The 54,503-nt window shown below is 67.6% G+C and carries 59 protein-coding genes and 1 pseudogene (2 of these 60 cut by a window edge); 31 read left to right on the top strand and 29 right to left on the bottom strand.

The annotated features are described in order from the left end of the window. The 3 genes from TX76_RS03830 to TX76_RS03820 all read right to left on the bottom strand — a co-directional run. Positions 1–11, bottom strand: the start of a protein-coding gene (locus TX76_RS03830) for a helix-turn-helix domain-containing protein (RefSeq protein WP_049899269.1). It extends 634 nt beyond the left edge of the window; 11 of the gene's 645 nt are visible here — the first part of the coding sequence; its start codon is at positions 9–11; its stop codon lies beyond the left edge, outside the window. Between the two features lie 101 nt (positions 12–112). Further along, the gene (locus tag TX76_RS03825; protein WP_049899267.1) at positions 113–976 is read right to left on the bottom strand and encodes a ZIP family metal transporter; all 864 of its coding nucleotides are present in this window, start codon (positions 974–976) and stop codon (positions 113–115) included. 66 nt (positions 977–1,042) lie between these two features. Further along, entirely contained in the window at positions 1,043–1,756 is a 714-nt protein-coding gene (locus TX76_RS03820) for an SDR family oxidoreductase (RefSeq protein ID WP_049899265.1), read from the bottom strand. Between the two features lie 170 nt (positions 1,757–1,926). Between TX76_RS03820 and TX76_RS03815 the strand changes: the two genes are divergently transcribed. From TX76_RS03815 to cruF, 4 genes are all read left to right on the top strand, one after another. Then, positions 1,927–2,499, top strand: a complete 573-nt coding sequence (locus tag TX76_RS03815; protein ID WP_049899263.1) for an NUDIX hydrolase — start codon at positions 1,927–1,929, stop codon at positions 2,497–2,499. A gap of 86 nt (positions 2,500–2,585) precedes the next feature. Then, positions 2,586–4,115 (top strand): phytoene desaturase family protein, encoded by a 1,530-nt coding sequence (locus TX76_RS03810; protein ID WP_049899262.1) that lies wholly within the window; start codon positions 2,586–2,588, stop codon positions 4,113–4,115. Next, positions 4,112–5,011, top strand: coding sequence for a prenyltransferase (locus TX76_RS03805; RefSeq protein ID WP_049899260.1), 900 nt, complete (start codon positions 4,112–4,114; stop codon positions 5,009–5,011). The genes TX76_RS03810 and TX76_RS03805 overlap by 4 nt, the downstream gene beginning before the upstream one ends. Continuing rightward, complete coding sequence (gene cruF, locus TX76_RS03800) at positions 5,001–5,840, top strand: bisanhydrobacterioruberin hydratase (RefSeq protein WP_049899258.1); 840 nt, start codon at positions 5,001–5,003, stop codon at positions 5,838–5,840. The genes TX76_RS03805 and cruF overlap by 11 nt, the downstream gene beginning before the upstream one ends. Positions 5,841–5,904: 64 nt before the next feature. Here the strand turns inward: cruF and TX76_RS03795 are convergent, their stop codons facing one another. After that, positions 5,905–6,858, bottom strand: coding sequence for a phytoene/squalene synthase family protein (locus TX76_RS03795; protein WP_049899256.1), 954 nt, complete (start codon positions 6,856–6,858; stop codon positions 5,905–5,907). Between the two features lie 129 nt (positions 6,859–6,987). Here TX76_RS03795 and TX76_RS03790 point away from each other — a divergent pair, with 129 nt between their 5' ends. Continuing rightward, positions 6,988–7,257 carry a DUF7553 family protein gene (locus TX76_RS03790; protein ID WP_049899254.1) on the top strand — a complete coding sequence of 90 codons (270 nt, stop codon included), beginning with the start codon at positions 6,988–6,990 and terminating at the stop codon, positions 7,255–7,257. 449 nt (positions 7,258–7,706) lie between these two features. On the opposite strand, the gene TX76_RS03785 is transcribed toward TX76_RS03790, so the two are convergent. The 5 genes from TX76_RS03785 to TX76_RS16970 form a co-directional block, all read right to left on the bottom strand. Then, positions 7,707–8,981 carry an ornithine cyclodeaminase gene (locus tag TX76_RS03785; protein ID WP_049899252.1) on the bottom strand — a complete coding sequence of 425 codons (1,275 nt, stop codon included), beginning with the start codon at positions 8,979–8,981 and terminating at the stop codon, positions 7,707–7,709. 70 nt (positions 8,982–9,051) lie between these two features. Beyond that, positions 9,052–9,447, bottom strand: coding sequence for a hypothetical protein (locus TX76_RS03780; protein WP_049899250.1), 396 nt, complete (start codon positions 9,445–9,447; stop codon positions 9,052–9,054). Positions 9,448–9,542: 95 nt separating this feature from the next. After that, a complete protein-coding gene (locus TX76_RS03775) occupies positions 9,543–9,815 on the bottom strand; it encodes a hypothetical protein (RefSeq protein ID WP_049899248.1) in 273 nt (90 codons plus the stop codon). Between the two features lie 238 nt (positions 9,816–10,053). Next, positions 10,054–10,653 carry a hypothetical protein gene (locus tag TX76_RS03770; protein ID WP_049899247.1) on the bottom strand — a complete coding sequence of 200 codons (600 nt, stop codon included), beginning with the start codon at positions 10,651–10,653 and terminating at the stop codon, positions 10,054–10,056. A 1-nt stretch (position 10,654) separates the two neighbouring features. After that, positions 10,655–11,518 (bottom strand): DsbA family protein, encoded by an 864-nt coding sequence (locus TX76_RS16970; protein WP_079890740.1) that lies wholly within the window; start codon positions 11,516–11,518, stop codon positions 10,655–10,657. Positions 11,519–11,672: 154 nt separating this feature from the next. Here TX76_RS16970 and TX76_RS03760 point away from each other — a divergent pair, with 154 nt between their 5' ends. Then, complete coding sequence (locus tag TX76_RS03760; RefSeq protein ID WP_049899245.1) at positions 11,673–12,380, top strand: SOS response-associated peptidase; 708 nt, start codon at positions 11,673–11,675, stop codon at positions 12,378–12,380. Positions 12,381–12,392: 12 nt separating this feature from the next. Here the strand turns inward: TX76_RS03760 and TX76_RS03755 are convergent, their stop codons facing one another. From TX76_RS03755 to TX76_RS03730, 6 genes are all read right to left on the bottom strand, one after another. Further along, positions 12,393–12,905 (bottom strand): gamma carbonic anhydrase family protein, encoded by a 513-nt coding sequence (locus TX76_RS03755; protein WP_049899243.1) that lies wholly within the window; start codon positions 12,903–12,905, stop codon positions 12,393–12,395. A 69-nt stretch (positions 12,906–12,974) separates the two neighbouring features. Further along, a complete protein-coding gene (locus tag TX76_RS03750; protein WP_049899241.1) occupies positions 12,975–13,337 on the bottom strand; it encodes a cupin domain-containing protein in 363 nt (120 codons plus the stop codon). Positions 13,338–13,351: 14 nt separating this feature from the next. Further along, positions 13,352–13,825 (bottom strand): nucleic acid-binding protein, encoded by a 474-nt coding sequence (locus tag TX76_RS03745; protein ID WP_049899239.1) that lies wholly within the window; start codon positions 13,823–13,825, stop codon positions 13,352–13,354. Further along, on the bottom strand, positions 13,822–14,073 hold the full coding sequence (locus TX76_RS03740) for a hypothetical protein (protein WP_049899237.1): 252 nt from the start codon (positions 14,071–14,073) through the stop codon (positions 13,822–13,824). The genes TX76_RS03745 and TX76_RS03740 overlap by 4 nt, the downstream gene beginning before the upstream one ends. Positions 14,074–14,267: 194 nt before the next feature. After that, positions 14,268–14,753 (bottom strand): cupin domain-containing protein, encoded by a 486-nt coding sequence (locus TX76_RS03735; RefSeq protein WP_049899235.1) that lies wholly within the window; start codon positions 14,751–14,753, stop codon positions 14,268–14,270. Between the two features lie 100 nt (positions 14,754–14,853). After that, on the bottom strand, positions 14,854–15,699 hold the full coding sequence (locus TX76_RS03730; RefSeq protein ID WP_049899233.1) for an SDR family oxidoreductase: 846 nt from the start codon (positions 15,697–15,699) through the stop codon (positions 14,854–14,856). 175 nt (positions 15,700–15,874) lie between these two features. On the opposite strand from TX76_RS03730, the gene TX76_RS03725 reads away from it, so the two are divergent. After that, positions 15,875–16,288 (top strand): rhodanese-like domain-containing protein, encoded by a 414-nt coding sequence (locus TX76_RS03725; RefSeq protein ID WP_049899231.1) that lies wholly within the window; start codon positions 15,875–15,877, stop codon positions 16,286–16,288. Positions 16,289–16,301: 13 nt separating this feature from the next. On the opposite strand, the gene TX76_RS03720 is transcribed toward TX76_RS03725, so the two are convergent. From TX76_RS03720 to TX76_RS03700, 5 genes are all read right to left on the bottom strand, one after another. Beyond that, positions 16,302–17,321, bottom strand: a complete 1,020-nt coding sequence (locus tag TX76_RS03720; RefSeq protein ID WP_049899229.1) for a deoxyhypusine synthase — start codon at positions 17,319–17,321, stop codon at positions 16,302–16,304. A gap of 67 nt (positions 17,322–17,388) precedes the next feature. Continuing rightward, on the bottom strand, positions 17,389–18,168 hold the full coding sequence (locus TX76_RS03715) for a Nif3-like dinuclear metal center hexameric protein (protein WP_049899227.1): 780 nt from the start codon (positions 18,166–18,168) through the stop codon (positions 17,389–17,391). Between the two features lie 243 nt (positions 18,169–18,411). Then, positions 18,412–19,227: an arginase family protein gene (locus tag TX76_RS03710; RefSeq protein WP_049899225.1), complete on the bottom strand. Its 816-nt coding sequence runs from the start codon at positions 19,225–19,227 to the stop codon at positions 18,412–18,414. Between the two features lies 1 nt (position 19,228). Then, entirely contained in the window at positions 19,229–19,603 is a 375-nt protein-coding gene (locus tag TX76_RS03705; protein WP_049899223.1) for a translation initiation factor IF-5A, read from the bottom strand. Positions 19,604–19,662: 59 nt separating this feature from the next. Then, positions 19,663–20,736 carry an aminotransferase class I/II-fold pyridoxal phosphate-dependent enzyme gene (locus TX76_RS03700; protein WP_049899221.1) on the bottom strand — a complete coding sequence of 358 codons (1,074 nt, stop codon included), beginning with the start codon at positions 20,734–20,736 and terminating at the stop codon, positions 19,663–19,665. A 123-nt stretch (positions 20,737–20,859) separates the two neighbouring features. Here TX76_RS03700 and TX76_RS03695 point away from each other — a divergent pair, with 123 nt between their 5' ends. Then, the gene (locus TX76_RS03695) at positions 20,860–21,528 is read left to right on the top strand and encodes a potassium channel family protein (RefSeq protein WP_049899219.1); all 669 of its coding nucleotides are present in this window, start codon (positions 20,860–20,862) and stop codon (positions 21,526–21,528) included. 185 nt (positions 21,529–21,713) lie between these two features. Here TX76_RS03695 and hjc read toward each other — a convergent pair whose 3' ends face one another. Both hjc and TX76_RS03685 read right to left on the bottom strand, forming a co-directional pair. Then, positions 21,714–22,139: a Holliday junction resolvase Hjc gene (hjc, locus tag TX76_RS03690; protein WP_049899216.1), complete on the bottom strand. Its 426-nt coding sequence runs from the start codon at positions 22,137–22,139 to the stop codon at positions 21,714–21,716. Continuing rightward, entirely contained in the window at positions 22,136–23,413 is a 1,278-nt protein-coding gene (locus TX76_RS03685; RefSeq protein WP_049899214.1) for an adenosylhomocysteinase, read from the bottom strand. The genes hjc and TX76_RS03685 overlap by 4 nt, the downstream gene beginning before the upstream one ends. Before the next feature lie 104 nt (positions 23,414–23,517). Between TX76_RS03685 and TX76_RS17460 the strand changes: the two genes are divergently transcribed. The 10 genes from TX76_RS17460 to nikR all read left to right on the top strand — a co-directional run bounded on the left by TX76_RS17460 (position 23,518) and on the right by nikR (position 34,087). Continuing rightward, positions 23,518–23,727: a hypothetical protein gene (locus TX76_RS17460; RefSeq protein WP_154018989.1), complete on the top strand. Its 210-nt coding sequence runs from the start codon at positions 23,518–23,520 to the stop codon at positions 23,725–23,727. A 55-nt stretch (positions 23,728–23,782) separates the two neighbouring features. After that, entirely contained in the window at positions 23,783–24,142 is a 360-nt protein-coding gene (locus TX76_RS03680; protein WP_049899211.1) for a hypothetical protein, read from the top strand. A gap of 160 nt (positions 24,143–24,302) precedes the next feature. After that, positions 24,303–24,698: a type IV pilin gene (locus TX76_RS03675; protein ID WP_049899210.1), complete on the top strand. Its 396-nt coding sequence runs from the start codon at positions 24,303–24,305 to the stop codon at positions 24,696–24,698. 106 nt (positions 24,699–24,804) lie between these two features. Continuing rightward, on the top strand, positions 24,805–26,925 hold the full coding sequence (locus TX76_RS03670; protein WP_049899208.1) for a PQQ-dependent sugar dehydrogenase: 2,121 nt from the start codon (positions 24,805–24,807) through the stop codon (positions 26,923–26,925). A 73-nt stretch (positions 26,926–26,998) separates the two neighbouring features. Beyond that, positions 26,999–28,681, top strand: coding sequence for a PQQ-dependent sugar dehydrogenase (locus tag TX76_RS03665; RefSeq protein WP_049899207.1), 1,683 nt, complete (start codon positions 26,999–27,001; stop codon positions 28,679–28,681). Between the two features lie 455 nt (positions 28,682–29,136). Next, a complete protein-coding gene (gene gcvT, locus TX76_RS03660) occupies positions 29,137–30,237 on the top strand; it encodes a glycine cleavage system aminomethyltransferase GcvT (RefSeq protein ID WP_049899205.1) in 1,101 nt (366 codons plus the stop codon). After that, complete coding sequence (gcvH, locus tag TX76_RS03655) at positions 30,234–30,617, top strand: glycine cleavage system protein GcvH (protein ID WP_049899203.1); 384 nt, start codon at positions 30,234–30,236, stop codon at positions 30,615–30,617. The genes gcvT and gcvH overlap by 4 nt, the downstream gene beginning before the upstream one ends. A 146-nt stretch (positions 30,618–30,763) precedes the next feature. Further along, complete coding sequence (gene gcvPA, locus TX76_RS03650; protein WP_049899201.1) at positions 30,764–32,122, top strand: aminomethyl-transferring glycine dehydrogenase subunit GcvPA; 1,359 nt, start codon at positions 30,764–30,766, stop codon at positions 32,120–32,122. Further along, positions 32,119–33,588 (top strand): aminomethyl-transferring glycine dehydrogenase subunit GcvPB, encoded by a 1,470-nt coding sequence (gene gcvPB / locus TX76_RS03645; protein ID WP_049899199.1) that lies wholly within the window; start codon positions 32,119–32,121, stop codon positions 33,586–33,588. Before gcvPA ends, gcvPB begins: the two co-directional genes overlap by 4 nt. Before the next feature lie 70 nt (positions 33,589–33,658). Further along, positions 33,659–34,087 carry a nickel-responsive transcriptional regulator NikR gene (gene nikR, locus TX76_RS03640; RefSeq protein WP_006076785.1) on the top strand — a complete coding sequence of 143 codons (429 nt, stop codon included), beginning with the start codon at positions 33,659–33,661 and terminating at the stop codon, positions 34,085–34,087. A 35-nt stretch (positions 34,088–34,122) separates the two neighbouring features. Here nikR and TX76_RS03635 read toward each other — a convergent pair whose 3' ends face one another. Continuing rightward, positions 34,123–34,845, bottom strand: a complete 723-nt coding sequence (locus TX76_RS03635) for a sugar phosphate nucleotidyltransferase (RefSeq protein ID WP_049899196.1) — start codon at positions 34,843–34,845, stop codon at positions 34,123–34,125. Positions 34,846–34,953: 108 nt separating this feature from the next. On the opposite strand from TX76_RS03635, the gene TX76_RS03630 reads away from it, so the two are divergent. Beyond that, positions 34,954–36,351, top strand: coding sequence for a hypothetical protein (locus TX76_RS03630; RefSeq protein WP_049899194.1), 1,398 nt, complete (start codon positions 34,954–34,956; stop codon positions 36,349–36,351). Between the two features lie 31 nt (positions 36,352–36,382). Here TX76_RS03630 and TX76_RS03625 read toward each other — a convergent pair whose 3' ends face one another. After that, a complete protein-coding gene (locus TX76_RS03625; protein ID WP_049899192.1) occupies positions 36,383–37,453 on the bottom strand; it encodes a DUF7350 domain-containing protein in 1,071 nt (356 codons plus the stop codon). 213 nt (positions 37,454–37,666) lie between these two features. Here TX76_RS03625 and TX76_RS03620 point away from each other — a divergent pair, with 213 nt between their 5' ends. Together TX76_RS03620 and TX76_RS17955 are read left to right on the top strand one after the other, a co-directional pair. Then, positions 37,667–37,858: a hypothetical protein gene (locus TX76_RS03620; RefSeq protein ID WP_049899190.1), complete on the top strand. Its 192-nt coding sequence runs from the start codon at positions 37,667–37,669 to the stop codon at positions 37,856–37,858. Positions 37,859–38,291: 433 nt separating this feature from the next. Then, positions 38,292–38,432, top strand: coding sequence for a DUF7503 family protein (locus TX76_RS17955; protein ID WP_195155989.1), 141 nt, complete (start codon positions 38,292–38,294; stop codon positions 38,430–38,432). Here the strand turns inward: TX76_RS17955 and TX76_RS03610 are convergent. Beyond that, the gene (locus tag TX76_RS03610) at positions 38,429–40,531 is read right to left on the bottom strand and encodes a hypothetical protein (protein WP_049899186.1); all 2,103 of its coding nucleotides are present in this window, start codon (positions 40,529–40,531) and stop codon (positions 38,429–38,431) included. The genes TX76_RS17955 and TX76_RS03610 overlap by 4 nt on opposite strands. A gap of 237 nt (positions 40,532–40,768) precedes the next feature. Between TX76_RS03610 and TX76_RS03605 the strand changes: the two genes are divergently transcribed. Then, the gene (locus TX76_RS03605) at positions 40,769–42,676 is read left to right on the top strand and encodes a hybrid sensor histidine kinase/response regulator (protein ID WP_049899184.1); all 1,908 of its coding nucleotides are present in this window, start codon (positions 40,769–40,771) and stop codon (positions 42,674–42,676) included. A 254-nt stretch (positions 42,677–42,930) separates the two neighbouring features. Here the strand turns inward: TX76_RS03605 and TX76_RS17455 are convergent, their stop codons facing one another. Further along, the gene (locus TX76_RS17455; protein WP_154018988.1) at positions 42,931–43,128 is read right to left on the bottom strand and encodes a hypothetical protein; all 198 of its coding nucleotides are present in this window, start codon (positions 43,126–43,128) and stop codon (positions 42,931–42,933) included. Here TX76_RS17455 and TX76_RS03600 point away from each other — a divergent pair. The 4 genes from TX76_RS03600 (at position 43,127) to TX76_RS03585 (ending at position 46,946) form a co-directional block, all read left to right on the top strand. Continuing rightward, positions 43,127–44,293, top strand: a complete 1,167-nt coding sequence (locus tag TX76_RS03600; RefSeq protein WP_079890738.1) for a thiolase domain-containing protein — start codon at positions 43,127–43,129, stop codon at positions 44,291–44,293. The genes TX76_RS17455 and TX76_RS03600 overlap by 2 nt on opposite strands. Next, positions 44,290–44,664, top strand: a complete 375-nt coding sequence (locus tag TX76_RS03595) for a Zn-ribbon domain-containing OB-fold protein (RefSeq protein WP_049899182.1) — start codon at positions 44,290–44,292, stop codon at positions 44,662–44,664. Before TX76_RS03600 ends, TX76_RS03595 begins: the two co-directional genes overlap by 4 nt. Positions 44,665–44,803: 139 nt before the next feature. Beyond that, entirely contained in the window at positions 44,804–45,997 is a 1,194-nt protein-coding gene (locus TX76_RS03590) for an MFS transporter (RefSeq protein WP_079890737.1), read from the top strand. A 139-nt stretch (positions 45,998–46,136) separates the two neighbouring features. Further along, positions 46,137–46,946 carry an MOSC domain-containing protein gene (locus tag TX76_RS03585; protein ID WP_049899177.1) on the top strand — a complete coding sequence of 270 codons (810 nt, stop codon included), beginning with the start codon at positions 46,137–46,139 and terminating at the stop codon, positions 46,944–46,946. A 149-nt stretch (positions 46,947–47,095) separates the two neighbouring features. On the opposite strand, the gene TX76_RS17950 is transcribed toward TX76_RS03585, so the two are convergent. Next, on the bottom strand, positions 47,096–47,266 hold the full coding sequence (locus tag TX76_RS17950) for a DUF7838 family putative zinc beta-ribbon protein (protein WP_195155988.1): 171 nt from the start codon (positions 47,264–47,266) through the stop codon (positions 47,096–47,098). A 166-nt stretch (positions 47,267–47,432) separates the two neighbouring features. Continuing rightward, positions 47,433–47,882, bottom strand: coding sequence for a DUF4870 domain-containing protein (locus TX76_RS03580; protein WP_049899175.1), 450 nt, complete (start codon positions 47,880–47,882; stop codon positions 47,433–47,435). Between the two features lie 298 nt (positions 47,883–48,180). Between TX76_RS03580 and TX76_RS03575 the strand changes: the two genes are divergently transcribed. The 4 genes from TX76_RS03575 (at position 48,181) to gfo6 (ending at position 53,262) form a co-directional block, all read left to right on the top strand. Further along, on the top strand, positions 48,181–48,996 hold the full coding sequence (locus TX76_RS03575) for a helix-turn-helix transcriptional regulator (RefSeq protein WP_049899173.1): 816 nt from the start codon (positions 48,181–48,183) through the stop codon (positions 48,994–48,996). Between the two features lie 110 nt (positions 48,997–49,106). Beyond that, a complete protein-coding gene (trmB, locus tag TX76_RS03570) occupies positions 49,107–50,144 on the top strand; it encodes an HTH-type sugar sensing transcriptional regulator TrmB (RefSeq protein WP_049899170.1) in 1,038 nt (345 codons plus the stop codon). A 139-nt stretch (positions 50,145–50,283) separates the two neighbouring features. Continuing rightward, on the top strand, positions 50,284–52,026 hold the full coding sequence (pyk, locus tag TX76_RS03565; protein WP_049899168.1) for a pyruvate kinase: 1,743 nt from the start codon (positions 50,284–50,286) through the stop codon (positions 52,024–52,026). A gap of 144 nt (positions 52,027–52,170) precedes the next feature. Continuing rightward, positions 52,171–53,262: a D-xylose 1-dehydrogenase Gfo6 gene (gene gfo6, locus TX76_RS03560; RefSeq protein WP_049899166.1), complete on the top strand. Its 1,092-nt coding sequence runs from the start codon at positions 52,171–52,173 to the stop codon at positions 53,260–53,262. 12 nt (positions 53,263–53,274) lie between these two features. Here gfo6 and dgoD read toward each other — a convergent pair whose 3' ends face one another. Continuing rightward, positions 53,275–54,429 (bottom strand): galactonate dehydratase, encoded by a 1,155-nt coding sequence (gene dgoD, locus TX76_RS03555; protein ID WP_049899164.1) that lies wholly within the window; start codon positions 54,427–54,429, stop codon positions 53,275–53,277. Positions 54,430–54,493: 64 nt separating this feature from the next. Between dgoD and TX76_RS03550 the strand changes: the two are divergent. After that, a pseudogene (locus TX76_RS03550) lies at positions 54,494–54,503 on the top strand (glucodextranase DOMON-like domain-containing protein); its annotated part runs 206 nt beyond the window's last position; the annotation flags it as partial.

Below are 54,503 nucleotides of genomic sequence, written 5' to 3'. Positions count from 1 at the left end.
ATGACGCTCATACCGAGGGTATGGTACACAGTAGCAAAACGGTTGGGCCTGTAGCGGTGGGGGTCGGATCGAGCGACCCGGGACCGGCCAGGGGTCGGCGTGACCGGCGGTGTCAGGCGGCGATCGCCAGCCACGCGAGACACACCGAGCCCGCGCCGACCGCCGTGCTCGCCACCGCGTGAACCCGGAGCCGGTCGAGCAGCGCGTGGTCGTCGCCGGTGAGCGCCGCCACCTCGCCGACCTCACCGCCGACCTCACACTCCGGCAGGAAGTCCATCGCGACGTGGAGGAACAGTCCGGCGGCGAACCCGAAGACTGCCGCCGAGACCGCCAGCGACGACGGCGGTTCGAGGAGGCCCGCCAGCAGCGCCGCGATCCCCACCCCGGCCGCCGGGAGCGCGACCACGCCGATCGACATGTCCCGCCGTCGAAGCCGCCGCGCGGCGGCGTAGCCCGCGGGGCCCTTGTGCGAGACGATCCCCAATCCGAGCAGGAGCCCGAGATCGGGCAGCAGGGTGTAGACCGTACCGATAACGATCCCGGCCGTGAGCGAGTGGGCGGTGAGCTGGGCGGTCGTGGTTTCCATTGGGAGATCGCGGTGGGCGAACCGGTGGCCGACGGTGTGGCCGGCGTAGCCCGCGAGCAGCCCGGCCGCGATCCCGAACCCGCCGATCCGTGGGTCGTACCCGATCGCCTGCGGAACGAGGAAGACCGAGGCGCTCGTGACCATCGCGCCGCTCGCGAGGCCATACCCCCAGACCAGGCGCTCGGCGTGGGTGTCGGCGGTCGCCGAGCGCGATCCCACGATCGCCCCGCCAGCCATCGCGACGAACGCAACCCACCCGACGACGAGTACCTTCCAGAGGCCCGCTGCCGCCCCGACGACCGAGAGGCACACGAGCGCACCCGTGCCAGCGACACCGAGCCACGGAACCGACTCACGATTGACGACCCCAACCTCCTCGGTAATGCCCATTCGATTAGTAATCTCGCCCCGGAAGTTAATAAGTCCGTCGAGTGGTGGCCGGCCGGAGGAGCGGTCTCAGCGGATCGCCTGCCGCCACGCGCGGAGGTCGACGATCTCGCCGTCGAGGTCGTCCGGTTCGACCTCGCTCGCCGCCCAGACGAACATCTCCGCGATCTCCTCGGGATCGCGTCCCTGCTCGCCAGCGAGGTCGGTCGCGACCTGGCCTGGATCGACGACACCTACGGGGTGGTCGATCTCGGTCGCGAACCCGCGTGCAAGCGCCTCCGCCGCGGCCTTCGAGACGGCGTACGAGCCCATTCCGGACTGTGCCTCGCGGGCGACCGACCCCGAGGGCACCAGGACACGGGCGTCGGTCGCGAGATGGGGCAGCGACTCCCGCACGGTCGAAAACACCCCCCGCGCGTTGGTTCGGAGGTGCTCGTCGACCGCGGCGTAGCTCTCCCCGTCGAGTCGCGTCTCCCCCGGCGAGCCGTGATAGACGCCCGCGTTCGCCACCACGAGACCGATTTCGCCGGTGTCGCCGGCCCCGGCGGCGGTCTCCGCGAGTCGCTCGACGTCGTACTCGTCTCGAACGTCCGCGCGCTGGACGGTGATTCCGCCCGCGCCGTCCGTGCCGTGGTCCGCCCGTATCCCCTCGGCGAGCGTGTCGAGCGCGTCGGCGTCGCGTGCACAGCCGACGACGTGTGCGCCCTCGGCGACGAACCGTCGCGCGAGTGCCGCGCCGATCCCGCGACTGATCCCGGTGACGAGTGCGGTGGTGTCGTCCATGCGATTACTGAAGCCGGCGACCCGATACCCGTTTCCGTCCCGGCGGCATCGACCGACACTCCGGTTCCGCCGTCGATCACGGCCCCGGCCGCCGCTCCTCGACGGGGGATCGGGAGCCGGTACGTACGCTCCCGACGGACTCAAGACGTGCTGGCTGCTGGATCGGGCTCATGACGTATCGAGAGATCAACCTCGAAGAAATCGAGCGCCGGCGCGATCGACTGTTCGATCGCTTCGGCGAAGCGCCCGTTCGTGAGCGTCACGATACACCGGACGCCGATGGATTCGAGGAGTGGATCGAGATGTCCACTGCCGGCTACATCGGGAGTGCGTACGCGCTCGTTCGACGGTCCCCGGAACAGTTACCCGAACTCACCGAGTCGATGGCCGTCGACGGCGACGAGCGCGTGCTCCTCGTTCTGGGACGGGGCGGATCGAAGTGGGGCGTGCCTGGCGGCGGGCAGGAGGACGACGAGACGATGGAGGAGACTGCCCACCGGGAAGTGGCCGAGGAAGTCGGGATCTCGATCTCCCTGACGGGACTGAACCACCTGCGCCACGAGATCGCCACCTGCGAGAGGTACGACGAGCGCCTCCACGTGCTCCGCGTGTTCTTCCACGCCGAGTACGAGAGCGGCTCGATCGCGATCCAGCCGGGCGAACTCAACGGGGCTGCGTGGTTCGCCGATCCGCCGAGCGCCGATCGGTTGCTGCCATCCACGAAACGATTGCTCGAAGAGTGACGGACGGGACGAACCCGAACGCTTCGGCTCCCTCGACACCGGTGTGTCCGGCGGTTTTTATGCGCCGCGGCCGTGCAAACGAGTACATGGAATCGCTCTCGGGCGGAACGAGTACAGCAGCGGTGGGGTCGGACGGCCCGCTCGCCGGGCAGTCGATCGCCGTAGTCGGCAGTGGCTTCGGCGGGCTGTCGACGGCGTGCTATCTCGCCGATGCGGGGGCCGACGTCACCGTGCTCGAAAAGAACGATCAGCTGGGTGGGCGCGCCTCCCAGTTCGAGACCGAGGGCTTCCGGTTCGACATGGGACCGTCGTGGTACATGATGCCCGACGTGTTCGAACGCTTTTTCGGCCACTTCGACAGGGAGACGGCCGACTACTACGGCCTCTCCCGACTCGATCCCCACTATCGCGTGTTCTTCAAGGACGGCGATCGGGTGGATCTCACGCCCGACCGCGATCAGGTTCGGGCGACCTTCGAATCCTACGAGGACGGCGCAGCCGCGAAGTTCGACGAGTATCTGAAGCAAAGCGAATCGACTTACCAGGCCGCGATGGATCGGTTCGTCTACACCGATCGGCCCCGCCTGCGGGACTGGGTCGACAGCGAGGTGTTCCGGTCCGCGCCGGTCGGGCTGAACCTGCTGCGCTCGATGGAGGGGCACGTCTCGAACTACTTCGAGCACCCGAAGCTCCAGCAGATCATGCAGTACACCCTCGTCTTTCTCGGCGGGTCGCCGAAGAACACGCCCGCGCTCTACACCATGATGAGCCACGTCGACTTCAACCTCGGCGTCTACTACCCCGAAGGCGGGTTCGGCGGCGTCGTCGACGGGATCGCCGAACTCGCCCGCGAACTCGGCGTCGCGTTCGAGACCGGCGCGGAGGTCACCGAGATCACCCGGCGACGCGAGGAGTTCCTCGTCGATACCGTAGCGGGAACCCATCGCCCGGATTCGGTGGTGAGCGACGCCGACTACGCCCACACCGAGCAGGAACTCCTGCCCGAACACGAACGCCAGTACTCGGAAGACTACTGGGACGATCGGACGCTCGCGCCCTCCGCCTTCCTCCTCTATCTCGGCGTCGAAGGCGATGTCGAACCGCTCGCCCACCACACCCTCGTGCTGCCGACCGACTGGGACGGCCACTTCGCCCAGATCTTCGACGAGCCGGCGTGGCCCGACGATCCGGCGTACTACCTGTGTGTTCCCTCGAAGACCGACGACACCGTCGCGCCCGACGGTCACTCGAACCTCTTTGCATTGGTCCCCATCGCACCGGGACTCGACGATTCGGCAGAGACGAGGGAGCGCTACCGCGAGACCGTGCTCGACGACATCGCGACGAATACGGGTGTGGACCTCGAAGACCGGATCGTGGTCGAGAAGACGTTCTCGGTCTCTGACTTCGCCGAACGGTACAACAGCCGACAGGGGACCGCACTCGGGCTCGCCCACACCCTCCGCCAGACCGCGCTGTTCCGACCGCCGCACCGTTCGGAGGCCGTCCCGAACCTCTACTTCACCGGCTCGTACACCACCCCAGGGATCGGCGTCCCGATGTGTCTGATCAGCGGCGAGCACGCCGCGAACGCCGTGATCGACGATCACCGATGAGCGTCGGCGAGCGCGTCCGCCGGACGGTCGGCCGGCTCGGAGCGCTCGCACCGCCCGAATCGACGTGGATCGGGTATCTCCTCCGGCTCTCGCGCCCGCGATTCTGGCTCTACCTCGCCGGCCCGGTGATCGTCGGCGTGGTCTACGCCGCCGACACACCTGCCGACCTCTTCTCACCCGTCGCCCTCGCGCTGTTCGTGTACTTCCTCGTCCCCGCCAACGTCTTCCTCTACGGCGTCAACGACGTGTTCGACGCCGACATCGACGCCGCAAACCCGAAGAAGGACGACCGTGAGGTGCGCTACTCGGGCGATCGCGGGGTGTTCTGGGCGGTGCTCGCGAGCGGCCTCCTCGGGTTGGCGTTCGTTCCCGTCCTCTCCGCGAGCGCGCTCGTGGCGTTCGCCACCTTCGGCTTCCTCGCGGTCGCGTACAGCGCACCGCCGCTCCGGTTCAAGACGACCCCGCCGCTCGACTCGGTTTCGAACGGGCTGTACGTCCTCCCGGGGGTCGTCGGCTACATCGCCGTCGCTGACGCCGTGCCGCCGCTTGCCGCCGTGCTCGGCGGCTGGCTGTGGACGATGGGGATGCACACGTTCTCCGCGATTCCCGACATCGAGCCCGATCGCCGGGCAGGTATCAGGACGACTGCAACGGCATTGGGCGAGCGCCGAACCTACGCCTACTGCGGGGCGTGTTGGCTCGCAGCGGCGATCCTGTTCTTCGTCGTCCACCCGTTCTTCACCCTGCTCCTGCTCGCGTACCCCGTCCTGGTGTTCGCGATCGCGCGGTCGTCGGTCGCGGTCGAGCGCGCGTACTGGTGGTATCCCGCGGTAAACACGCTCGTCGGAACGATCATGACTCTCGGCGGTCTCTGGGCGCTGATCTATGGCGGCTGAGACCGCGCCCCGACGCCGGATCGAGGCACGGCTCGACGACCTCGTCGCCGACAACCGCTTCACGATCGCGGTGGTGTTCCCGGTCGTCGGCGCACTCCTCCTGCTCGCGAGCGCCGAGGCCCTCGTCGGCCCACCGCTGCGCTACAACCCCCTCCTCATCCTGCTCGGGACGCTCGTGATGCGTCTTCCGCTCGTTGCGGGGCTCGCGCCGGTACTCGATCGCCGGGCGTCGCTCGGGCTCGCCGTGCTCGTCGCCTACGCCTTCGGGATCGAACTGATCGGCGTGACGACGGGCTGGCCCTACGGCGCGTTCGAGTACACCGTCACGCTCGGGCCGATGCTGGCGGGAGTCCCGCTCGGCCTCCCGGTTTTCTTCCTGCCGCTCGTCCTGAACAGCTACCTGCTCTGTCTGCTCGTGCTCGGCGACGCGGCCGGACGACGCGCGATCCGCCTCGTCGCGGTGATCGCGACGGTGCTCCTCGTGGATCTCGTGCTCGATCCGGGCGCGGTCGCGATCGGCTTTTGGAGCTACGGTGAGGGGGTCTACTACGGCGTTCCCGTCTCGAACTACCTCGGGTGGGTGCTGTCGGCCACGGTTACAGTGTTCGTGCTCGATCTCGCCTTCGATCGCACGGCGCTGCGCGCTCGACTCGACGAGTGTGGGTTCATGCTCGACGATCTCGTGAGCTTCGTCGTTCTCTGGGGCGGGATCAACGCCTACTTCGGCAACTGGGTGCCGGTCGGCCTCGCGCTCGTCCTCGCTGGTGGCCTGGTCAGAACCGATCGGTTCGATTTCGCCGTCGGATCGATCGCCGATTCACGATCCTGACCACGTTCGACACATCGGCTGTCCCGGGTTTCGACTGAGATTTGATGTCAAAAGCGTCGCTAGCTCAGCCCATCGGGCGTGGCTCGCCCATCCCAGAGTCCGGCCGCGCCGCACCGGGCATCGGCACGGTGCTGACCTTCGCGAACACCGCCTCGGGGTCCTTGTTCCACAGCCAGTGCCACCTGGTGCGCGCGAGCAGGGAGAGCTTTCGCGCCGTGGAGAGTTCGGGCGTCGTCGAGAGCACGTCGTAGTCGTGTGCGCGGATCAGCCGGTGGTGGTCGGCGTAGAGCACGGCCGCGAGCAGTACAGGGAACTGACAGTCCTCTGGGAGGTACTTGATCCCGGCGACACCTTCACGGTAGCGCTCCTCGGTGCGTTCGAGCTCGCTCGCCACCGCGGCGGCGAACGCCTCGTCCATCTCGCGGCGCTCGATCTGGCCCTCCGAGACGCCGTGTTCGTCGAGCGTCGTTTCGGGGAGGTAGATCCGGTCGCGCTCGACGATGTCCTCGCCGACGTCCCGAAGGAAATTGGAGAGCTGGAACGCCTCGCCGAGCGCGCGGGCGTGTGGCCTCGCGGTCTCTGGATCGTCGGGATCCATCACGACGGTCATCATCTCCCCGACTGCGGCCGCCGACCCGCCCATGTAGGTTTCGAGCTCCTCGTCGGTCTCGTATCGGCGTTTCGTGATGTCGGTCGCCATCGCGTCGACGAACTCCACGACCACTTCGTCGGGGATCCCGTAGCGCTCGCGGAGCTCGCTGAACGCCACGAGCACCTGGTCGTCGGTCTCCTCCCGACCGAGCGCCGCCTCGCGGATACGGTCGAGCTCCGCACGCTGGACGTCCGGCGGCGGGCCGTTCGGGTCGTCGACGATCTCGTCGGTGACGCGGAAGAAGGCGTACAGGACGTACGTGGCGTGCCGGACGCGCTCGGGGAGCAGCCGCGTCGCGACGTAGAACGTAGTCCCCGTACGGCGGTGGATCGCCTTGCTTTCCGCGAGCTGCGTTTCGTCAACCATGAGGACAGCACCCCTTCGTGCGTGCGAAACTTATGTGTTTGTCCGCCGAAACATCTAAGCGATAATTATAATCCGAGCATCATTTGCGCGCAGCACAATCGTTTTACCCACATGGAGAGGAGAGCGTTCATGACACGCGATCGACTCCGGACCGCCGGGGAACTGCTGACCGACGCGAGCCACGACGCCGACGGCGACCTGCGCGAGCGTATCGAGGGGCTCGCCGAGCAGCTCGACGACCTCGCCGACGCCGACCGCGGCCCCGACCACGGCCGGATCGCCCGGATGGAGAACGCGCTCAACGAGATCGAGGCCCAGCTCGACGGCGACGCCCGGGAGAACGTTCGGGCCGCTCACGAACACCTCAGCGAGTACCGTTCGACGGTCAGCGGCGTCTAGAAACCCACTTTTTTACGGAGAGGGGTGTCCTCGCACGCTTCGCGCGCTGCGGGCACCCCTCCCCGCAAAAACCTGTCTTGCTGAGCGTAGCGAAGCAAGGCTCGAAAGACGAGCGAAGCGAGTCTTTCGGTGGACTAAAAATACCCGCTCACTCGGCCTTCGGCCTCGTTCGCGGTAACAACTGCTGACGCTCGCCGCAAACCGCAACCGCAAACAGCACCGCCCGAGCCCTCGCGCCTTCGGCGCTCGCCCTCGATCCACCAGGAGAGCTTTGCTCCCCTGAGCCTCGACTCACTTCGTTCGTCGAGACACCAGGAACCGCTACCGCCACCGCAACCGCACCACCGAAGCCCTCGGGCGCGCTCACGTTGTTCGCGCGCCCTCGCCCTTCATCCGCCAGGCACCGCCCCGCTACCGCAGCCGCACTACCCCGCTACCGTTCCCGGCGTTCACTCGTCAAGCAACTGTTCGGCGAGGATTGGCACGAACGTCCCGATGTCGGTCACCATCCCGACCGCCTGGGCGCTGCCCCGATCGAGGAGCTGGGTCACGGTCGCGGGGTTGATGTCGACGCAGATCACCCGCGTCGTCGAGGACAGACAGTTGCCGACCGCGACCGAGTGGAGGAGTGTCGAGAGCATGAGCACGAGGTCGGCCTCGTGGGCCTGCTCGCGGATCGCGTTCTGGGCCTCGACGGCGTCGGTGATCGTGTCGGGCAGCGGGCCGTCGTCACGGATCGAGCCCGCGAGCACGTAGGGACGGTCGTTTTCGACACACTCGTACATCACGCCCGACTCGACGAGCCCTGCATCGACGGCCTCCCGAATCCCGCCGGCACGGATGATCTCGCTGATGGTGTAGATGTGGTGTTTGTGGCCTTTCCGGGGGTGATCCAGGGTTTCGGTGTCCATCCCGAGCGAGGTCCCGTACAGGTCGCGTTCGAGGTCGTGGACCGCGAAGCCGTTGCCAGCAGACAGCATGTCGACGTACCCCTCGCGGACGAGGCGGGCGAGGTCCTCGCGCGCGCCGGAGTGGACCAGCGCCGGGCCGCATACAGCAAGAATCGACCCGCCCTCGCGCTTGGTTTCGGCGATCGCTTCGGCGACCTGGCCGATCGTCGATTCGGAGGGACGCTCCGAGGAGACTCCGCCCTGCATGAACCCGAACGCTCCCTCGCGGTCGCGCGGGCGCTCGGGCGGACGTACCCGGATCCCCGTTTCGCCGGTGACGACCAGATCCCCTTCCTCGATACTGTTCAGCACCTTCGTGTACGCGCGCGGTCCGCCGTCGCTGTCGTCGGCATCGTCGTCGTCCGCACCGCCCTCGCTGCCGGCCCCCTCCTCGACCACGACGGCACAGTCCATCTCGATGCGGTCGACGGGGAGCCATTCGCCCTCGTACCGGACCTCGGTCGGATGGTTGGTGGTGGAGTAGAAGTCGGGCGGGACGACCTGGTCGTCGGGTGCGGGTTCGAGGCTCGCGTCCACGGGGTGGGAGGGGTTCGCGCCGTTCTGGTGGAGTTCGTGGACGATCGAGCGGAGCTCGGCCTCGGTGTCGGCGAACACGGTGAGCCTGGCGTAGGATTCCTCGACCTCGCTTCGACCGATCCGGAACTCGTCGACCTCGAACGATCCACCCAGATCCATGATCGCGCCGAAACACGCCTGCATCATCCCCGAGTCGATGATGTGTCCGGAGAGTTCGACCTCGCGCGAGACGGTCATACCCGGGGATACCGTGGGGTGAATAAGTCGGTTGCGGGTGCCGCGAGTATGGCCCGAGAGGGGGACCGACTCACCCGGCGTCGGTTCGACGCTCGACGCGCCAGGTCGCGTCGCTCGACGCGCGTAGCCGACGATAGAGCGCGCGCAGACCGGCAGGGTCGGTTTCGGGGAGGACATGGAGCTCGATGGCACCGTCCCGCACGGCCGCACGAAACACGTCGCCGGTCTCGGTGTCGTGGACGAGGTACAGCGCCATCGGCAGGTCGAACCAGTCGCCGTAGGTGTACGCCTCGCCATCGAGCACCTCCACGAGAACCGCGTTCAGCTCGTCGTTCCCGATGTCGTCGGCGAGCGTGAGCGAGAAGACGGTCCCGCCGCCGTATTCGAGGCCGTCGTGGCGCGAGTACCGTCGCTCGGGCGGGTGCGGGATCTCGAACGACGGGCCATCGATCGGTGCGTCCGACATGATGCTGGGTGGCTCGACGGTCCGACGTCCGGCCGACCGCCAAACCGGCTGGCGTCGAGTACGGCGTTCTCCGGTTTATAGTTGCGCCCGACGACTCACGGCCGCCGGAACGTGTACTCCGTCCCGTCGCCGACGACGGTGATCGATCCGTCGTCGTGATCGACGACGAGCGTGTCCGCACCGCCGGCGAAGTCGTGCAGGGGCATCCCGGCCTCGACGGTGCCGTCCACGGAGACCGCAAAGCGCGCGCCTCGATCGGACTCACAGACCACGCCATCGTCGGTCTTGGCGAACTCGTCGAGAGTCGCGACCACCGCATCCCAGTCGTCGATCGGGACTTCTCTGTTCGTGTCGGTCGGATCAGTCACGTTTGACGGGATGGGCAGAGGCGTATTGTGGGCTTCGACGACCGTAGACCACTCCCTCCCTCCCCAGCCGATTCCCTCAGTCACTCCGTTCCCTCGGTCATCCACCGTCAGAGCGTCGTTCTGACGAGTCTGCACTCGCTTCGCTCGCGCAGACCTCGCACGAGTCGCGCACTTCGCGCGCTCCCGCGCGCCAACCGCCAACGCAAATCCACACAGTGAACGAGTGAACCACTCCCGCTCAGTCGAGCTCGACCGGACAGCCGTTGATCTCGCCGCCGCACATCCCACGCGCGAGCCAGAACACCGAGAACACGAGCGTCACCAGCGCGAGTGCCGCGAACTCCAGGCCGTCGAACGGGAGCACGGTGAGCGACGCCGTGACGCCGAACAGGGAGAGCACCCCCGCGAGCACCGCCGAGCCGCAGGCCGCACAGCCCGCGCCGAGCGTGCCGAGCACGACGCCCGCGACGCTCGTGGTGCCCTGGGCCGCAGACAGCGCGTGCTCGCGGAGGTGGTAGATCACCATCGCGACGTTCACCCCGACGAGGATCGCGGTCACGACGAGCAAGAGCCCCTGAAGCGTGGTGTATTTCGGCCCGATGAAGGGGTACTGCTCGGCGAGGATGGCAAGCCGGCTGTCGAGCGAGAGCGGCCCCGTCACGATGAACTCCGCGAGCGGGAGGTTCTGTGAGAGCACGAACAGCGTCAGCCCGCACACGGCGGCGACGAGCGCGACGACGGCGTAGAGCGGGATGGTGACCACCAGGCGCGCGGTACGGGCCATCAGCCGCCAGTCGCGCGCCCGGGTCGGCAGTCGGATCGAGCGAGTCGCCCCCATCTCAGACTCCCAGCGCCTGCTTGAACACTTCGTAGCTCTGTGCGCCCCGGATCTCGGTCAGGAACTCGCCCTCGCTGAAGAGGTAAAAGGTGGGCGTGCTCACCACGCCAGCGCTCTCGCCGGCGTCGACGTCGCGCTGGAACGCCGCGTCGAACTCCTTGGCCTCGGCGTCCGCGACGACCGCCGCGGCGTCGAGATCGGTTTCGCTCGCGAGGTACTCCTGGGTGCGGTCGAGAACGTTCGACCCCGAGAACTCCCCCTGTGTTTCGAAGTAGTGGGTCTTCAGCCCCCAGAACGCCGACTCGCTCCGGGCGTAGGTGGCTTCGAGCGCCTGCATCGCGGGCTTGCCCCACTCGTAGGCATGGGGGAAGTTCCGGTAGACGTAGGTCGCCTCGCCGGGCTCGACGAGCTCCGATTCGAGCGTCGGGAGCGTGCCGGTGTTGAATCGTTCGCAGTTGTGACAGGACGGGTCCTCGAAGGCGACGATGAGGCCCGGGGCCGTGCCGGGCGTCGGGCCGCGGTACGGCTGGCCGGCGAGCGCCGCGAGCGCCGGATGATCGATGCTCGCGGCGGGCGGCTGGGTGGCCGCCGTGCCGTTCGTCGATGGTCCGTCGGTTGTCGATGGGGTTCCGTCCGCCGACGCTTCGGTCGGGGTTGAAGTCGGCTCGGTGGCGACAGCAGTCGTCGGTTGGGTCGTGCCACCTGCCTGGCCACCGGCCGTCGTGCTCGCCGCCCCGCCGGCGTTCCCAGCATCGCTTTCGTTCCCGTCGTCACTCGTGCCGGCTCCCCCGCCACTACCGAGACAGCCGGCCAGCACGCCGGCCGCCACGGCGCTCGCGAGGAACGCCCGCCGATCTATCTGCATGAGGGAATCCACGGCCGGCGCGGGTATAGCCCTCCCCCGAACTGGCACGGACGGCGCACGACCGCCGTTTTCGGGAAGGATCTCTCTATCACGAATCAGGGCGAACGAGGCGGGTGGCCGATGGGGTTATTCACACTGGTAGCGTGGCTTGAGTATGTGCGGACGCTACACCATCTTCACGCCACCGGATGATCTTGAGGACCGATTCGGTGCGACCGCCAGACGGTCGCTGGAGCCGCGATACAATGCCGCACCCGGCCAGAAGCTACCGGTCATCACGAACGACGCACCCGAAACCATCGACCACCTCCAGTGGGGGCTGATCCCAGGATGGGCCGACGATCCGAGTATCGGGAACCGTCTCATCAACGCCCGCGCGGAGACCGTCGACGAAAAACGGAGTTTTCGGGCTGCGTACGAGCGTCGGCGGTGTCTGGTGCTTGCCGACGGGTTCTACGAGTGGACCGAAACCGACGCGGGCAAACAGCCCTACCGCGTCATGCTCGCCGACGGCGAGCCGTTCGCGCTCGCTGGACTGTGGGAGCGCTGGCAGCCGCCGCAAAAACAGACGGGCCTCGACGAGTTCGACGACGGCGATCCCGACACCAAGGCCGACCCGGTCGAGACGTTCACGATCGTCACGACCGAACCCAATTCGGTGATCGAACCGCTCCACGACCGGATGGCAGTCGTACTCCCGCCCGACGGCGAGCAGCGGTGGCTCGACGGTGAGGCCGATGGGAAGGAACTTCTCGAACCGTACCAAGCCGAGGAGATGCGTGCGTACCCGGTCTCGACCGCCGTGAACAACCCCTCGAACGATTCGCCCGCACTCGTCGAGGAAGTCGACGCACCCGCCTGAGCCGAGCCCGACTCAGTCAAAGAGGTCGTCGTGGCGTTCGGCGAGGTCGGTGTACGCTCCCGAGGAGTGAGCTTCGAAGATCGTCTCGGGATCAAGCGTGGTCTCGGTGAGCGGGGTCACGGTTGCGGGGACGCCGCGGACGAACGACTCCGGTGGGATGTCGTACCCTTCCGGGACGGTGGTCCCGCTGGCGACGATGCTGGTGGCCCCGACCGTGACCTCGGAGTTGATGGTCGCGTTGAATCCCACGAGCGCACCGTCCTCGACGACGGCATCGTTGAGCACCGCACCGTGGCCGATCATCACCCGATCGCCCGCGGTCGAGGCGTGCAACACCGCGTTGTCGCCGACGTGTGCGTGCTCGCCGACCCGGACGGGCGCGACGTCGCCCCGCAGCACGACGCCCGGCCAGACGCTCGCGTGCGCACCGACCGCGACGTCACCGACCAGCGTCGCGCCGTGACTGACGTGGGCAGCGGGATCGATGTCGGGCTCCGTTCCCTCGAACGCGTAGCGACCCGTCATATGCGCTACAAGGGGCGCATCGAATAAACATCTATGGGGACGACTGACACACCTGCGAGAGGACAGCGATCAGATCGACTCGGTGTCGGCAGTGCGTTCGTTCTCGACGTTGCCGGTGTTCCGGGTTGCGGCGGGCTCGAACAGCAGGACGTGCGCCTCGCCGTCCGCGACGGGCCTGTGCTCGACGCCGCGCGGGACGATGAAGCACTCGCTCTCGTCGAGGGCGACGTTCTCCTCTCGAAGTTCGATCGTGAGGTGGCCGTCGAGCACGAGGAACAGCTCGTCGGCCTCGTCGTGATGGTGCCAGACGAACTCACCCTCCAGCTTGGCGAGTTTGACCGCCTGGCCGTTGAGTTCGCCGACGAGCTTCGGCGACCACTGTTCGTCGAACTGGGCGAATTTCGCTTCGAGATCGACTTTCTCGTGTTCCATGTGCTGACTCCTGATTACGACTGTTCGTCCAGCATTTCGATACCGCGCTCGATAACGGCGTCGGTCACGAAGAGACTCGTCTCGCGCTGAAGGGCTCTCATGAGCGCTGCCGCCTCGTCGCGATCGAGACGTCTGCGGGCGTGACCGAGTGCGATGACACCGATGGAGCCGTGGACCTCAATCCCGGCCTCGGCAGCGGCTTCGCGGGCGGCCAGGTCGTCAGTCAGTAGCACAGCATCGCGCTCCGCTGCGATGGCCAGCGCAGCCGTTTCGCCGGGGTCCAACCGATCGGTTTCGCGTTCGTCCACAGTCACGTCCACGAGAGCGTACTCCACGTCGCCGAGCTCGTTCGGCACTCCACCGACAGTGAGTTCGTCGTGGACGATTTTCGGAACGGAGAGATCGTCGATAGTGGACAGCAACGAAAGCGCATCGACTTCCGCTAGATGGATGAGTGGCCCCGTGTCAGCGACCGCCGCGAGCGTCACGCATTCAGACCCCAATCGACGTCCTGCTCGACGAGATCGCGTTCGCGCTCGGCGCGTTCGATTTTCGCCAGTCCGACGCGCTCGATAGCTGCATCACGGCTGAGTTCGTCGTCGAGATACTTCGAAAGCACGACGTCCTCCCAGAGCACGTCGAGTCCACGCTCGAACGCCTGCTCGAAGACCTCCGACTCGGGAACCCCGCGAGCCTCGGCGACTTCCCTGATCCGCTCGGAGATGTCGGCAGCCATACGATCGATTGTTCGTCCTCCGTCTTAAACCCGCGTTCGACGTCAGGGATCGGGGCCTACGTGGTACGAGTGTCGGCCTCGGTACTCATAGGGCTCGTCGTCGCCGGGTGCCGAGTCCGGCTCGGAACCGCGCCTCGTCATCGGCCGGCGGCGCTACGCCGTCGGGGAAAATGACGCTTTCGCGCACCGACCGACTACCCCATCGTGAACTCGGTGCCACACTCCGTGCAGGTCAGATGGAAGGCCCCCTCGTCGGTGAGGTCGAGTTCGTGAGCAGTCTCCTCGCCGCACTCGCGACACGGGACGATCGACTCCATCTCCTCGAAGTCGTGGCGAGCCTTCGGCGCGCCGAGCGCGAACCCGATCGTGCGCTCGTCGGATTCGTTGGTCCCCATCTGGAACTCGCCGGGGGCAAATCTGATGCACTCGCCCGCCGCGACCGACACTTCCTCGCGCTCGCGGCCCACCTCGAACGTCGCCTCGCCGTCTTGGACGTAGAAGACTTCCTCCTGATCGTGGTGGGTGTGGAGCCCGCCCGAAAAGGACTCGCCGGGTTCGAGCTCGAAGTAGTTCATCGCGAAGTCGTCGGTCCCGAGCGCCTGCGAGACTGGCTTGCGGATCGAATGCACACCGAGCGGGTTGTTGACGACGTCGACCTCGTCGATCGCGACTTTCTCCATGCACCCCTCACCGCCGTCGGCGGCAAAAAGCGTTCTCCGTGCCAGGCCGTCGAACGCGGGGCGGTGTGAGGAGTTCGGCGTGCCTGACGCTCGCGTTCGATCACTCGCGGAACGCGTCGGCGTGCTCCGCGACGAACTGCCGCATGGCGATCGGCTCTCGATCGAGCAGGGTTTCGACGTCCCGCGTCACCCGCGCTGCGAGCCCCAGCCTCGCGGTCGTGTAGATCCCGAGCATCACGACGACGAACGGGAGCGGCGTTCCCCGCGACCGCAGCCGGCGGACGAACGCGACCACCGAGGGATCGGCGTAGGTGATCCGACGACCCAGCACCCCGGAGAACACGTCGGCCACGTCGGCGTAGGCGAGCGCTTCCGCCCCGGTGAGATCGTGGGCGCGACCGTCGTGGCCCGGTTCCGTGAGCGCGAGCGCGGCCACGGCCCCGACGTCGCGCGCGTCGACGAAGCTCGTTTTCCCGGTCCCTGCCGGAACGAAGATCTTGTCGTGTTCGACGATGTCGCGCCGATGCACCTCGGCGAGGTTCTGCATGAAAAACGACGCCCGGAGGAACGTGTGCGCGACGCCCGATGACTCGATGTGACGCTCGATCCGTCGATGGGGCAAGATCGGGTTCTTCTCCGCCCCGAGGACCGAGAGGTAGACGACGTGCTCGACACCGATGCGGGCGGCAGCGTCGACGAACTCCCGGACCCGATCCACCCCGACCGCCGGCGGCCGAACGAGAAACAGTCGGTCGACGTCGACCAGCGTCGGCCCCCACGTCTCCGGGTGTGTGAAGTCGAACCTGGTGTAGTCGTCGACGTCCGCCAGTTCGTCCCGCACCGCGGCCACGTCCCTGGTGGCGACGCGAACCCGATCGTCGCTCCCCGAGAGTGCTGCGACGACGGCCGAACCGACGGTGCCCGTCGCGCCGGTGACGAGAATCATGTGATACTCTCGTCGCTCCCGAGCAACATCAAAACGCCGCCTGGTGCACACACGGTTCGATCGATGGTCCGTGCTGCGTTCGGCTCCCGACGGACGCTGCGCCCCGACGAATCGTGGTGCAGGACGGACGTCACCACCCCCGAAGAGCTATCACCGAGACCACGAACGTGGGGTCATGAGCACTCTCGAACGATCGGCGTGGGGACTCGTCGAGGAGGCCGAACGCGACGTCGAATCGATCTCGGTCGACGAGTTCGAAGCCGAACTCGCCGCCGTCGAGACGATTGCTCTCGACATCCGCGACATCCGCGAGGTCTGGATCGAGGGGTCGATCCCCGACGCTGAGCACGCTCCGAGAGGTATGCTCGAGTTCTGGGCCGACCCGGAAACGAAGTACTACAAGGAGTTCTTCGAGCCCGATCGGCGATACGTCCTCTACTGCAACGAGGCCGGCCGGTCGGCACTCGCCGCCAAACGCCTCGCCGAGATGGGATACACTGACGTCGCCCATCTCGACGGTGGGTTCACCGCGTGGCAGGAAGCCGGTAGTGAGATCGTCGACGTTCCGCAGAAGGATTACAAGGGCTGATACTGCTACCCGACTACTGTCCGTCGACCCGTTCGCGCGCCCCCGCCACCAAGAGTGGCAGCGTGATCGTCGCATCGGCGTAGACGCTCGCGTTCCTGGCTGCTTTCTCCAGTTTTCCCCACGACCGGGCCTCCTCCAGGGTCGCCCCAGAGAGCCCGCCGGCGTGCTCGGGGTCCATCGTCAACTGGACGGCGTAGTCGTAGGCGTCGGGAGCGACCAGCATCGTCTGGAGGACGAAGTTCTTCGGGACGCCCCCGCCGATCACCAGCGCGCCCGTGCTCTCGGCTTCGTACGCGATGTCGTTCAGTCCGGACATGTCGCCGAGCGCGTCGAGCGCGAAGTCCGTGGTCTGGGAGTACAGCCACGCCTGAAGGCCGAGAACGGAGTCCTGAATCGCGGGCGCGTAGATCGGCACGTCGTGCTCGTGGGCGGTCGCCGCGATCCCCGCCCCCTCCTCGATGTCCTCGCGGTCGTTCACCGCCGCGTTCGCTCGCCCCAGCTCGTCGGTCAGTCGCTGGATCGTCACCCGTTTCTCGATTTCGGGGAAGACCTCGCTCCGGAGGTGCTCTTCGAGCAGCGTGAAGTGCTCCTGGGGAAGGTAGACGTCGTAGATCCGGTCGACCCACTCGTCGCGCAGCGTCTCGTCGTGCTCACGAGCGGTTCCGTCCCCGTGCTCACGGCCGTGGTGGTGTTTGCCGCCGATCGCCTCGATCGCGTCGTGGGTCAGGTTCGCGCCGGTGGTCACGAGCACGTCGATATGCCCGTCCCGAATCAGGTCCGCCACGATTCGGCGCATTCCCGCGGGAACCATCGCGCCCGCGAGCCCGACGAACGTCGTCACATCGTCATCGAACATCGCGGCGGTGATGTCGACTGCCTCGTGGAGCGCGCCCGCACCGATGCCCGCCTTGCCGTATTCATCGACGAGTTGTCCGACGGTCATCCCTTCTTGGACGGTGGCGTGTTCGATCGGATCGTGGCGGAACTCCTCGCGTGGCGGGACGTCCGCTCCCTCGTCGGTGTCGTCGGCCATACCGCCACTCGACCGGCGAGCGGTTTGAATCGACCGGCTCGATGGCCGATCCCTTAGAGCCCGCTCCTCAGAGCCCCGTCGGGCAGTCGAGAAACGTCGTCTCGACTCCCCACTCCTCGCTGAGAGACTGCAGCGAGCGCACTCCAAAGGTTTCGGTCGCGTAGTGGCCCGCGAGATAGACGTGGACCCCGGCCTCGCGTGCCTCGTGGTAGACTGCCTGTTTGCCCTCGCCGGTGACGAACGCGTCCGCACCGGCCGCGACCGCCTCGTCGAGCCAGTCCGCTGCACTGCCGGTGGCGATCACGACGTTCTCGATCCGGTCGGGACCGAAGTCGAGATGGCGGACGCCGCGTTCGGGGTCGCACTCGGCGGCGAGTCGGTCGTGGAGTTCGTCGGGCTCGAACCCGTCGGGCGCACGCCCCTGAAGGCCGATGTGCTCGGGGCCGAGCGTGCCGAACGGCTCCCGATCGCCGAGACCGAGCGCGTCGGCGAGCCCGGCGGCGTTGCCGATCTCGGGGTGGCCATCGAGCGGGAGATGCGAGACGTAGAGGGCGAGATCGTTCGCGAAGAAGGGCGCGAGCCGGTCGTAGGTGGAGCCGGTGGCGCGCTCGAACCCGCCCCAGAACAGCCCGTGGTGGACACAGAGCACGTCGGCGTCCGCGTCGGCAGCGCGTTCGGCGGTCTCGACCGCCGCATCCACCGCGAACGCCGCGCGCTCGATCGGAGGGTCCGCTCTCCCCGAGCCGTCGGGCCCGACCTGGAGCCCGTTCGCGCTCGCGTCGAGATCGGCGTACGCGTCGGTGCGAAGCCGGTCGTCGAGTCGGCCGCAGAACGTCGAGAGGTTCACTCCGGCCCATTCAGGCCGCGACGTTAAGAGCGTGTGTGTCGAACGGCGACCGTCGTGCCAACTGCGGGTAGCACGAGGTGACCACTGATGGGCAAGTTCAGGAAAGCACTCAGAGCGTGGCGGCGACTGCCGCGCAAGACCCAGCGACGCATCAAGCGCAAAGCACGCGGCCTCGTCGGCCGCAGCAGTGACTCCTCGAAAGAGCGACGAAAATAACCGATCCGGCGACCGTTTTTGCCGGCCTCAGTCGGCGAGCCGCGCGTCGGCGTGGCTGTAGACGAACTCCCGGAGGAGTTTCGCCCCGAGCGCGGCGGCCTGGCCGTCGTCGCGGTCGTTGACCTCGACGAGATCGAACCCCGATGCGTGGGGAGCGACCGATCGGACGACCGACTGGAGTTCGCGGGGTGCGAGGCCGAACGGCTCCATCGTGCCGGTCCCCGGTGCGAACCCGGGATCGGCGGCGTCGATGTCGAGGCTGCAGTAGACCTCGGTTGCGTCGTCGAAGTCGGGACTCCAGCCAGCGACGTCTTCGGGCGGCACTACTGTAACGTCGTCCGCGTCGGCACGCTCCCACTCTGCCTCGCTGCCGGCGCGCGCGCCGAGGACGACGGCTCGATCGGCGACGTCGAGCACGTGGCGCGTGACGGTGGCGTGGCTGTACTCGTCGCCCGCGTACGATTCTCTGAGGTCGAGATGGGCGTCGAGACAGACGAACACGTCGGGCTCGGTCGCGCGCACGCCCGCGGCGCTCACGGTGTGTTCCCCGCCGACGAGGATCGGCACGGCCCCGTCGTCGTCGGCGTCCGACAGGGTGCCGGCGAGGAAGTCGAGGTACTCCGTGACGTCCTCGAACGCGTCGAGATCGCCCGCGTCGTGGACCCCGAGTTCGGAGAAGCGCCGACCGGTTCGGCGGTCGTAGTCGTCGAAGGTTTCCGCGAACTGACGCACCCGCCGGGGACCGAAGCGCGCGCCCGGCTGGAACGTGGTCGAGCGGTCGAGCGGCGCGCCGCAAAGCACGTAGTCGGCGTCGTCGCGCTCGGCGCTCGCGTCGGGGAACACCTCAGACGATCTTGCGCTGCTCGTCCATCTCGAGGTACTCGATCTCGTCGTCGGGCGCGAGGTCGGAATCGCCGCTCGTGATGGTGAACGTCTCGTAGGTGTCGAGCGCCATCACCTGGGCGACGTCGTCGCTCTCGACGCTCACGACCTGGCCCTGCTTGCGCTGGATGATCGGCACCCAGACCTTCGCGTCGACGGGTTGGGTGAAGTTGCGCTTGTTCTCGTCGAAGACGCCCTTGCCCTCGACGCGGGCCTTCGCGCTGCCGTGCTTGCCCGGCTTCGCCGTGCTGTACGCCGTGATCCGGCACGGCGCGTCGTCGATCATCACGTAGCTCCCTTCGCCGAGATCGCGAACCTGCGTCTGCTCTCTGGCCATGCCCGTGATTGCTAACCCGGCAGTATAAACGGTTTGGAAGCGACCCTGCTGCCCTCGCCTCACTCGGTCGTTCGTGCTTCGATCATCCGACCGACCCGTTCGAGGCCCTCGTCGAGCTCGTCGGCCGGGAGCCCGAACCCGATCCGGAACCGGTCGTCGAACCCGAAGACGTCGCCCGGCGCGAGCACCACGCTCTCCTCGTCGACCACCGTCCGGCAGAACTCGCGGGCGTCCGCGAACCCGTCCGGGATCGTCGGAAAACCGTTCACTCCCACCGGATCGTGCCAGTCGAGCCCGTGCTCGTCGACGAACTCGCGGACGATCTCGTGGTTCCGGCGGGCGTGCGCGCGGTTCTCGTCGAGGATCGTCTCTTCCCGGCCGAGCGCCTGGCGCGCGACGTGCTGGCCGAAGATCGAGGGCGAGATCGTGGTGTAGTCCTTCCAGCGCCGCGCCGCGGCGGCGATCTCGGGCGGGCCACACAGCCAGCCGAAGCGCAGCCCGGCGAGGCCGTAGGCCTTCGTGAGGCTCGTCGTGGAGATCCCCCACTCGCCGAGGCTCGCCACGGGCGGGAGGGGATCGTCGGCGAGCAGGCGGTACACCTCGTCACAGAGCAGGTAGGCGTCGTTGTCGGCCGCGAGATCGTAGAGCGCCGTCACCCGATCCCAGGAGTGATACCGTCCAGTGGGGTTGTTCGGGTTGTTCACCACGACGAGCCTGGTGTCTGGCTTGATCGCGTCGGCGACCCGCTCGACATCGAGTCGCCAGTCAGGCGGTGCGAGCTCGACACGGGTGACGTCCGCGATCGCTGCGGGGAGCGCGTGGAGTGACTGGTAGGTCGGGGTCACGACCACCGCGTGATCGCCGGGGTCGAGAGTCGCGAGCACAGTGAGAAGATTGGCCTCCTGCGTGCCACAGGTGAAGAGGAGGTCGTCGGCCGAGCGGTCGTAGCGCTCGGCGACCCGCGCCCGGAAATCGGGGTCGCCATCGGTCGGGATCACGTAGCCGAGTTCGCCGGGATCGGTATCGAAGCGCGAGGCGTCGAGGCTTCGGATGCCGCTCTCGGCGAGCATGATGTCGGCGTCGTGTTCGTGCTCGTCGAACCAGCGTTCGAGCGCGAACGGTTCGATCTCCATGTGGCGGTGACGATCGGCGTCGGCAAAAATTCGAGGGATAGCGGCGTTCCGTGCGACGGCGATCGATGCGAGTGAACGTCGAGGGGGTTGGTGTTTTTAATCCCCGGTGGCGTACCGGGCCGCATGAGATGTGTGATCGTCGGCTACGGTCGCGTCGGCATCCGGACCGCACAGATCCTCGCCGAAGAGGGGCATAGCGTGCTCGTGATCGACGACGATCCGGCGAAGGTCGAGCGCGCTCGCGAAACCGGCTTCGCGGTCATCGAGGGCGACGGCGCGGCGGACGAGGTACTCGCCGAGGCCGATCTCGACACCGCCGACGCGGTCGCGGGGCTCACGGGCGATCCCGAGACCAACTTCGCGGTGTGTACGACTGCGAACGATCACGGCTGTCGCACGGTGTTGCGGATCAGCGAGGAGTTCAGCGAGGACGTCTACCAGCAGTACAGCGAGGGCGTCGACGAGATCGTCTACCCCGAGCAGCTGGGGGCCGCGGGCGCGAAGACCGCACTCCTCGGGGGTGACTTCAACGTTCTCGCCGACATCACCGAGAAGCTCGCGGCGACCACCCTCACCGTTCCCGAGGGGTCGCCGGCGATCGGCGAGCGCGTCGTCAGCCTCGACGTCCCCGAGGCGGCGCGGATCTACGCCCACGGCCGGGCGGGCGAAGCGATGGAGATCCCGCTGCCGCGCACCGCGATCGAGGCCGGCGACCAGCTCGCAGTGGTCGCCGAGCCGGACGCCGTGACCGTCGTTCGCGACCGGCTCCGTGGGGACACGGGCGAGGCCTGACGGTCGATCGGCAGGAGCGTCGAAAGAGCACGAGGAGGGGGAGGGCGTCGCAGCGGGAACCGTTTGCGGGGCGCGCGAGTGGGAGGATGGGGGATTCGAGGCCGTCGGCGCGCCCGAATTTGGCCACGATCGGCCGGGACTTAAATCTACGTCAGACGCTCGCATGACGACCGTCGAACCGCGGCTCAGGCGTCGTACTGGTCCAACTGCGTGCGCGCCGACTGACCGGTGAGTTCGTCGAGGTCGGTGCCCTCCCCGAGCGCGGTCTCCTTCTTGACGCGGTAGTTGCCGCCGTCGGTGACGTGGAGATCGCCGGGGTGAAAGAAATACCACGCCTCGCGGTCGAACCGCACTCCAATACGGGGTTTCGCGCCGAAGTTCCGCGCGAAGTAGACCAGCGCCTCGACCTCCTCGCCGGTGAGATAGATCGGGTCGCCGGCGGAGGATTTCGCCTCGATCGCGTAGAAATCGCCGTCGTCACCGGCGAGCACGTCGGGGAGTTCGCGGTCGGTCGCGCTGCCGCTCGCCGGCGCGCGCATCACCGCGAACCCCGCCTCGTCGAGTTCGTTGACGAGTTCGCGCTCCCGACGGTCGCCCTTGGCGTTGCTCACGTTCCGTGATCCCAACTGCCCATGTACTCCGTCTGTTCGTCGGAGAGATCGTCGATCGCGAGCCCCTCGGCGTCGAGTTTGATCTCGGCGACCTCGCGATCGAGGTCGTCGGGCACGTCGTGAACGCCCGGCTCGTACTCCTGCCTGCTGAGCTCGCGGACACAGACTGCCTGCACGCCAAAGCTCTGATCCATCACCTCGACCGGGTGGCCGAGCGCGACCGGCGCAGCGAGATTCACGAGTCGACCCTCGGCGAGCACGTTCAGCCGGGTGCCGTCGTCGAGTTCGTACTCCTGCACCCCAGGCCGCACCTCGCGGGTGCTCGCCGCGAGATCCGAGAGGCCGTCGAGGTCGATCTCGACGTCGAAGTGGCCCGCGTTCGCGAGCAGCGCGCCGTCGCCCATCCGCTCGAAGTGCTCGGCGGTGATGACGTCGCGGTTGCCGGTCGTGGTGACGAACACGTCGCCCTCGGCGGCGGCCTCGGCCATCGGGAGGACCTCGTACCCCTCCATGTGGGCCTCCAGGGCGCGCCGCGGATCGACCTCGCAAACGACGACCCGGGCGTTCTGGCCGGCTGCCTTCTTCGCGACGCCCTGTCCACAATAGCCGTAGCCCGCGACCACGACGGTCTTCCCCGCAAAGGAGAGATTCGTCGTCATCGCGATCGTGGCGAGCGCGGACTCGCCGGTGCCGTGGACGTTGTCGAACAGCCGCTTCATCGGCGTGTCGTTCACCGCGAACACCGGATAGCGGAGCGCGCCGTCGTCGTCCATCGCGCGCAGTCGGTGGACGCCCGTCGTCGTCTCCTCGCAACCCCCGAGGATCGAGTCGATCAGTTCGGGGTAGTCGTCGTGGATCGCAGCGACCATGTCCATCCCGTCGTCCACAGTGATAGTGGGCTCGTGGCCGATCACGGCCTCGATCGCAGCGTAGTACGCCTCGTCGTCGACGCCACGCTCGGCGTAGGAGGTGATCGCGTCGTGGGCGTCGAGCGCCCTACTCACGTCGTCGTGGGTCGAGAGCGGGTTGCAGCCGGTAATGGCGATCTCCGCGCCGGCGGCGGCGAGCGTCTCGGTCAGCACGGCGGTCGTGGCCTCGACGTGCATCGCCATCCCGATCCGTTCGCCCGCGAGGGGCTGGTCGGCCTCGAACTCCTCACGGAGCGCACGCATGATCGGCATATGCTCGCGCGCCCAGTCGATCTTCTGGCGGCCCGACTCGCGGGCAGTTTCGGGATCGTCGATACGTCCGGTGATCGGCGCGGCGTCGGTCATGCCCGAATCGAGGATCAGGGCGCTCAAAACGCTACCGGACCCTACTTCATGGCTGGCTAACAGCTACCGAAAAGTCTAGATAGGAGGAAGCCAATACGAGGCGCATGGCCACAACCCAGGAAGCTACCACTAATCGCAAGATTGCCGCCAACCTACCAGACAAGCGCACCTACGAAGATGCAGAGACAGCCGAACTGGATAAGGCACTCGTCGAAGCGATCCAGCGTGCTGAAGACGCCAACAACGATTATCTTGCTCATCTACTCCGCAACGAGTTGGAATCGGTCTACCACGGGAGCAAAATCGATCTTTGAGACAGTTATGTTAACTAGATCCTAGATTTTTAAGCTCGCCAGACTGTGCTGTGGTATGGCATCAGATGATGAAGTGAAAGCGGAAGTCCGGAATCTTATTCTCAATCACCAAGGAGCAGCGAACCCGATCTCATCGCGACAGATCAACGACGACATCGAAGTCGATGACATCGGCTCATTCCCCAACACGCGATCCATCGTCCGTGAGTTGATTTTTGAGGAGGGGCTACCGATCGCCTCTGGCAGTAATGGATACTATCTTATCGAAACCGAAGCTGAGCTCGTCGGTTATACCGAGAGTCTCGAAAGTAGAGTTCTCAATATCACGGATCGAAAAGCTGCAGTCATTAGAGCTGCCCGAGGGTGGCAGGGCGAGATCGAACCGGACGATGATTCTGATTTACTCGGCAAATGAAGTATATTTTTCTGATATAAGATAGGCTCCAACAAGTCTATGACCAGCCGAACCTACCAGCAAGGCCCTTTTTGCCATTGCGGTCCCTACGCGGCGTCAATTAGTGTCCAGTTTTCCCTCTCGGCTATCGAACGCACGCCACGGAGAACCGTGAGAATACATGGCTGACGACGGCGATCGGCTGCTGAACGTCATCGGGGCAGCGCTCGTCGTCGCACTCGTGGTGGTGATCGTCGTCGGCGTCGTCATCGCGGTGAACGTCCCGGCGAACCGGGTCGATCCCCCGGACGCCGAGTGGTCGTTCCACCAAGCAAACGAGACGCACGTCCGGATCACGCACGACGCCGGGGAGGCCGTCGACGGGGCAGCGCTCGTCGTGACCGTCGACGGGTACAGCCGTCACCCCCCGTGGAGTCGTGAGGTCCGCGCGGGCGAGGCCGTCGCGGTCGAGGCCTCCCGCAGCCAGGTGGTGCGGCTCTACTGGGACGGCGGGCGCAGCGATCGGGTCCAGCTGGCGAGTCGGTACGGCACGGGAACGCGGACATCGACGGAGTGACGGGCACAGCGCACTCGGCGATGTCCGGCGGTTGCGCCGGCCGAGTCCGTCAGGGCTTTACTCGGGCAGCCGTTGGTTTTCTTCATCCAACGGCTCGGCGAATACGATGACAGGTGATCCACGCACACGAGAAGAGTTCCAGACGTCCCGCCGCCGGTTCCTCGGGGCGACCGCGGCCGGCGCGCTCGCTGGCGTCGGCGGCGTCGGCAGCGCTGCGGCCCAGTCGCCTGAGATCATCCGACTCGGCGGCGAGATCGCCGGCTGGCAGGGGCGTGCGCCCGAGTCGATCGCCGGCGAGACGAACCCTACCCTGAGCCTCGAAGCCGGCACCACCTACCGCGTCGTCTGGGAGAACATCGACGGGATGGGCCACAACTTCGCGCTGCTCGATTCCGAGGGGAGCGTCCTCGAACGCACCGCGGTGATGAGCGAGGAGAGCGAGACCCAGGCCCTCGAATTCACCGCGAGCGAGGAGGTGACCGAGTACGTCTGCGAGCCCCACAGCGGCACGATGCGCGGAGCGATCTCCTTCGGCGACGGATCGGGGATCGAAACCGAGACTACGACCGAGACGTCCGATACCGAGGAGAGTCCCGTGCCGCAGGGGCCGACCGTCGGGCTCGACACCGTCGCCGACGGGTTCCAGGTGCCGACCGACTTCGCGAGCGCGCCAGGCGACGGCCGTCGGTTCGTGGTCGACCTGCCCGGCCAGGTGTACACCGTCGCATCGGGCGGCGGGCGCGGGGAGCCGTTCCTCGATATCGCCGATCGCCTCGCCGAGCGCACCGGCGAGCGCGGGCTGCTCGGGATCGCCTTCCACCCCGCGTTCGACGAGAACCGGCGCTTCTTCCTGCGCTACAGCGCCCCGCTGGCCGAGGACGCCCCCGATGGGTTCTCACACACCGAACTCCTCTCGGAGTTCCGCGCGACCGAGGACGCGAGCGGCGTGGTCGACGGCTCCGAGCGACCCTTGCTGGCGGTCGACGAACCCACGAAGTATCACAACGGCGGCGCGCTCGCGTTCGGGCCCGAGGGCTATCTCTACGCCTCGTACGGCGACGGCGGCGGGTCACGGGACACCGGCCTCGGTCACGCCGCGGACTGGTACGAGGAGAACACGGGCGGCAACGGGCAGGACGTCGGCGAGAACCTCCTCGGCTCGATCCTCAGAATCGACGTCGATCGCGAAGGAGAGGAGAAACCCTACGGGATCCCCGAGGACAACCCGCTGGTGGGCGAAGCCGGCCTCGACGAGCAGTTCGCGTGGGGGTTTCGCAACCCGTGGCGGATGGGGTTCTCCGATGGCGAACTCTACGTCGCCGACGTCGGCCAGAGCCGGTTCGAGGAGGTCGACCGGGTCGTGAAGGGCGGCAACTACGGCTGGAACGTGAAGGAGGGCACGCACTGCTACAGCACCGCGAACCCGAGCGAGATCCCCGCCGAGTGTCCCGATTCGACACCGCAGGCGGTCCGCGACGGCGAACCGCTCCGCGATCCCGTGATCGAGTACCCCCACTCCCGTGACGGCGAGCCGATCGGACTCTCCGTCATCGGGGGGTACGTTCACGAGGGATCGGTCGACGCACTCGACGGCACGTACGTCTTCGGCGACTACAGCCAGGACGGCAGTCCCCAGGGATCGCTGTTCGCGGCGACGCCCGCCGAGGAGGGGCTGTGGCAGTTCGAGAAGCTCACGATCGCGGGGGCCGAGGACGGCGAGCTCGGCGGGTACCTGATCGACATCGGTCGGGACGACGCCGGCGAACTCTACGCGCTGACCTCCGCCGGCGACCTCGGTGGGGCGGTCCACAGGCTCGTTTCCGGGGAGCTGGACCAGGCGACGGCCACGGGGACGACCCAGACGCGAACCGAGACGTCTGCAATGACCGATCCGGGAACCACCGAGACGGCAGCGACGAAGACCGACGGGGCGACCGGCACAGAGGGGACGACGGCGCGTGCGACCGCAACCGGGACAGTCGAAGCGACGACTATGGGGCGGGCGACGGCCGAACCGACCGCCGCAGGACCGAAAACGACCACGGCGGCCGCTACCGAAACCAGGGGGACGGAAACGACCACGACGTCAGGAGGCGAACCGACATCGGTGAGCGCGACCGGAACGGGCGCGAACGAAACGAGCGACGCCGAGGGGCCCGGGTTCGGCGTCCTCGCAGCCCTCGCCGGCCTCGCGGGCGTCGCCGCACGCCGCCTCGTCGGGCGGTAGAACGGGTTCGGGGACTCTCGGTCGATTTCCCGTGGCGTCAGGCCTTTGGTCGAACGGCCACTCGATGTCGGTAGTGAACCACACGACAGCAGCGGGGAAGGGCGACGACGCCGAGAGAAACCGTTCGGCGGTGTCCCGTCGCCGACTGCTCCGAACGACCGTGGCCGGTGCAGTCGGTGCAGTCGTCGGTCTGGCTGGCGGTGGTGGGCCCATCGCGAGCGGGAGCGCGGTCGCACAGGACGGTGGCCCCGTTCCGGAGGGGCCGACCGTCGGGCTCGACACCGTCGCCGAGGGGTTCGAGCAGCCGGTCGACTTCGCGACCCCCTCGGGCGACGACCGTCGGTTCGTGGTCGATCGGCCCGGCCAAGTGTACGTCGTCGACGCGGACGGCCGGCGCGAGGAGTCGTTCGTCGACGTGAGCGATCGGATGACGCCCGTCGAGGGCGAACAGGGCCTGCTCGGGCTTGCCTTCCATCCCGAGTTCGGATCGAACGGCCGGTTCTTCCTGCGCTACAGCGCGCCGTCGACCGACGAGACGCCCGACAGCTACTCCCATACGGCGGTGCTCGCCGAGTTCCGCGCGAACGACGACCGAACTGTCGGGCGACCCGACACCGAGCGCCGACTCCTCGAAGTCCCCCAGCCCCAGAGCAACCACAACGCGGGCGCGCTCGGGTTCGGTCCGGACGGCTACCTCTACGTCCCGTTCGGCGACGGCGGCCGGGCCAACGATGTCGGGACCGGCCACGCCGAAGACTGGTATGACGAAAACGAGGGCGGCAACGGTCAGGACGTGACCGAAAACCTGCTCGGGAGCGTCCTCCGGATCGACGTCGACAGCGAAGGGGAGGACAGACCCTACGACATTCCGGACGACAACCCGCTGGTGGGCGAAGCCGGCCTCGACGAGCAGTTCGCGTGGGGGTTTCGCAACCCGTGGCGGATGGGCTTCTCGAACGGTGAGCTCTACGTCGGCGACGTCGGCCAGAACCGCTACGAGGAGGTCGATCGGGTCGTGAAGGGCGGCAACTACGGCTGGAACGTGAAGGAGGGCACGCACTGTTTCAGTACGGGCGACGAGGCCGACGAGTGTCCCGATTCGACGCCCTCGGACGTCCGCGACGGCGAACCGCTCCGCGATCCCGTGATCGAGTACCCCCACTCCCGCGACGGCGAATCCATCGGCATCTCGGTCATCGGGGGGTACGTCTACGACGGCACGATCGACGCGCTCGGCGGCAGGTTCGTCTTCGGCGACTACAGCCAGGACGGCAGTCCCCAGGGATCGCTGTTCGCGGCGACGCCCGCCGAGGAGGGGCTGTGGCAGTTCGAGAAGCTCACGATCGCGGGGGCCGAGGACGGCGAACTCGGGGGATACTTGCTCGACGTCGGTCGGGACGACGACGGCGAACTCTACGCGCTGACGGCCGGCGGCGATCTCGGCGGTGCGGTCCATCGGATCGTCCCGTCGCGCGGATCGCCGGAATCGACGGGAGCCGCAAACGACTCCACGAGCACGAACGGGACCACCGGCACCGACGGAGCCACGGTCGGGAACCGAACGACGGGGGCGGCGACGAAAACCGTCGACGAAGGGCGGACGACCCTGACCGAAACGGCTGGGGCCGGAGCGGGGACCGAAATCGAATCGCGCGCCGGCGAAGGGACGAGCGCCGGCGAAGGGGCTGGCTTCGGCGTGGTCGCGGCGTTCGCGGGCCTCGCGATCGTCGTGGTACGTCGACTCGCCGGCGAGTAGCGAGCCATCCGTCGAGCGCCTCGGGGCTTTCGAGCCGTTTGCGGTCGCTGTCGTGGTTACTGTCACGTCGGTCGCTATCGCTATCGACGAAACCGCTGCGATGCCGATGCAGATGAGAACCGCAAGCCACGAGCCTCCCCAGCCCGATTCCTTCGCGTCGCTCGCTTCGCTCACTCCGCTCAGTCATCCCTCGCACGGTGTCGCGCGCCGATGAACGGCGTCTGCTCACGGGCGTTCGGAAATCGCCGCGCGAAGAAGCCGTCCCGCTCGACGCAGCGCGCGCCAACCGTACCAACCACACAGCAACGGGCCACCACCACTCCGTCGTCACCGCAGGATCACCGCACGACCCGTGAGCCGTCCGGCGTTCGAGACGATCTCGACCGGGGTGTTGCGGGATACGGCTCTCGTTCGATACTACCAAACCATTAGGCTGCGGGGGACGAGACACCGGTATGGAACTTCGCAAACCGCCGCTGGCCACGATCCACGACGCTCACGGCGCGAAGACTACCGAGTTCGGCGGCTGGGAAATGCCCGTCGAGTTCGATTCGATTCGAACGGAGCACGAGAGCGTCCGCGAGTCAGTCGGCAAGTTCGACGTCTCGCACATGGGAGAGATCGAAGTCTCGGGCCCGGACGCCGCTGAACTCCTCGGACGTCTCACCACCAACGACGTGAGCGCGCTCGCACATGGAAGTGCGCAGTACGCGATGATCACCGACACCGAGGGCACGATCCTCGACGACACGGTGATCTACCGACTCCCCGAGACCCACGACGCCGACTTCCTGTTCGTCCCGAACGCGGGCCACGACGAGGAGATGGCCGAGCGGTGGGCGACCCACCGCGACGAGTGGGGGCTCGATGCGACGGTCGAAAACCGCACCGAAGCGTACGCGATGTTCGCGATCCAGGGCTCCGACGCGGTCGGCCTCGTCGCAAGCGCGGCCGACGACGCGGGCGAACCGCTCGCCGATCTGGGGCGGTTTGCGGCGACCGACGCCACCGTCGCCGATTCGGACTGCCTGGCGGCGCGAACAGGATATACCGGCGAGGACGGCCTCGAACTGATCGTCCCGTGGGGCGAGGCCGAAGCAGTCTGGGACGCCTTCGACTGTCAACCATGTGGGCTCGGCGCACGCGACACCCTCCGAATCGAGGCGGGCTTCCTGCTTTCGGGCCAGGACTTCCACCACGAGGAGAACCCTCGGAACCCCTTCGAGGCCGACGTCGGCTTCGCGGTCGATCTCGACACCGAGTTCGTCGGCCGCGACGCGCTCGCCCACGTCGCGGAGGCGGGCCCCGACGAGCGCTTCGTCGGGTTCGAACTCGAAACCCGTGGCGTGCCCCGCCACGGCTACGAGATCACCGATTCCAAGGGGACGACCATCGGCACGGTCACGAGCGGAACGATGAGTCCCACCCTCTCGACCCCGCTCGGGATGGGCTACGTTCCAACCGAGTACGCGGAGCCGGGAACCACGATCGCGGTCAGGGTGCGGGGGGAGCCGAAAGAGGCACGTACCCGGGCGCTCCCATTCCTCGAACGATGAGCTTCGAGATCCCCGACGAGTTGCGGTTCCTCGAGAGTCACGAGTGGACCCGTGCGGAAGACGGCACGGCCCGCGTGGGAATTTCCGACTTCGCTCAGGACGAGCTCGGCGACATCGTCTTCGTGGAGTTCCCCGAGGAGGGCGACGAGATCGTCCACGACGAGGAGTTCGGCGTGGTCGAATCCATCAAGGCTGTCTCCGATCTCTACTCGCCGGTTTCTGGCACCGTGACGGCGACCAACGACGCGCTGCTCGACGCGCCCGAGCTCGTCAACGACGACCCCTACGGCGAGGGGTGGATGCTCGAAGTCGATCTCGACGATCCCGACGAACTCGACGATCTCCTCGACGCCGACGCGTACCGCGACCAGATCGAGTGATCGGCTCGGCAGTCCAACGCCCACGAACGGTTTCGTCGCCAACGGAGCGAAACCAGCGCAGTCGAGCACGGTTCCGGTTCGAAACCGTGCAAACGACGGTCTGATATGCCATCCCCCGCAAGCCTTGCCAATGCCGTTCCAGTCCACTGGAGGGCGGTTCCGTGAGTAGCGACGAACACCCGCACGGCGGCCGCGGTAGCCCGTTCGCGCCGCATACGGCGGCCGAAACCACGGCGATGTTGGACGCGGTCGGCGTCGAGAGCGAGGACCACCTGTTCGACATCCCCGAGACGATCGAGTTCGACGGGAGCTTCGACATCGAACCCCGAAGCGAGCGTGCGATCCGCGAGGAGATCGCGACGATGCTCGATCGGAACCACGAGCTCGTGGAGTTCCTCGGTCGGGGCCACTACGACCACTACGTCCCCTCGGCGGTCGATCACCTCGCCGATCGCTCGGAGTTCCTGACCTCGTACACCCAGTACCAGCCCGAGGTCGCCCAGGGGTTCCTCCAGGCGTTGTTCGAGTACCAGTCGATGCTGGTCGAACTCACCGGCCTGGAGGTGGCGAACTGCTCGATGTACGACGCCGCGACCGCGCTCGGTGAGGCCGCGACGCTCGCGGTCCGGGTGCGCGCGACGAGCGGCGACCGCGTGCTGGTCCCCGAACACCTCCACGACGGCCGGCGTGCGGTGCTCGACAGCTACCTCGCTGGCACCGACGCCGGCGTCGACTCCTATCCGATGGACGACGGGATCGTCGACCGCGACGCGCTCGCCGAAACGGTCGACGAGGACTGCGTCATGATCTACGCCGAGAACCCCACTGTTCGCGGCACTATCGAAGAGCGTCTCGGGGAGATCGGCGAGCTTGCCGACGATCACGACGCACTGTTCTGTCTCGGCTCCGATCCAGTGGCGCTCTCGCTGCTCGAAGAACCAGCGAGCGTCGGTGCGGACGTCGTGGTCGGCGACGCCGCGCTCGGACTCGGTGCGGCCGACGGGATGGGACTCGGACTGTTCGCCACTCGTGAGGCGTTCCTCCGCCAGGTTCCCGGACGGCTGGTGGGGACGGGCGAGGACAGCGAGGGACGGCGGGCGTACACCCTCACGCTCCAGACCCGCGAACAACACATCCGGCGCGAGCGCGCGACCTCGAACATCTGCACCAACCAGGCGTGGGTCGCGCTCCGGGCCGCGATGCACGTCGCGTGGCTCGGTCCCGATGGCCTCGTCGATCTCGCGAAGGAGAGCGTCACGCGGGCGAGCGAGGTCGCCGATCGGCTCGACACGATCGACGGCGTCACGGCCCCGGTCCACGACCGCCACCACTTCCGGGAAGTCGTCGCCCGGACCGATCGCGAGGCGTCGGCCCTGAAGGACGCTCTCGAAACCGAGGGATACGCGATCCACGCGATCGACGACCACCTCGTGCAGGTCTGTGTCACCGAGACGAACGCCGACTGCGTCGACGATCTCGTGGCGGCCGTGGAGGCCGTCGCATGAAGTTCGATCAAGCCCGCTGGACGCGCGAGACCCCCGAGGAAGGCGGCGAGGTCTACGAGCCGCTGCTCGCCGAGAAGAGTTCGCGAGCGGTCGAGACCGACGACGCGCCGCTGCCCGACGATCTCACACGGGATGGAATCGAACTCCCCGATCCCGCCGAGCCGGAGCTCGCGCGCCACTACACCCGACTGTCCCAGATGAACTACGGCGTCGAGAACGGTCCGTTCCCGCTCGGGAGCTGTACGATGAAGTACAACCCGGCGTTCACCGAGGACGTGGCGGCGCTTCCCGCAGCCGCCACCCACCCCGACCGATCGACCGACAGCGTCCAGGGCAACCTCGAACTCCGCCATCGACTCGCCGACTCCCTCGCGCGGATCGGCGGGATGGACGCAGTCACCCTCCAGCCGCCCGCCGGGGCCGCCGGGGAGTTCACGGGCATCCTGATCGCGAAGGCCTACCACGAGCAAAGGGGCAACGACCGCAACGAGATCATCATTCCTGAGAGTGCCCATGGAACGAACTTCGCGAGCGCGGCGCTTGCGGGTTACGGGGTGGTCTCGCTCCCGAGCGCCGACGACGGTCGGGTGGACGTCGACGCGCTCGAAGCCGCGGTGAGCGACGACACGGCGGCGCTGATGCTCACCAATCCCAACACGCTCGGACTGTTCGAGCGCGACATCGAGGCAATCGCCGACATCGTCCACGATTCCGGCGGATTGCTCTACTACGACGGCGCGAACCTCAACGCACTCCTCGGCCGTGCCCGGCCAGGAGACATGGGCTTCGACGTGATGCACTACAACGTCCACAAGACGTTCGCGACGCCCCACGGCGGCGGCGGCCCGGGTGCGGGTCCGGTCGGCGTGGTCGAAGAACTCGCGCCGTACCTCCCGACGCCTCAGGTCAGGGAGACCGATGCCGACGAACCTGACGACGGGGAGGCGGCGAGCGACGACGCGAGCTACGAGCGGTTCGAACCCGAGCACTCGATCGGCAAGGTCCACGGGTTCGCGGGCAACTGGCTCGTCCTCGTCAAGACTTACGCGTACATCGCGCGGCTCGGCAATCCTGGACTGAGGGACACGAGCGCGAAGGCCGTGCTGAACGCGAACTACCTCGCCAGCCAGATCGACTACGACATCCCCTTCGAGCCGTTCCACCACGAGTTCGTCGCGAGCGCCGACCGCGACGCGGCCGACGTCGCGAAGCGAATGCTCGACTACGGGGTGCATCCGCCGACCACGAAGTGGCCCGAGATCGTCGACGAGGCGCTGATGACCGAACCCACCGAGGCCGAGAGCCGTGCCGCACTCGACCACCTCGCGCGGGCGTTCGACCGGGCCGCGGCCGACGACGACGAAGCCCTCGAAACCGCCCCGGAACGAACGGCGGCGCGCCGGATCGATCAGGCGGACGCCGCCCGGAACCCCCGACTATCGTGGCACGCGCTCGACGACGAGTAGTTCACAACCGAACGGGCTCACCTCCGGCTCGTTGCTAACCTTTAGTATCGATCCGGTCGTGGGTTCACACATGACCGTCGTCAGCGTCTCGATGCCCGAGGAACTCCTCGATCGGATCGACGAGTTCAGCGACGAGCACGGCTACACCGGCCGGAGCGAGGTGGTGCGCGACGCCGCGCGCGAACTCCTCGGCGAGTTCGAGGACGCGCGGCTCGAAGACCGCGATCTCATGGCGGTCGTCACAGTACTGTTCGACTACGAGACCACGAGCGTCGAGGAGCGGATGATGGGACTCCGCCACGAACACGAGGACCTCGTCGCGGCGAACTTCCACAGCCACGTCGGCAGCCACTACTGCATGGAGCTGTTCATCCTCGACGGCTCGCTCGAAACCATCTCGGCGTTCGTCGGCAAGATCCGCGCGACCAGAGACACCCTCAGCGTGGACTACTCGGTGATGCCGGTCGACGACTTCACCGCGGCGGCCATCGAGGACTGAGTCCGTCGGCCGGCTCGCTCGACGGTCACGTCCGGTTATTCCCTTTCCTCGCGCACCAGACGATCCGCCCGCCGGAGTTCCGCGGGCGTGTTCACGTTGACCAGCCAGCCCTCACACCGGACGGCAGCGAGGGTCGCGCCCTCGGCGATCCGGAGCCGGATGGCGTCGCTCATCTCGTACTCGCCGCGCGGCGAGCGCTCGACGCGGCGACACGCGTCGAACAGTTCCGGCGTCGCCGTCTGGACGCTCGCGGCCACGAGGCTCGGGTCGTGCGGGTTCTCGGGCTTCTGTTCCTGCGCGACGATCTCGTCGCGCTCGCTCAGAACGCAGACCATCTTCTCGCGCGCCGCCTCGGCCGAAACTTCCTCGACGAGCACGGTCCCATCGATCCCAGGGTCGCGCTGGCGGTCGACCAGCGGTTGGAGATCACACCACACGACGCCGTCGCCGTCCATCACCACGAACGGCTCCTCGACGTGTTCCTCGGCGGTCAGGAGCGCGTGGGCCATCCCCTCACGCTCGTGCTGGCGGGTGTAGGTGATCGGGACGCCCGCGAACGACTCGCCGTAGCGCGCGACGATTCGTTCGCCCTCGTAGCCGATCACCACGACCAGTTCCTCGATTCCGAGATCGACCAGCGCCTCGAAACAGTGACTCAGGATCGGCTTCCCGCCGACGTCGAGCAGACCTTTCGGCGTCTCGTCCGTGAGGGGCCGGAGTCGCGTCCCCTCGCCGGCAGCGAGCACGACGGCCTTCATGCACGCGCGTCGCTCGCCGTCGACAAATCCGTTTGGCCTGGTGTGACCGAGTGACGCACCGGCTCGGGGTCGTCAGGTACATTGGCTCGTGGCGGCTACTTCGGACAGATGGCCCGACTCGGGAACCTCGGCCGTCGCCTCGCGATTCACGGGGCGTCCGCACTCGTCGTTTCGGTCGGCGCGCTCTGCGTGGTCGAGGTCGTCGCGGCCAGCAACGCCGCCGTGGGTCTCAGCAGCGGGGCGCGCGAGTCGGTCAGCGTCCCGCGGTGGCTCTACCTCCTGACCGGCGGTGCGGTCGTCGGGGTATCCGGCCTTCTCGCGAGCGTCGTTACCGACCGGACGTTCATCCACGCGATCCACGCGTGGCATCGCGTTGTTCCGACGCGCGATTCGTTCCGGCTCTGGACTGTTCGGCTCGGCCGCGTCGTGGGGGTCGTGCTCCTCGCCCTCGTGATCTACCTCGGGTTCACCGGCCCGCAGATCCCGACGGTGAGCTTCGCGGTCGTCGTGGTCTTCGCGGGCGTGCGGGCCGGCCTCACGATGGCCGCGTACCTCGTCGGGAACCCGTGGCCGGTACTGAACCCGTGGCGGACGCTCGTCGAGGTGGTTCCCGTCGACCGGCTCCACGCGTATCCCGAGCGGTGGGGCGTCTGGCCCGCGACGGCAGGGCTGCTCGCGGCGGTGTTCGTCGAGACGGCTGCCCCGGTCGCGACAGTACCCCGAGTTCTCGCGGTCGCGGTCGCCGGCTACACCATCTACACGCTTTTGGGCGGGATCGTCTTCGGGGCCGACGCCTGGTTTCGGCACGGGGATCCGCTCGCGGTCGCCTTCCGGTTTTACGGACGGGTCGCGCCGCTCCGGCGAACCGACGACGGGTTGGCGTTCTCGCTCCCGGGATCGGCGCTCGCCGCGGTCGAGGACGTCGACACCGCGGACGTCGCCTTCGCGGTCGCGCTGATCTGGGAGCTCACCTTCAGCGGATTCGTCACGACCCGACCCGGGACCGCGTTCGTCGACGCGCTCGCCGGCGTCGTTCCCCGCGTGCTCGTCCTGTTCGGGCTGTTCGTCTCCGGGTACGCGCTCTTTTTGGGGGCGTACTGGGTCGCGGCACGGCGTTCGCGGCACTCCGCGGAGACGTACCGCAGTGCCCGCGAGATCGGGACGTGGATGGCACCGCCGCTGCTCGCCATCGCGGCAGGCTATCACCTCGCACACTACTTCTGGCTGTTCGTCTCGAACGTCCCGATGCTCGTCGAGAGCCTCGCGAGTCCGTTCTCGCCGCCGGCGAACCCGCTGGTGCTCGCGGTGCCGGGCTTCGCGAACGGGCTCAACGTCGCGTTCGTCCTCGTCGGCCACCTGCTTGCGGTCTGGATCGCTCACGCACGCGCGTACGAGCTGTTCCCGAGCCGACTCCAGGCCATCCGGAGCCAGTACCCGTTCGTCGCCGTGATGATCGGGTACACGGTGGTGAGCCTCTGGCTGCTCTCGCTGCCCACAGCCACGTGAGGAGTCACCCACCGAGCGACCCGATCGCGACTCACGCGATCGTGTCGGGAACCGAGAGCTCCATCGGCTCCATCTCCAGAAAGGCCGTCTCGTAGCCGTCGTGGCGGGCGACCTGCGGCGGCGTTTCGACCGACAGCCCCAGCGTATCGCCCGGCCGGACGTCCTCGAACGGGGCCGCGTAGTGATAGCCGAACTGTGGATCGAGCGTCCGGGTGAGGGGGTCCTCACCGACGCTCCGTCCGTTCCGCTCGACGGTGGCCGAGAGCGCCATCAGCGGGAGGACGATCCGGTTGTACGGCGTCCGGGGGAACGCGGCGATCCGGGTCGCGCCCGAGTCGTCGGGGATCGCCCGCACGGGGAACACCGCGTCGCCGCTGGTCGCCCGTCCGATCGGTACGCCTGGCAACCGCGCCACCGGTGGCGCGCGCCCGACCGGGAGTCCCATCTCCATCGGCTCGATCGCGCCGCGACTGCCGGCTTTCTCGTCCAGCCGCCGGATCTCGATGTCGTAGAGTTCCTCCGAACTGAACGCGAACGCGAACGTCGCGGTGCGTGGTTCGTCGAACAGCTCCGCGAACCGGCCGGTCCGGTCCATCGCGGTGCCGCCGATCGAGATCGCCACGCGGTAGCTGCCGTCGCCGGGGAGCTCGAAGTTCGCACCGTTGTGATACCCCATCTGCTGGGAGAGCATCGGGTAGATGACCTCCTCGGCGACGAGTTCGCCGTCCTCGGTCGTGACCTCGGCCGAGAGGCCGGCATCGATCGGGACCACCGTATTCGATCGGGCGTCCCAGATCGAGGCCATCAGATGCACCGCGTCGTCGGAGCCGACCACGGTCTTTTCGAGCTGGCTCCCCGTGACCTGCCAGAACCGATGCGGGTAGGAGTAGGTGAGCGCGACGGTGTACGGCCCCGCGGTGGTCGTGCCGTACTTCGCCATCCCCTCGGTGACTGCCGGGTAGTAGACACCGTCGGGGCGGTCGTCCACCAGGGGCGGATCGCGCCACGCCGACTGGGTCCGGAGGCCGACCGCGTCGAGACAGCCCGCCGTGATCGCGGCCGCGCCACCCGCACACGCTCTGAGGACCGAGCGCCGCTTCATCGTCGATCGTTGGAACCGCTCGCCAATACCCTCTCTGGTCCGTTCGTCGAATCCGTGGGGCGCTATCGAGTCTCGGGGACCGTGCATCGGTCGAGAGTATTTTATCATCTTTGATGTATGACTGGATTTTCCGTCGATCGGGAAAAGATTCACGCGGTCGAGTCGCTGACGCGAGCAGTAATTTTATGTGCTATTCGCTCTATTATCCGTAAAATGAACGCCTGTCCCATGTGTGGCGAGGAGGTTTCCGAGGAGCGTCCCCGCTACCGGGTGATCCTCGAAATCGAGGACGAGACGCGCTCGACGAGCCAGTTCATGGGCGACGAGACGGGCGTCAAGCGGGTGTCCGTCGATCGGCAGCTCTGCGCCGACTGCTGGCAGGACCACCGCGAGAAACTGTCGTAACGCCGTCGCACTATCGCCCGAGTCCCGCGACCGCTGCTTTCTGAGCTTCGACGTCGTCCCCAGCTACGCGGCTCGATCGAGTGTTCCCGTCGTCGTACTGCACCGTGAGTTCCGCGTGCCGTTCGGCCGGCGCGCGGAGCGAACGCCCGTCGATGTCGATCGGCCGCGCAGTCGAGCTGGGGTGACCGATGGATCGATCGCGCGCCACTCCCCACCATCGCTGTCGTAATCCGTACTACTTCGATCGTATGTGGTAAGAACCAAGTTACGTCGTCCGGTCAACGGTGGCTTCAGCGCCTCTCTGTGGTGGATACGTGCCAGTTTCACGTTATACTGGGTCTTCTGCAGTTTAATTCACCGATAATATTTTTATCAATGATGTCGAATACGTTCGAAAATATTCATATCAGGTGCACCCGTTGGATGAACTGTGATGTCCGACGACAACATCGACGTCCGATCCGAGCTCAAGAACCACCCGAAACTGCTCAGCGCGCTGTTCGGACTGATGGTGCTGCTGTCTCAGGCAGCTCCCGTGGCCGCCGGCAATAACGCTGGGACCATCGGGCCTTAGCTAATCTCGTCAACGTCCAATTCAGTAGCCCACGACAGCCGTCCACTTGTCTTCACAGGCACGTTTTCGAGGGATAGGAATTCCTGTAGTTCATCGTAAGACAGATCGAAGGAAGGAAGACTACCAGGTGACAAATAATATTTGTCGTCCTCCATACATGGTATGACTAAACCACCAATTTCGCCTCGGGTGGATGGATATGTTTTCATTTCAACATAGAACGTATCGCCATTTCGTTCTATGTTCAAGAGGTTGGGGTAAGCGCCAGCTGGCTGCGCAATCGTCAGCCCGCCGTCGCCGACCACGAGGTACTCGTTGCCCATGATGCTCTCGCCGCGGGCGATGTTGAGGGCGGACTGGAGCGGGAAGCCGGCGTTGAGCAGGGCCGCGAGCGTCCGGCCCATCCGGACCGCCTCGCAGTTGAGCACGTCGGTGAGGGTGGCGATCCCGCCGATGGCACCGGCGTCGAGCAGCGCCATCCCCTGGCGGTAGGACTGGCAGGCGTTGAGCAGGAAGGCGTCCACCCCGACGGTGTCGAGCGTGTTCGCGTCGAGCTCGCCGTCGACACACTCGAACCCGCCCTCGTCCACGTGGCCGATGTAGTGGAGGAAGTCCGTCCGGGTCGAGAGCAGCCCTTCGAGTTCGGCGGTCGTGAGGTCGCGATGCAGCGAGACGTCGAACGGCAGCTCGTCGCGGTCGCCGTAGACGTCCTCGATCAGGTCGCGCTCCTCGGCCATCTCGGCGTCGTTGCAGACCACGGTGATGTCGATGTCGCCGTCGGCGGGCGTCCTGTCGAGGCGGTTCCGGTAGGCCTCGACCGAGGTCTTGCTCGCACCGAGGGGCAGCCCCTCGCCGACCCACGCCGCTTCGAGCGAGTCGGTCGCCTCGGGACTCACGAACTCGGTGTCGATCCCCGGGCCCACGCTCGAACCCGTGCTCCGCGTGGTGCTCGCACTCCGGGTGAACGCGTCCTCGCGCCCCGCGCTCGCGGCCTCCACCCCCCCGTCGAACGTCAGCGTGGTCGAGCGCGCGACCGACTCCGTGCTCGCACACCGGACGACCGCGAGATCGTCGACGAGGAAGGGCAGCGTCTCGACGCTCGTCGGCGCGGGCTCGACGTGGGAGGTGAGCTTCCACTCGGGAAGGTGGTCCTCGACGGCCGCGAACGGCACGTCGAGATACGCGTCGAGGCGTTCGGCGATCGGTCGATCGTAGAGTGCGGCGAGGTCGAGATCGATGTTCGCCTCGACCGCCTCACGCTCGTGGAGCGCCACGGGGTAGAGCCCCTCGGTCCGCGCGAGGCAGTCGAGGAAGAACGTCCCCTTCAGCGTGCGCTCGACGGTCCGCTCGAACCCACAGGGCCCGTCGAGCGAGTGGTCGAGCCCCCGATCCGTTCGCAGGCGGGGCTCGTCGCCGGGGCGGACGCGCGCCCCGAGATAGTACGCGAGCGGTGCGACCACGAAGATCGAGCGGCACTCGGGAGGCACTTCGATGGTCACGCCCGTGTCCGGCGGTTCGAGCCCCGCGAGGTCGAGTTCGTCGCCGAGTTCGACGGTCGGCGGGTGGCCCCGGAGGGTGGGGTAGGAGCGTTCGGGCGAGGTCGTCTTGAGCGCGGAGCCGAACGTCGAGATCGCGGCCATCATGTCCTCGGGATCGGTCGTGGTCGTGACCGTCGCGGCGGGACGCTCGTGGTGCGATCGTGCGCCCACCACCACCTCGGTGGCGTCGTCGAACTCGATCGTCATGCCCTCGACGTCGGCGGTCACCGTGACCGTGCTCTCGACCCGACAGTAGAGCTTGATCGGCGCGCTCAGTTCGATCGTGTACTCGCCGTGTGGCAGCTCCTCGTTGGCGAAGTGCTCGGCCTGGGCCACGATCGTTCCGGACTCGTCGCGGAGGTGAACCGAGACCACGCTCGGCAGCGAGAGCGCGGCGGTGTGGATCGAGACGGCGGCGTCGACTGGAAACCGGAATCGGTCGGTGTCCGCCACCGTCGGCGCGACCGCCTCCGGTGTCGTGAGCGCGTACCGGTGGCGCTCTATCGAGTCCACGACCGCGATGCCCGTGTCTCGCTCCACCGGTTCGAACGACGGGTTCACTCGCCGAACCCATCCCTGTGCGTTCGATCGTTCGACGTATCCACGGTACTATTGATTCACAGTATGGCCTGAAGTAAAAACCTATGGGTGACACAGCGCGTGTCTCGGCGGTTCTCCCGCCGGAACGAGAAGCGGTGCGCGGGAACCGAACCTCCCGCAGCGGTCGTCGACCGGAACCCGTCGAGCCGCGCTGTCGGCGGGGAACAATGATTATCCTTCGGCGACCAGTGCCCGAGCATGGGCGATCCGATCCGGGTGCTGCGTGTGGACGACGACGCGGCCGTTCTCGACTCCGTCGCGTCGTTTCTCGACCGGGACGGGTTCGACGTCGTGACCGAATCCACCACCCGCGACGCGCTCGACCGGCTCGACGGATCCATCGACTGCGTCGTCAGCGACCACGACCTGCCGGAGCGCGACGGACTCGAGTTCCTCGGTGCGGTCCGTGACGAGCATCCCGATCTCCCCTTCGTCCTCTTCGTTGGAGAGGACAGTGAGGCGACCGCCGGCGAGGCCATCTCCGCCGGCGTCACCGACTGTCTGCGGAAGGACACCGACGCCGACCAGCACGTGGTGCTCGCGAACCGGATCGAGAACGCGGTCGCGAGGCGACGGGCCGAGCGGGAGATGGATCGGGCGACGTCCCGCTACCGTCGCCTCGTCGAGGGGACCATCGTCGGCATCTACGTCGTCCGCAACGACCGCATCGAGTACGCGAACCCGAAGCTCGCCGGGATCTTCGGCTACGACCGCGACGAACTCGTCGGGCGATCCCCGCTCGCGATCGTCGCCGAGTCCGATCGCCAGCGTGTCGCGGACCGGATCGAAGCCCGCGAGTGCGGCGAGATCGACGAACTGCACTACACGTTCACCGGCGTTCGACGGGACGAAACGCACGTCGACATCGAGGCCCACGGCGGTCGGATCGATCTCGACGACGGTGCCGCAGTCATGGGGGTGCTCCGCGAAGTGGGTGATCGCCGTCGGCACGAGTACGCACTCCGGGCGCTCCACGACGCGACGGACGACCTCGTGCGTGCGCACGCCGCCGAAACGGTCGTCGAGCGTGCGGCCACCGCCGCCGAGGACGTCCTCGGGTTCCCGATAGCGGTGGTTCGGTTGTACGACGCGGACGACGACACGCTCGAGCCGGTGGCGGTGACCGACGCGGCCGGGGAAACGCTCGGCGAACGGCCCGTCTACGCGCGCGACGAGGGGCTCCCGTGGCGGGCGTTCGACGCGGGCGAGCCCGTGGTCGCGGACGGGAACCTCTCGAACTACGCCACGAGCGATCTTCCGCTCCGGAGCGCGCTGTACGTCCCGATCGACGACCACGGGACGCTGAGCATCGGTTCACCCGACGGTGTCGTCGAGGATTCGGACGTTCGGCTCGCCCAGGTGCTCGCGGCCAGCGTCGCGACGGCGCTCGACCGCGTCGCCAAGGAGACCGAACTCGAGCGCCAGAACGAGCGCCTGGAGGAGTTCGCGAGCGTCGTGAGCCACGACCTCCGGAACCCGCTCGGCCTCGCGCGAGGCCGGCTCGAACTCGCCCGCGCGGAGCAGCCCTCCGAACACCACGACGACATCGCGTGGGCGCTCTCCCGGATGGACTCGTTGATCGACGACCTGCTCGCGCTCGCGAGACAGGGCGCAGTCGTCGACGAGACCGTGCCCGTCTCGCTCACGTCGATCGCCGAGTCCGCGTGGCTGGAAGTCGACGACGGGACGGCCGAACTCGTCCTCGACGACCTCGGCGAGATCGAGGCCGATCCCGACCGGCTCCAGCGCCTGCTCGGCAACCTGTTCCGAAATGCCATGGAGCACGGCTCCACGTACCCTCCTTCGCCGGCTCAGGAGGACGCCATCGAGCACGGCTCCACGAGCAGCCGGCCGGCGGCCGGCGATGCGGATCCCGCGGTGACCGTTCGGGTGGAACGCCTCGCCGACGGCGGCTTCGCGGTCGCGGACGACGGGCCGGGCATCCCCGCCGACGACCGCGACCGCGTGTTCGAGAGCGGCTACACCACCGGTGAAGGCACGGGACTGGGGCTCGCCATCGTCAGAACTATCGCCGGAGCCCACGGGTGGACGATCTCGATCACCGAAAGCGACGCCGGCGGCGCACGGTTCGAAATCCACACCTGAGGCAAGGACGGACCGATCGCGTTCATACACCTGGTATCGATCACTATCGCGCCGATCCGAGCGGCTGTGGATCGTGATGTACGGACGACCCTCGCCTTATCATCCATGCACCCGTTCTTTGTCGTTTGTCCGTGACCTGTGCCGTAGGGAGAAGGGGAAACACGGGCGGCCCGACGAGCTCCTGCAGCCTCACCGTCCGTTGCGAGCCTCTGGCATCACTCGCGACCCTCCCCTGCTCCTCGTACTACACACGATCAGAACCCAAGCACGAAGTGGCTACGCGGGAGGACGAACCGCTCCGCCGTCGTGGTTCCCCGCCGGAAGGACGCTTCCTCGACGACGGTATCGCCGGTTCGTGATCCGTCAGCGACAGACAGTTCGACGCCCGAGCCGGCGAACGTGGCTGCCGACATCACAACCCTGATAGACAATGGTGTCGTACACCAGTTCATGGCACGAGCTTCCATCGTCGGTGCGGGAATGACGAAGTTCGGCGTTCACGAACGGCCGTTGCCGGACCTGTTCGCCGACGCCGCGTTCGACGCGTTCGACGATGCCGGGGTCGAGTCCCCCGAAATCGAGGCGCTCTACTTCGGCAACGCGATGGGCGGGATGACCGAGAACGACACCCACCTCGCGCCGACGCTCGCCTCGCACATCGGCTGTACGGGCGTCCCCGCCCAGCGCTTCGAGGACGCGTGTGCCACCTCGGCGACCGCGTTCAAACACGCGGTCGAGGCGGTCGAGTCCGGCCGCCACGACGTGGTGCTCGCCGGCGGTGTCGAGCGCTGCACGCCCGAAACCGGCCTCGGCACCGGCGCGATGACGAAGGTGTTCGTCAGCGCCGCCCACCGCCAGTACGAACAGCCCGCCGGTCTCACCTTCCCCGGCGTGTTCGCGCTGCTCACGAAACGCCACATGCACGAGTACGGTACTACCGAGGAACACCTCGCCGAGGTCGCGGTCAAGAACCACTACAACGGGACGCTCAACCCGCGCGCGCATTTCGGCCGCGAGACCTCCGTGGAGAAGGTGCTCGACTCGCCGATCGTCGCCGATCCGTTCCATCTGATGGACTGCTGTCCGTTTTCGGACGGTGCGTCGGCGGTCGTGGTCGCCAGCGAGGAGGCTGCCGAAAGCTTCGAGAACCCGGTCGACGTGGCGGGCGTCGGCCACGCGACCGACGTGGTGCCGCTCGCGGACAAGGTCGACCTGCCGGCGACCCAGGCCGCCCGGGATGCGGCGAGCCAGGCGTACGACCAGGCGGGAACGACCGCCGACGCGATCGACTTCGCGGAGATCCACGACTGCTTTACTGGAGCTGAAGTGATGGCGACCGAGGCGCTCGGCCTGTTCGAGGACGGCGGGGGCGGTCCGGCTGCCGCAGCGGGCCGGACCGCCCTGGATGGCGACGTGCCCGTGAACCCCTCCGGCGGGCTGAAGGCGAAGGGTCACCCCCTGGGCGCGACCGGCACGGCACAGCTGGTCGAACTCACCGAGCAGCTCCGCGGCGAGGCCGGCGAGCGCCAGCTCGACGACCCCGAGCGTGCGGTCGCACACAACCTGGGTGGCGATGCCGCGACCACCGTCGTCACGGTGATGGAGGCCCGGCGATGAGCGACGACGCCACGACCGATCGGCTCGATTACGTCGAGTGGGCCGACCGCCTCCGCGACGGCGATCTGGTCGGTCAGGAGTGCGCCGAGTGCGGCCACACGACCGCGGCCCCGAAGGCCGCGTGCGCACGGTGTGGCTCGCGGACGCTCGCCACCGTCACGCTCCCCACCGACGGGATCGTCCACTCGGAGACCACGGTCGCCGTCCCCCCCGAGGGGTTCGCGGGCGAGTACCAGGTCGCCGTCGTCCGGCTCGGCGACGCCAAGGTGCTGGGACGGATCGACGGCACGGTCGACATCGGCGATCGCGTCTCGTTCGCCGACGTCCTCGTCACGGACGACCACCCGGCCCCCGTGTTCGAGCCGGTCTGACGCCTGGCTCGCAACCACCGATCGCCCGACGACGCACCCTCCGTCGAACGCGGCGAACGAGCGGTTCGCCGGCGCAGCTCGACCGAGTTCGGGGCCGTTCCCAACGGATATGTTTCTGCCGACCGTAGCTGCAACCGGTGTGAACACCGATCGCGCGGTGCTGGCGACGATGATCTTCGCGGTGTTGTTCGGCCAGGTCGCGCTCTATCCCGGCGTGCCGGAGCTCGTGGCGGCGCTCGGCGCGCGGACGACGCTCGATGCAGCCACGTGGTTCCTCGCGGCCGAATACGCCGGTTTCGTGCTCTTCGCGGGCGTCTGGGGCGCGCTGAGTGACGCCACCGGCCGTCGGGTGCCCTTGATCGTCGCGGGCGCGCTCGGCGGTGTGGCGAGCTACGCGGCGCTGATCGGTCTCGCCGAAGTCGCGGGGATCGGGTTCGGCGCGATGCTCGTCCTCCGCTTCGTCGAGGGGAGCTTTACCATTGCAGCGTTCTCGCTCTCGATCACGATGTTGATGGATCTCGATGGGGGTCACGGCCGAAACATGGGCGCAGCGGGCATCGCCATCGGCACCGGGACGGCACTCGGAGCCCCCCTCGGCGGCCAGCTTTCGAGCGTTGGCCCGCTCGTGCCGATCGCCGTCGCCGCCGGCCTCCTCTGTGTCGTGGCGCTGCTGGCGACACGGGTGACCGACCGGGTTCCCGAGTCCCGGCGCGGCGGTATCGGGGCCGCGATCGCCGGTCTGGCCGACCGGCCCGCGCTCGGCCTCCCCTACGCCTTCGGCTTCGCCGACCGGTTCACGGCGGGCTTTTTCACGCTCGTCGGCACGCTCTACTTCCGCCAGGCGTTCGATCTCGACGCCGGCGCGGCGGGCCTCGTGCTCGGCCTGTTCTTCGCCCCGTTCGCGCTCGGCCAGTACCCGATGGGGCGGCTCTCGGATCGGATCGGACGGCTCCTCCCGGTCGTCGCGGGCTCGGTGCTCTATGGGGGTGCGATCCTCGCGGTCTATCTCGCGCCCACGATCGAGATCGCGGCCGCGACAATGATCCTGCTCGGGCTCGCGGGCGCGCTCGTCGCCCCCGCCACGATGGCGCTCGTCACCGACCTCGCCCCTGACGATCGAGGGATCGCGATGGGCGGGTTCAACGTCTTCGGCAGTCTCGGCTTCCTCGTGGGCACCGTCGGCGGCGGCGTGATCGCCGACACCGTCGGCTTCGGCGCGGCCTTTCTCGCCGCCGCCGCGCTCGAAGCCGGGATCGTTCTCGTCGCCCTCCCGTTGCTCGTCCGGCTCGATCTCCCCCGAGCGACGCTGTTCGGCGATCGGGAGTCGACCTGATCGGGGACGGGACGGACACGACGAAGGTCGCTACACCGCCGTGGTGGCGTCGGTGTCGCCGATCCTGACGAACCCGTCCATTCGTTCGTCCCAGATCGGAACGGGTAGGTGGCTGCCGAACGGACGTGGGGACGATCGAATGCCACGGCTCGCACGCATCGCGGTCTTCCCGATCAAGTCGCTCGATCCCGTCGAGCGCGACGCGGCGCGGATCGTCGCGAACGGGGGTCTCGAAGGCGACCGCGAGTACGCCATCGTCGACGGGGACGACCGCTACGTCAACGGCAAGCGGACGGCGGCCGTCCACCGGCTCCGCGCGTCGTTCGATTCTGATGGCACGGGTGTCACGCTCCGCCGAGAGAACGGGGACGATCCCCGAGCGTTCGATCTCGCAGCCGATCGCGAGTCGGTCGAGGCCTGGCTCGGCGACCACTTCGACCAGCCAGTCCGACTGCAACGGGAGCGAGCCGGCGGCCACCCCGACGACACGGCCCTCTCGGGACCCACGGTCATCAGCACGGGCACGCTCCGCGAGGTCGCGTCGTGGTTTCCCGACCTCGACGTCGAAGGGCTCCGGCTCCGATTCCGGGCGAACCTCGAAATCGACGGCGTGCCGCCGTTCTGGGAGGATCGGCTGGTCGCCGACCACGATCACTGCGTCGCGTTCCGGATCGGCGACGTGACGATCCGTGGCGTCAACCCCTGTCAGCGGTGTGTCGTGCCGACGCGCGATCCGCACACCAGCGACGTTCACGAGGCGTTCCAGCGTGTCTTCGTCGAGCGCCGCGAGGCGACCTTCCCCGAATGGGCCGATCCGGCTCGGTTCGGTCACTACTTCCGGCTGATGATCAACACACAGGTGCCCGAGCCGGAGTGGGGATCGACGATCGAAGTCGGCGACGATATCGAAATCCTTGGCGAGCGGCCGCTGGAGAGTTCCGGGACGTAAACTGGTGGTCGGCCGTATCACCACCCCAGGTCCGTTCCGATCTCGCCGCCGCCCTCGACGAGCTCGATACCGTTCTCCGCGAGTGCGTGTTCTCTACCTGGCAGCGGGAAAGCTGGCTTTTCGACCGTCCACGAAACGAGCCGCGAGCGCTACGCCGTCGCGGTGGAGTCGATGTCGTCGCCGATGGTGACGAAGCTGTACCCACACTCCGGACACCGCCACTTCACCTTCTCGCCGAGGCGAATCGTCGTGCTCGCGGCACGGTAGAACGTCCGGTCCTCGTCGCAGGTCGGACAGTCGTGGTCGCGTTCGAGGCTCATGCACGCGCTTTCGAGCCATCGACCCTCAATGTACTGGTTTCACGTTGGTCGGTCCACCGGTTTCGGTTCCTTCGGAATCGGTGGACGACGCCGTGTGTGTCGGCCCGTATGCTGAAAAGGGGTTTCTCGCGGATCGCCGATCAGATCACGCGCCGGTCGACGCTCGTTACGCCAGTCGGTCGGCGATCTTCGCGGCGATCGGGAGTCGCGGGGTCTCCTCCTGGTAGGTCTTGACCATCAGGTAGGCCCAGACGACGACCCCGCCGACCGCGACGACGAGCCAGACGAGACCGAGGAGCAGCGAGAACAGGCTCCCGACGAGGAACCCGCCGGTGCTCCCGCTGAACGTCGCCACCGAGACCACCGTCCCGAGGAACGTGAGGACGACGTACGCCGCGACGAGCACGCCCGAGAACGCCATGCTCTGGGCGGCGTGCCACCGCACGAACGGGTCCTCCCTCTCGATCAGGTAGAAGATCAGTCCCGAGACGAACCCGAACAGGTACGAGAGCGTTCCCGCGACGTTGCTGTCCAGCCCCGATCCACTTTCGGTCGTCTCCGCCGTCTTCGTTCCGGCTTCCGGTTCTACGTCGATGTCCTGTGTGCTGCTTGCCATTGGTTGCTCCACTATCAGTTGGTCGTTCGAACGAACGACTGCGTGCCGTTCGTCAACAGGTACCGAAAGGATCGACAGCCGGTTATAGTCACCGAGCGGGATCGTCCCACCGCGTGAGACCGTCGCAGATCGTGGGACGGCCGTCCGCGATGACCGGACTCGCGTTCCGATCGAACGCAGGAGTCCGTCGGTCGCGCCGGGGGACGCGCCGTTCGTGCTCGGCCCGACGAGGTCCTTCGGGAGGTGGGGCGACGGGGGATACGTTTAATATTGTCATGCCGAAACGTCCCAGGAAGGGATGGACACCGAGCGGCTCATCGAGATCGTCAGGCGGGCTCCGGTGCTCGACGCACTGCAGGCGGAGGGCGAGATGGATCGTCGGGAGCTGGAGGCGCGTCTCGGCGTGTCGAAATCCACCGTGCATCGGTTCACGCGGGCGCTCGGCGAGCACGGCCTCGTCGAACGCTCCGGCGGCGAGTTCGTGCTCACGCCGCTCGGCGAGGTGTGCGCCGAGGCGGTCGCCACGTTCGACGCCTCCATCGAGACGGCGTGGGAGCTCGCACCGATCCTGCGGGTCGCCGACGCGCACGGCGTGGGTCTCGACGTCGAGCTGTTCGCCGACGCGACCGTGACGACCGCCGCGCCGGGCGACCCGTATCGGCCGGTGAACCGGTTCATGTCGCTGGTGACCGAGACCACCACGCTGCGCGGGCTCGACCCCGCCTCGATCAACCCGCTCCACCTCGACGAGATCCACGAGCGCATCGTCGACGGGATGGTGACCGATGCCGTCTTCCCCCCGTCGGTCGTCGAGAACCTCCTCACCGCGAACCCCGACCGCGCGGCGGCGGCGTTCGCGAGCGGGAACCTCACGCTCCGGGTTCACGACGACCTGCCGTTCGGCCTCACGCTGTGTGACGACCGGATCGGCGTCGGGGTGTACGACGACGAAACCGGTCTCCTGCGGCTGTACGCCGACACCGCCGCCCCCGCCGCCTACGAGTGGGCCGAAACGGTTTATGCGGACTACCACGAGGAGGCTGTCGCGCTCGCGGAGCACGACGCCCTCTCCGGATTGGGGCCCGTCGAAGCGCTCGACGGCGAGCAGCAATAGTGGAGCTGGCAGCGCTCGCCCACGAGCGGTGAGTCGTCGCTCGATCACCCACGATCCCGGTGCGCGTCGAACCACAGTACTCAATTGGGTGTACGATGTGAGTAGTGACTATGGTCTCGGACGATCTCGCCGGCGCGCTCGGCCGGGTGAACCAGCGGTTCGACCTCAACGAGTACGAGACCGACGCCTACCTCGTGGTGCTCGAACACGGCCGGCTGACCGCCTCCGAGATCGCCGACCGGACCGACATCCCCCAGCCCCGGGTGTACGACACCGTCCGGAGCCTCGCCGAGCGTGGCCTCGTCGAACTCCGGGAGTCCCGTCCCATCGAGGTGCTCGCGGTCGACCCCGAGGCGGCGTTCGAGGGCGTCCACGACTCGCTCGACGCGCTCGTCGGCGACCTCCGGGCGCACTACACCGCACCCGCCCGCGATGCCGAAGCTGCCTCGCTCGTCAAGTCCCGCTCGACCATCCTCCGGCACATCGAGAGCGTGATCGCCGAGGCCGAGTACGAGCTCATCCTCTCGCTGACGCCCGATCTCGTGGCGCGGTTCGAGGAAAAGCTCGCCGACCGACATCGTGCGAACGTCGCCACCGAACTCCTCGTCACCTCCGCCGCCGACGCTCCCGCCCCCGAGGGGTACGACTACGCGTCGATCGCCACCACCGTCCGGGAACGCGAGGGCGTCACGACGCCGGTGGTCGCGGTCGGCGACGGCGAGCACGCGGTCTACGCCACCCAGGACGCGCTCGCGTGGAACCGCGAGCGCTACGGCGTGGTGTTCGATCGCTCGGAGCTCGGGTTTCTGGTTTCGGGATTCTTCAACACCCTGCTCTGGTCCACCGCCGACCCCGTGCTCGACGACGGTGAGGACCTCGACTTCCCCAGGCGGTACGCCTCGATCCGTCGATGCGTGGCCGACCTCGACGACGGCGAGGGATCGTTCACCGTGGCGATCGAGGGCCGCGACACCGCCACCGGCGAACCCCGGTCGATCTCGGGGCGAGTAGTAGGGATCGCCCGGGACGAGACCGGCCTGACCGCCGCACTCACCGTCGCGACCGACGACGGCGAGGTGACGGTCGGCGGCCGGGTCGCCGCCTTCGAGGACGTCGAGGCCCACGAGCTCCGTGTCGAGCGGGCCTGAGCGCTCGCGGACGCTTCGTCCTCGGTTCGGCGTATTCTTTCGCTCATGAGTAATCTTCTTGTGTCGGCCGTTCGTAGCGGCGGGTGACGTTCGTCCGTACACACTGCTCTCGTCGGTGTGCCGGAAACGCCGGAGAACGATGCACACAACCAAGATCGTCTGTACCCTCGGTCCCGCCTCCGAGTCGCGCGGGACCATCGCGGCGCTCGTCGACGCCGGGATGGCGCTCGCGCGACTCAACGCCAGCCACGGCTCGACCGACGAGCGTGCGGCCCTCGTCGAGCGGGTCCGGGACGTCGACGCGACGACCGAGCCCTCGGTCGCCACGCTGCTCGACCTCCCCGGTCCCGAGATCCGGACCGCACCGCTCGACGGGTCGATCGAGGTCGAAACGGGGTCGACGATCCGGTTCGTCGAGAGCGAGAGCGCGACCCCCGAGGCGATCGGCCTCTCGACGTCGATCGCGGGCATCGCGCCGGGCGATCGGGTGTTGCTCGACGACGGTCGGATCGAGACCACCGTCGAGGAGAGCGAGGGGAGCGCGGTCCGTGCGCGCGTCGACTCGGGCGGATCGCTCGGCGGTCGCACCGGCGTCAACGTTCCCGGGGTCGATCTCGGGCTCGACGTGCCCACCGAGGACGACCGGCGCGAACTCGACCTCGCGGCCGACGCCGGCGTCGACTTCGTGGCGGCGAGTTTCGTGCGGAGCGCCGCCGACGTCTACGCCGTGAACGAGGCGATCGAGGCGCGCGACGCCGAGATCCCGGTGATCGCGAAGATCGAGCGCGCCGACGCGGTGGCGAACTTGGCGGGGATCGTCGAGGCGGCCGACGGCGTGATGGTCGCGCGCGGCGATCTCGGCGTCGAGTGTCCGCTCGAAGAAGTGCCGCTGATCCAAAAGCGGATCATCCACCGGTGTCACGCCGCCGGCGTCCCGGTCATCACCGCGACCGAGATGCTCGACTCGATGACCCACGCCCGGCGTCCGACCCGCGCCGAGGCCTCCGACGTCGCGAACGCGGTGCTCGACGGCACCGACGCGGTGATGCTCTCGGGCGAGACCGCGGTCGGCGACCACCCCGTGCGAGTGGTCGAGGCGATGCACAGTCTGGTCGGCGAGATCGAGCGCAGCGCCGAGTACGCCGAGGGCGTCGAGCGGATGGTGCCGAAGCCGGGCGACTCCCGCACCGGCGCGCTCGCGCGATCGGCCCGGTATCTCGCGCGCGACACCGACGCCGCCGCGGTGGTCGCCGCCACCGAATCGGGCTACACCGCCCGCAAGGCCGCGAAGTACCGCCCCGACGTCCCCGTGGTCGCGGTGACGCCCGACGACCGGGTGCGTCGCCGGCTCGGCCTCGCGGCGGGGGTGATCCCGCGACACGCGCCGCTCACCGGACCGAACCAGAGCGTGGACGCCGTGATCCGGAAGGCGGTCCAGACCGCACTCGACGCGGGCGTCGTCGAGCCGGGCGACGCAGTGGTGGTGCTCGCGGGGATGATGACCGATCTCGAGGACACGAACACCACCAACACGCTCAAGCTCCACGTCGCGGCCGAGATCCTCGCCGCCGGCCGGTCGGTGGTCGACGGGCGGGTCTCGGGCCCGCTCCATCGGATCGACGACGGCGATCTCACCGATCTTCCCGAGGGGGCGGTGCTCGCGCTGCCCGCCGAGTTCGACGACGAGTTCGACGGCGATCCCGCGCGGCTCGGGGGCATCGCCAGCGCCCGCGAGGGCGTCACGGGCTACCCCGCGATCGTCGCGCGCGAGGTCGGCCTCCCGATGATCTCCGGCGTCTCGCTGACCGACGTCGCCGAGGGCGATCGCGTCACGCTCGACGCCGGGCGCGGCGTCGTCTACGAGGGCGACATCGGCGGATAGCTGCTCGTTCGTCGCACGACACCGTTCCCCCGATCACTACCGCTGCACGCGACTCTTCACCATGACACACGATACGACACATCTCACGCTCGTTCGTACCGACCGACGACCACCCGCTGGGAACGGCTCCTCTCACGGTGAGCGATGATCGACGACTCGCTCGACGGACTGTTCGATGGATTCACCGAGCGCGACTGGCGATCGGACGCGTCTGGGACTGTGCGATTCGCAATGATCGGACTCGGGTGGTGGACGACGGAGATGGCGATGCCCGCCGTCACTGACTCCGAACTCTGTGAGACGACGGTCGTCGTCAGCAGCTCGAAGGAGCGCGCGACCGACCTCGCCGAGACCCACGCGACGGTCGAGCACGGCCTGACCTACGACGAGTTCCACGACGGCGTGGCGAGCGAGGCGTACGACGCGGTGTACGTCGCCACCCCGAACGCGCTCCACCTCCAGTACGCGGAAACCGCGGCCGCACTCGACAAGGCGATCCTCTGTGAGAAACCCATGGAGGCCACCGTCGAGCGCGCCGAGGACCTCGTTGCGGCCTGCGAGGACGTCACGCTGATGGTGGCCTACCGGATGCACACCGAGCCGGCGGTCCGGCGGGCGCGCGACCTCGTGAACTCGGGGTTCGTCGGCGACGTCGTGGGAGTTCACGGCGCGATGACCCAGCGGCTCCTCGACATGTTCGACGACCCCGACCACTGGCGACTCGATCCCGACCTCGCGGGCTACGGCGCGAGCGTGATGGATCTCGGGATCTACCCGCTCAACACCACACGATACGTGCTCGACGCCGATCCCGTCTCGGTGAGCGCCCGGATGCACTCGGCTCACGACGCGTTCGCGGACGTGCCCGACGAGCGCGCGAGCTTTCGGCTGGATTTCGAGGACGGCGTGACGGCGTCGTGCACCGCGAGCCAGAACGCCGCGCGATCGAGCCACCTCCAGATCACCGGGACCGAGGGCGAACTCCGGCTCGATCCCGTCTTCTTCCCCGACGAACCCCGTCGGCTCCGGATCCGCCGGGGTGACCTCGATGCCAGCCTCGATTTCGACCAGCGCGACCAGATGACCGAGGAGTTCACCTACTTCGCCGATCGGGTGATTGCGGGCGAGGACCCACTCCCCGACGGCGAGCACGGCCTCGCCGACATGAAGATTTTGCGCGCGATCTACGAGGCCAGTGAAACCGGCACAGTCATCGACGTGGCCGACGAAATCTGACTTTCCGGCACTTCACCACTCGGCGACGCTGCCGTCGTCGTGTCGCCAGACCGGATTGTGCCAGTCGTCGACTGCGCCGGCTTGGTCGCGGACGTACTCCTCGTCGATCTCGATCCCGAGGCCCGGCTCCTCGGGAAGGTCGACGTACCCGTCCGCGTACTCGAACACCGACGGATCGGCGAGGTAATCGAGCACGTCGCTGCCCTCGTTGTAGTGGATCCCGAGGCTCTGTTCCTGGATGAGTGCGTTGTGTGAACAGGCATCGACCTGGAGACACGACGCGAGCGCGATCGGACCGAGCGGGCAGTGGGGCGCGAGCGCGACGTCGTGGGCCGCGGCCATCGACGCGATCTTCCGGCACTCGGTGATCCCGCCAGCGTGGGAGAGATCGGGCTGAATCACGTCGACACCGCCGGCGTCGAGCACGGGGCGGAAGTCCTCGCGGGTGTAATGGCGTTCGCCGGTCGCGATCGGGACCGTGGTCGACGCGGCGAGTTCGGGGAGGTGGTCGTCGTGTTCCGGCAGCACCGGCTCCTCGACGAACATCGGCTCGTGCGGTTCGAGCGCGCGCACGAGCCGCTTCACCATCGGTTTCGCGACCCGGCCGTGAAAGTCGATCCCGATTCCCACCTCGGGGCCGACGGCCTCGCGCACCGCGGCGAGCCGGTCGCCCGCGGCCGCGACCGCGGCCGGCGTCTCGATCCGGCGGAACTCGGCGGTGGCGTTCATCTTGAGCGCGCCGAGCCCCGACTCGACCCGCTCGCGCGCGGCGTCGGCCACGTCGCTCGGCCGATCGCCACCGATCCAGCCGTAAACCTGCATTCGATCGCGGACCGGGCCGCCGAGGAGGGCGTAAACCGGCGTTCCCAGGGCCTTACCCTTGAGATCCCAGAGCGCCTGATCGATCCCCGCGATCGCGCTCATGAGGATCGGACCGCCGCGGTAGAACCCGCCGCGGTACATCGCCTGCCAGTGGTCCTCGATCGGGGCGGGGTCAGCGCCGAGCAGGTGCTGTTCGAACAGTTCCTCGACGGCCGTCTCGACGGTGCGCGCCCGTCCCTCGACGACGGGCTCGCCCCAGCCGACCCGGCCGTCGCTGGTCTCCACTCGTAAAAATAGCCAGCGCGGCGGGACGGCGAACAGCTCGTAGTCGGTGATTTCGCTCACGTGCGTCGCTCGTGACGATCCGATAAAAAGCCAGCCGTCGCGGCTCAGAGCTGCGGTTCGACGTCTCGACGTCG

Source organism: Halococcus agarilyticus (assembly GCF_000334895.1).
Lineage (GTDB): Archaea > Halobacteriota > Halobacteria > Halobacteriales > Halococcaceae > Halococcus > Halococcus agarilyticus.
The sequence above is the reverse complement of the archived record's forward strand: the minus strand, read 5'-3'. Positions and strand labels throughout refer to the sequence as shown.

What these genes read in the sequence shown, in the direction of transcription:
- TX76_RS17955 (WP_195155989.1), top strand. Translation starts at nt 38,292, where the DNA reads ATGTCCGACGACAACATCGACGTCCGATCCGAGCTCAAGAACCACCCG.
- TX76_RS17950 (WP_195155988.1), bottom strand. Translation starts at nt 47,266, where the DNA reads ATGAGCCTCGAACGCGACCACGACTGTCCGACCTGCGACGAGGACCGG.
- TX76_RS03680 (WP_049899211.1), top strand. Translation starts at nt 23,783, where the DNA reads ATGGCATCAGATGATGAAGTGAAAGCGGAAGTCCGGAATCTTATTCTC.
- TX76_RS17460 (WP_154018989.1), top strand. Translation starts at nt 23,518, where the DNA reads ATGGCCACAACCCAGGAAGCTACCACTAATCGCAAGATTGCCGCCAAC.
- TX76_RS03795 (WP_049899256.1), bottom strand. Translation starts at nt 6,858, where the DNA reads ATGGTTGACGAAACGCAGCTCGCGGAAAGCAAGGCGATCCACCGCCGT.
- TX76_RS03600 (WP_079890738.1), top strand. Translation starts at nt 43,127, where the DNA reads ATGGCACGAGCTTCCATCGTCGGTGCGGGAATGACGAAGTTCGGCGTT.
- TX76_RS03760 (WP_049899245.1), top strand. Translation starts at nt 11,673, where the DNA reads ATGTGCGGACGCTACACCATCTTCACGCCACCGGATGATCTTGAGGAC.
- TX76_RS16970 (WP_079890740.1), bottom strand. Translation starts at nt 11,518, where the DNA reads ATGCAGATAGATCGGCGGGCGTTCCTCGCGAGCGCCGTGGCGGCCGGC.
- TX76_RS03670 (WP_049899208.1), top strand. Translation starts at nt 24,805, where the DNA reads ATGACAGGTGATCCACGCACACGAGAAGAGTTCCAGACGTCCCGCCGC.
- TX76_RS03740 (WP_049899237.1), bottom strand. Translation starts at nt 14,073, where the DNA reads ATGGCTGCCGACATCTCCGAGCGGATCAGGGAAGTCGCCGAGGCTCGC.
- TX76_RS03755 (WP_049899243.1), bottom strand. Translation starts at nt 12,905, where the DNA reads ATGACGGGTCGCTACGCGTTCGAGGGAACGGAGCCCGACATCGATCCC.
- TX76_RS03770 (WP_049899247.1), bottom strand. Translation starts at nt 10,653, where the DNA reads ATGGGGGCGACTCGCTCGATCCGACTGCCGACCCGGGCGCGCGACTGG.
- pyk (WP_049899168.1), top strand. Translation starts at nt 50,284, where the DNA reads ATGCACACAACCAAGATCGTCTGTACCCTCGGTCCCGCCTCCGAGTCG.
- TX76_RS03605 (WP_049899184.1), top strand. Translation starts at nt 40,769, where the DNA reads ATGGGCGATCCGATCCGGGTGCTGCGTGTGGACGACGACGCGGCCGTT.
- TX76_RS03635 (WP_049899196.1), bottom strand. Translation starts at nt 34,845, where the DNA reads ATGAAGGCCGTCGTGCTCGCTGCCGGCGAGGGGACGCGACTCCGGCCC.
- TX76_RS03785 (WP_049899252.1), bottom strand. Translation starts at nt 8,981, where the DNA reads ATGACCGTCTCGCGCGAGGTCGAACTCTCCGGACACATCATCGACTCG.
- TX76_RS03585 (WP_049899177.1), top strand. Translation starts at nt 46,137, where the DNA reads ATGCCACGGCTCGCACGCATCGCGGTCTTCCCGATCAAGTCGCTCGAT.
- TX76_RS03630 (WP_049899194.1), top strand. Translation starts at nt 34,954, where the DNA reads ATGGCCCGACTCGGGAACCTCGGCCGTCGCCTCGCGATTCACGGGGCG.
- TX76_RS03705 (WP_049899223.1), bottom strand. Translation starts at nt 19,603, where the DNA reads ATGGCCAGAGAGCAGACGCAGGTTCGCGATCTCGGCGAAGGGAGCTAC.
- TX76_RS03625 (WP_049899192.1), bottom strand. Translation starts at nt 37,453, where the DNA reads ATGAAGCGGCGCTCGGTCCTCAGAGCGTGTGCGGGTGGCGCGGCCGCG.
- TX76_RS03815 (WP_049899263.1), top strand. Translation starts at nt 1,927, where the DNA reads ATGACGTATCGAGAGATCAACCTCGAAGAAATCGAGCGCCGGCGCGAT.
- cruF (WP_049899258.1), top strand. Translation starts at nt 5,001, where the DNA reads ATGGCGGCTGAGACCGCGCCCCGACGCCGGATCGAGGCACGGCTCGAC.
- TX76_RS03725 (WP_049899231.1), top strand. Translation starts at nt 15,875, where the DNA reads ATGAGCACTCTCGAACGATCGGCGTGGGGACTCGTCGAGGAGGCCGAA.
- gfo6 (WP_049899166.1), top strand. Translation starts at nt 52,171, where the DNA reads ATGATCGACGACTCGCTCGACGGACTGTTCGATGGATTCACCGAGCGC.
- TX76_RS03735 (WP_049899235.1), bottom strand. Translation starts at nt 14,753, where the DNA reads ATGGAGAAAGTCGCGATCGACGAGGTCGACGTCGTCAACAACCCGCTC.
- gcvPB (WP_049899199.1), top strand. Translation starts at nt 32,119, where the DNA reads ATGAAGTTCGATCAAGCCCGCTGGACGCGCGAGACCCCCGAGGAAGGC.
- gcvT (WP_049899205.1), top strand. Translation starts at nt 29,137, where the DNA reads ATGGAACTTCGCAAACCGCCGCTGGCCACGATCCACGACGCTCACGGC.
- TX76_RS03620 (WP_049899190.1), top strand. Translation starts at nt 37,667, where the DNA reads ATGAACGCCTGTCCCATGTGTGGCGAGGAGGTTTCCGAGGAGCGTCCC.
- TX76_RS03780 (WP_049899250.1), bottom strand. Translation starts at nt 9,447, where the DNA reads ATGTCGGACGCACCGATCGATGGCCCGTCGTTCGAGATCCCGCACCCG.
- TX76_RS03720 (WP_049899229.1), bottom strand. Translation starts at nt 17,321, where the DNA reads ATGGCCGACGACACCGACGAGGGAGCGGACGTCCCGCCACGCGAGGAG.
- nikR (WP_006076785.1), top strand. Translation starts at nt 33,659, where the DNA reads ATGACCGTCGTCAGCGTCTCGATGCCCGAGGAACTCCTCGATCGGATC.
- TX76_RS03685 (WP_049899214.1), bottom strand. Translation starts at nt 23,413, where the DNA reads ATGACCGACGCCGCGCCGATCACCGGACGTATCGACGATCCCGAAACT.
- gcvH (WP_049899203.1), top strand. Translation starts at nt 30,234, where the DNA reads ATGAGCTTCGAGATCCCCGACGAGTTGCGGTTCCTCGAGAGTCACGAG.
- TX76_RS03810 (WP_049899262.1), top strand. Translation starts at nt 2,586, where the DNA reads ATGGAATCGCTCTCGGGCGGAACGAGTACAGCAGCGGTGGGGTCGGAC.
- TX76_RS03595 (WP_049899182.1), top strand. Translation starts at nt 44,290, where the DNA reads ATGAGCGACGACGCCACGACCGATCGGCTCGATTACGTCGAGTGGGCC.
- TX76_RS03580 (WP_049899175.1), bottom strand. Translation starts at nt 47,882, where the DNA reads ATGGCAAGCAGCACACAGGACATCGACGTAGAACCGGAAGCCGGAACG.
- TX76_RS03790 (WP_049899254.1), top strand. Translation starts at nt 6,988, where the DNA reads ATGACACGCGATCGACTCCGGACCGCCGGGGAACTGCTGACCGACGCG.
- TX76_RS03675 (WP_049899210.1), top strand. Translation starts at nt 24,303, where the DNA reads ATGGCTGACGACGGCGATCGGCTGCTGAACGTCATCGGGGCAGCGCTC.
- TX76_RS03825 (WP_049899267.1), bottom strand. Translation starts at nt 976, where the DNA reads ATGGGCATTACCGAGGAGGTTGGGGTCGTCAATCGTGAGTCGGTTCCG.
- TX76_RS03575 (WP_049899173.1), top strand. Translation starts at nt 48,181, where the DNA reads ATGGACACCGAGCGGCTCATCGAGATCGTCAGGCGGGCTCCGGTGCTC.
- TX76_RS17455 (WP_154018988.1), bottom strand. Translation starts at nt 43,128, where the DNA reads ATGAACTGGTGTACGACACCATTGTCTATCAGGGTTGTGATGTCGGCA.
- TX76_RS03700 (WP_049899221.1), bottom strand. Translation starts at nt 20,736, where the DNA reads ATGGAGATCGAACCGTTCGCGCTCGAACGCTGGTTCGACGAGCACGAA.
- TX76_RS03695 (WP_049899219.1), top strand. Translation starts at nt 20,860, where the DNA reads ATGAGATGTGTGATCGTCGGCTACGGTCGCGTCGGCATCCGGACCGCA.
- TX76_RS03805 (WP_049899260.1), top strand. Translation starts at nt 4,112, where the DNA reads ATGAGCGTCGGCGAGCGCGTCCGCCGGACGGTCGGCCGGCTCGGAGCG.
- TX76_RS03750 (WP_049899241.1), bottom strand. Translation starts at nt 13,337, where the DNA reads ATGGAACACGAGAAAGTCGATCTCGAAGCGAAATTCGCCCAGTTCGAC.
- TX76_RS03820 (WP_049899265.1), bottom strand. Translation starts at nt 1,756, where the DNA reads ATGGACGACACCACCGCACTCGTCACCGGGATCAGTCGCGGGATCGGC.
- trmB (WP_049899170.1), top strand. Translation starts at nt 49,107, where the DNA reads ATGGTCTCGGACGATCTCGCCGGCGCGCTCGGCCGGGTGAACCAGCGG.
- TX76_RS03730 (WP_049899233.1), bottom strand. Translation starts at nt 15,699, where the DNA reads ATGATTCTCGTCACCGGCGCGACGGGCACCGTCGGTTCGGCCGTCGTC.